The organism is Sphingomonas sp. ERG5, from assembly GCF_000803065.1.
Taxonomy (GTDB): domain Bacteria; phylum Pseudomonadota; class Alphaproteobacteria; order Sphingomonadales; family Sphingomonadaceae; genus Sphingomonas.
Map to the genome: position 1 here is coordinate 288,358 of NZ_JSXI01000024.1, position 55,387 is coordinate 343,744.

Annotated in this window: 60 protein-coding genes and 1 other RNA gene (2 of these 61 running past the window's edge); 25 read left to right on the forward strand and 36 right to left on the reverse strand. The window is 63.6% G+C overall.

The window, feature by feature from the left end; genetic code table 11:
- Window positions 1-1,124, reverse strand: partial view of a TonB-dependent receptor domain-containing protein gene (locus tag OO12_RS09835; RefSeq protein WP_052215709.1) — the beginning only. Its footprint begins 1,966 nt before the window's first position; the window shows 1,124 of its 3,090 coding nt (coding positions 1-1,124); it begins with the start codon at window positions 1,122-1,124; the stop codon falls past the left edge of the window.
- A 225-nt stretch (window positions 1,125-1,349) separates the two neighbouring features.
- Window positions 1,350-2,810 carry an adenosylhomocysteinase gene (gene ahcY, locus OO12_RS09840; RefSeq protein ID WP_443024561.1) on the reverse strand — a complete coding sequence of 487 codons (1,461 nt, stop codon included), beginning with the start codon at window positions 2,808-2,810 and terminating at the stop codon, window positions 1,350-1,352.
- A gap of 312 nt (window positions 2,811-3,122) precedes the next feature.
- On the opposite strand from ahcY, the gene OO12_RS09845 reads away from it, so the two are divergent.
- Window positions 3,123-5,864: a DEAD/DEAH box helicase family protein gene (locus OO12_RS09845; protein WP_160296774.1), complete on the forward strand. Its 2,742-nt coding sequence runs from the start codon at window positions 3,123-3,125 to the stop codon at window positions 5,862-5,864.
- 3 nt (window positions 5,865-5,867) lie between these two features.
- Here OO12_RS09845 and OO12_RS09850 read toward each other — a convergent pair whose 3' ends face one another.
- Window positions 5,868-6,428 carry a YqgE/AlgH family protein gene (locus OO12_RS09850; RefSeq protein ID WP_034158567.1) on the reverse strand — a complete coding sequence of 187 codons (561 nt, stop codon included), beginning with the start codon at window positions 6,426-6,428 and terminating at the stop codon, window positions 5,868-5,870.
- A 148-nt stretch (window positions 6,429-6,576) separates the two neighbouring features.
- Here OO12_RS09850 and OO12_RS09855 point away from each other — a divergent pair, with 148 nt between their 5' ends.
- From OO12_RS09855 to OO12_RS09870, 4 genes are all read left to right on the forward strand, one after another.
- Complete coding sequence (locus OO12_RS09855; RefSeq protein WP_034158459.1) at window positions 6,577-7,056, forward strand: peroxiredoxin; 480 nt, start codon at window positions 6,577-6,579, stop codon at window positions 7,054-7,056.
- A gap of 102 nt (window positions 7,057-7,158) precedes the next feature.
- A complete protein-coding gene (locus tag OO12_RS09860; protein WP_034158460.1) occupies window positions 7,159-7,428 on the forward strand; it encodes a hypothetical protein in 270 nt (89 codons plus the stop codon).
- A gap of 105 nt (window positions 7,429-7,533) precedes the next feature.
- A complete protein-coding gene (locus OO12_RS09865) occupies window positions 7,534-8,964 on the forward strand; it encodes an AMP nucleosidase (RefSeq protein WP_034158461.1) in 1,431 nt (476 codons plus the stop codon).
- Window positions 8,965-9,021: 57 nt separating this feature from the next.
- Window positions 9,022-9,462: a hypothetical protein gene (locus OO12_RS09870; RefSeq protein ID WP_034158462.1), complete on the forward strand. Its 441-nt coding sequence runs from the start codon at window positions 9,022-9,024 to the stop codon at window positions 9,460-9,462.
- A 415-nt stretch (window positions 9,463-9,877) separates the two neighbouring features.
- Here the strand turns inward: OO12_RS09870 and OO12_RS09875 are convergent, their stop codons facing one another.
- From OO12_RS09875 to OO12_RS09885, 3 genes are all read right to left on the reverse strand, one after another.
- A complete protein-coding gene (locus tag OO12_RS09875; RefSeq protein WP_034158463.1) occupies window positions 9,878-11,728 on the reverse strand; it encodes a M2 family metallopeptidase in 1,851 nt (616 codons plus the stop codon).
- Window positions 11,729-11,811: 83 nt separating this feature from the next.
- Window positions 11,812-12,573, reverse strand: a complete 762-nt coding sequence (locus OO12_RS09880) for an alpha/beta fold hydrolase (protein ID WP_034158464.1) — start codon at window positions 12,571-12,573, stop codon at window positions 11,812-11,814.
- Complete coding sequence (locus OO12_RS09885; RefSeq protein ID WP_443024562.1) at window positions 12,554-13,033, reverse strand: GFA family protein; 480 nt, start codon at window positions 13,031-13,033, stop codon at window positions 12,554-12,556. Before OO12_RS09885 ends, OO12_RS09880 begins: the two co-directional genes overlap by 20 nt.
- A gap of 103 nt (window positions 13,034-13,136) precedes the next feature.
- Between OO12_RS09885 and OO12_RS09890 the strand changes: the two genes are divergently transcribed.
- The 3 genes from OO12_RS09890 to OO12_RS09900 are packed head-to-tail and all read left to right on the forward strand — an operon-like array spanning window position 13,137 to window position 16,180.
- Window positions 13,137-13,583 carry a MarR family winged helix-turn-helix transcriptional regulator gene (locus tag OO12_RS09890; protein WP_034158465.1) on the forward strand — a complete coding sequence of 149 codons (447 nt, stop codon included), beginning with the start codon at window positions 13,137-13,139 and terminating at the stop codon, window positions 13,581-13,583.
- The gene (locus tag OO12_RS09895) at window positions 13,576-14,652 is read left to right on the forward strand and encodes an HlyD family secretion protein (RefSeq protein ID WP_034158466.1); all 1,077 of its coding nucleotides are present in this window, start codon (window positions 13,576-13,578) and stop codon (window positions 14,650-14,652) included. Before OO12_RS09890 ends, OO12_RS09895 begins: the two co-directional genes overlap by 8 nt.
- Window positions 14,645-16,180 carry a DHA2 family efflux MFS transporter permease subunit gene (locus OO12_RS09900; protein WP_034158467.1) on the forward strand — a complete coding sequence of 512 codons (1,536 nt, stop codon included), beginning with the start codon at window positions 14,645-14,647 and terminating at the stop codon, window positions 16,178-16,180. The genes OO12_RS09895 and OO12_RS09900 overlap by 8 nt, the downstream gene beginning before the upstream one ends.
- Window positions 16,181-16,419: 239 nt before the next feature.
- On the opposite strand, the gene OO12_RS09905 is transcribed toward OO12_RS09900, so the two are convergent.
- The 5 genes from OO12_RS09905 to OO12_RS09925 all read right to left on the reverse strand — a co-directional run bounded on the left by OO12_RS09905 (window position 16,420) and on the right by OO12_RS09925 (window position 22,526).
- Window positions 16,420-16,857, reverse strand: coding sequence for a GFA family protein (locus tag OO12_RS09905; RefSeq protein ID WP_034158468.1), 438 nt, complete (start codon window positions 16,855-16,857; stop codon window positions 16,420-16,422).
- A 22-nt stretch (window positions 16,858-16,879) separates the two neighbouring features.
- Complete coding sequence (locus tag OO12_RS09910; protein ID WP_235364733.1) at window positions 16,880-17,521, reverse strand: DUF2238 domain-containing protein; 642 nt, start codon at window positions 17,519-17,521, stop codon at window positions 16,880-16,882.
- A gap of 14 nt (window positions 17,522-17,535) precedes the next feature.
- Window positions 17,536-18,564: an aspartate-semialdehyde dehydrogenase gene (locus OO12_RS09915; protein ID WP_034158569.1), complete on the reverse strand. Its 1,029-nt coding sequence runs from the start codon at window positions 18,562-18,564 to the stop codon at window positions 17,536-17,538.
- A 97-nt stretch (window positions 18,565-18,661) separates the two neighbouring features.
- On the reverse strand, window positions 18,662-20,917 hold the full coding sequence (locus tag OO12_RS09920) for a S9 family peptidase (protein ID WP_034158570.1): 2,256 nt from the start codon (window positions 20,915-20,917) through the stop codon (window positions 18,662-18,664).
- Window positions 20,918-21,110: 193 nt separating this feature from the next.
- Entirely contained in the window at window positions 21,111-22,526 is a 1,416-nt protein-coding gene (locus OO12_RS09925) for a DUF418 domain-containing protein (protein ID WP_034158571.1), read from the reverse strand.
- A 115-nt stretch (window positions 22,527-22,641) separates the two neighbouring features.
- Between OO12_RS09925 and OO12_RS29280 the strand changes: the two genes are divergently transcribed.
- Window positions 22,642-22,776, forward strand: a complete 135-nt coding sequence (locus OO12_RS29280) for a hypothetical protein (RefSeq protein WP_268747913.1) — start codon at window positions 22,642-22,644, stop codon at window positions 22,774-22,776.
- Between the two features lie 18 nt (window positions 22,777-22,794).
- Here OO12_RS29280 and OO12_RS09930 read toward each other — a convergent pair whose 3' ends face one another.
- Window positions 22,795-23,343, reverse strand: a complete 549-nt coding sequence (locus OO12_RS09930; RefSeq protein WP_034158470.1) for a DNA-3-methyladenine glycosylase I — start codon at window positions 23,341-23,343, stop codon at window positions 22,795-22,797.
- A gap of 90 nt (window positions 23,344-23,433) precedes the next feature.
- Here OO12_RS09930 and OO12_RS09935 point away from each other — a divergent pair, with 90 nt between their 5' ends.
- Window positions 23,434-24,852, forward strand: a complete 1,419-nt coding sequence (locus OO12_RS09935) for a hypothetical protein (protein WP_152616340.1) — start codon at window positions 23,434-23,436, stop codon at window positions 24,850-24,852.
- Window positions 24,853-24,917: 65 nt separating this feature from the next.
- Here OO12_RS09935 and rplS read toward each other — a convergent pair whose 3' ends face one another.
- The 7 genes from rplS to ffh form a co-directional block, all read right to left on the reverse strand.
- Window positions 24,918-25,310 carry a 50S ribosomal protein L19 gene (gene rplS / locus OO12_RS09940; protein ID WP_034158471.1) on the reverse strand — a complete coding sequence of 131 codons (393 nt, stop codon included), beginning with the start codon at window positions 25,308-25,310 and terminating at the stop codon, window positions 24,918-24,920.
- Window position 25,311: 1 nt separating this feature from the next.
- A complete protein-coding gene (gene trmD, locus OO12_RS09945) occupies window positions 25,312-26,043 on the reverse strand; it encodes a tRNA (guanosine(37)-N1)-methyltransferase TrmD (protein WP_034158472.1) in 732 nt (243 codons plus the stop codon).
- Entirely contained in the window at window positions 26,040-26,354 is a 315-nt protein-coding gene (locus tag OO12_RS09950) for a hypothetical protein (RefSeq protein ID WP_034158473.1), read from the reverse strand. The genes trmD and OO12_RS09950 overlap by 4 nt, the downstream gene beginning before the upstream one ends.
- Before the next feature lie 125 nt (window positions 26,355-26,479).
- Entirely contained in the window at window positions 26,480-27,253 is a 774-nt protein-coding gene (locus OO12_RS09955) for a metallophosphoesterase family protein (RefSeq protein ID WP_052215712.1), read from the reverse strand.
- Window positions 27,208-27,684, reverse strand: coding sequence for a ribosome maturation factor RimM (rimM, locus tag OO12_RS09960; RefSeq protein ID WP_034158474.1), 477 nt, complete (start codon window positions 27,682-27,684; stop codon window positions 27,208-27,210). Before rimM ends, OO12_RS09955 begins: the two co-directional genes overlap by 46 nt.
- Window positions 27,684-28,307, reverse strand: a complete 624-nt coding sequence (gene rpsP / locus OO12_RS09965; protein WP_034158475.1) for a 30S ribosomal protein S16 — start codon at window positions 28,305-28,307, stop codon at window positions 27,684-27,686. Before rpsP ends, rimM begins: the two co-directional genes overlap by 1 nt.
- Before the next feature lie 38 nt (window positions 28,308-28,345).
- Window positions 28,346-29,836, reverse strand: coding sequence for a signal recognition particle protein (ffh, locus tag OO12_RS09970; protein ID WP_200887432.1), 1,491 nt, complete (start codon window positions 29,834-29,836; stop codon window positions 28,346-28,348).
- 283 nt (window positions 29,837-30,119) lie between these two features.
- On the opposite strand from ffh, the gene OO12_RS09975 reads away from it, so the two are divergent.
- The gene (locus tag OO12_RS09975; protein WP_152616341.1) at window positions 30,120-31,805 is read left to right on the forward strand and encodes a putative bifunctional diguanylate cyclase/phosphodiesterase; all 1,686 of its coding nucleotides are present in this window, start codon (window positions 30,120-30,122) and stop codon (window positions 31,803-31,805) included.
- On the opposite strand, the gene OO12_RS09980 is transcribed toward OO12_RS09975, so the two are convergent.
- Entirely contained in the window at window positions 31,780-32,358 is a 579-nt protein-coding gene (locus OO12_RS09980; protein WP_052215713.1) for a DUF924 family protein, read from the reverse strand. The two genes, OO12_RS09975 and OO12_RS09980, sit on opposite strands and share 26 nt — an antisense overlap.
- 23 nt (window positions 32,359-32,381) lie before the next feature.
- Between OO12_RS09980 and mtaB the strand changes: the two genes are divergently transcribed.
- The 4 genes from mtaB to OO12_RS10000 all read left to right on the forward strand — a co-directional run bounded on the left by mtaB (window position 32,382) and on the right by OO12_RS10000 (window position 36,585).
- A complete protein-coding gene (gene mtaB, locus OO12_RS09985; RefSeq protein WP_034158477.1) occupies window positions 32,382-33,695 on the forward strand; it encodes a tRNA (N(6)-L-threonylcarbamoyladenosine(37)-C(2))-methylthiotransferase MtaB in 1,314 nt (437 codons plus the stop codon).
- Window positions 33,692-34,627 carry a signal recognition particle-docking protein FtsY gene (ftsY, locus tag OO12_RS09990; RefSeq protein WP_034158478.1) on the forward strand — a complete coding sequence of 312 codons (936 nt, stop codon included), beginning with the start codon at window positions 33,692-33,694 and terminating at the stop codon, window positions 34,625-34,627. The genes mtaB and ftsY overlap by 4 nt, the downstream gene beginning before the upstream one ends.
- A complete protein-coding gene (locus tag OO12_RS09995) occupies window positions 34,624-35,262 on the forward strand; it encodes a septation protein A (RefSeq protein ID WP_034158479.1) in 639 nt (212 codons plus the stop codon). The genes ftsY and OO12_RS09995 overlap by 4 nt, the downstream gene beginning before the upstream one ends.
- Before the next feature lie 441 nt (window positions 35,263-35,703).
- A complete protein-coding gene (locus tag OO12_RS10000; protein WP_034158575.1) occupies window positions 35,704-36,585 on the forward strand; it encodes an AraC family transcriptional regulator in 882 nt (293 codons plus the stop codon).
- 125 nt (window positions 36,586-36,710) lie between these two features.
- On the opposite strand, the gene OO12_RS10005 is transcribed toward OO12_RS10000, so the two are convergent.
- The 3 genes from OO12_RS10005 to pspF all read right to left on the reverse strand — a co-directional run bounded on the left by OO12_RS10005 (window position 36,711) and on the right by pspF (window position 40,352).
- Window positions 36,711-37,319: a superoxide dismutase gene (locus tag OO12_RS10005; RefSeq protein ID WP_034158480.1), complete on the reverse strand. Its 609-nt coding sequence runs from the start codon at window positions 37,317-37,319 to the stop codon at window positions 36,711-36,713.
- Window positions 37,320-37,607: 288 nt separating this feature from the next.
- Window positions 37,608-39,149, reverse strand: a complete 1,542-nt coding sequence (locus OO12_RS10010) for a hypothetical protein (protein WP_034158481.1) — start codon at window positions 39,147-39,149, stop codon at window positions 37,608-37,610.
- 153 nt (window positions 39,150-39,302) lie between these two features.
- Window positions 39,303-40,352 (reverse strand): phage shock protein operon transcriptional activator, encoded by a 1,050-nt coding sequence (gene pspF / locus OO12_RS10015; protein WP_034158482.1) that lies wholly within the window; start codon window positions 40,350-40,352, stop codon window positions 39,303-39,305.
- A 185-nt stretch (window positions 40,353-40,537) separates the two neighbouring features.
- Between pspF and OO12_RS28510 the strand changes: the two genes are divergently transcribed.
- The 10 genes from OO12_RS28510 to OO12_RS10060 all read left to right on the forward strand — a co-directional run bounded on the left by OO12_RS28510 (window position 40,538) and on the right by OO12_RS10060 (window position 44,281).
- Window positions 40,538-40,687 carry a hypothetical protein gene (locus OO12_RS28510; protein WP_160296776.1) on the forward strand — a complete coding sequence of 50 codons (150 nt, stop codon included), beginning with the start codon at window positions 40,538-40,540 and terminating at the stop codon, window positions 40,685-40,687.
- 113 nt (window positions 40,688-40,800) lie between these two features.
- Window positions 40,801-41,466: a phage shock protein PspA gene (gene pspA, locus OO12_RS10020; protein ID WP_034158483.1), complete on the forward strand. Its 666-nt coding sequence runs from the start codon at window positions 40,801-40,803 to the stop codon at window positions 41,464-41,466.
- Window position 41,467: 1 nt separating this feature from the next.
- A complete protein-coding gene (pspB, locus tag OO12_RS10025) occupies window positions 41,468-41,737 on the forward strand; it encodes an envelope stress response membrane protein PspB (protein ID WP_034158484.1) in 270 nt (89 codons plus the stop codon).
- Between the two features lies 1 nt (window position 41,738).
- Complete coding sequence (gene pspC, locus OO12_RS10030; RefSeq protein WP_034158485.1) at window positions 41,739-42,116, forward strand: envelope stress response membrane protein PspC; 378 nt, start codon at window positions 41,739-41,741, stop codon at window positions 42,114-42,116.
- 27 nt (window positions 42,117-42,143) lie between these two features.
- Entirely contained in the window at window positions 42,144-42,443 is a 300-nt protein-coding gene (locus OO12_RS10035) for a hypothetical protein (RefSeq protein WP_034158486.1), read from the forward strand.
- Window positions 42,444-42,459: 16 nt separating this feature from the next.
- Window positions 42,460-42,789, forward strand: a complete 330-nt coding sequence (locus OO12_RS10040) for a hypothetical protein (protein ID WP_034158487.1) — start codon at window positions 42,460-42,462, stop codon at window positions 42,787-42,789.
- 12 nt (window positions 42,790-42,801) lie between these two features.
- Window positions 42,802-43,089 (forward strand): hypothetical protein, encoded by a 288-nt coding sequence (locus OO12_RS10045; protein WP_034158488.1) that lies wholly within the window; start codon window positions 42,802-42,804, stop codon window positions 43,087-43,089.
- Window positions 43,090-43,263: 174 nt separating this feature from the next.
- Window positions 43,264-43,536 (forward strand): hypothetical protein, encoded by a 273-nt coding sequence (locus tag OO12_RS10050; RefSeq protein WP_034158489.1) that lies wholly within the window; start codon window positions 43,264-43,266, stop codon window positions 43,534-43,536.
- Between the two features lie 18 nt (window positions 43,537-43,554).
- Window positions 43,555-43,797, forward strand: coding sequence for a hypothetical protein (locus OO12_RS10055; protein ID WP_034158490.1), 243 nt, complete (start codon window positions 43,555-43,557; stop codon window positions 43,795-43,797).
- A gap of 73 nt (window positions 43,798-43,870) precedes the next feature.
- Complete coding sequence (locus OO12_RS10060; protein ID WP_034158491.1) at window positions 43,871-44,281, forward strand: SufE family protein; 411 nt, start codon at window positions 43,871-43,873, stop codon at window positions 44,279-44,281.
- Window positions 44,282-44,322: 41 nt separating this feature from the next.
- On the opposite strand, the gene OO12_RS10065 is transcribed toward OO12_RS10060, so the two are convergent.
- The 13 genes from OO12_RS10065 to OO12_RS10120 all read right to left on the reverse strand — a co-directional run.
- Window positions 44,323-44,733: a hypothetical protein gene (locus OO12_RS10065; RefSeq protein WP_034158492.1), complete on the reverse strand. Its 411-nt coding sequence runs from the start codon at window positions 44,731-44,733 to the stop codon at window positions 44,323-44,325.
- A 69-nt stretch (window positions 44,734-44,802) separates the two neighbouring features.
- Window positions 44,803-45,132, reverse strand: coding sequence for a (2Fe-2S) ferredoxin domain-containing protein (locus OO12_RS10070; protein ID WP_034158493.1), 330 nt, complete (start codon window positions 45,130-45,132; stop codon window positions 44,803-44,805).
- Window positions 45,114-45,659: a J domain-containing protein gene (locus tag OO12_RS10075; RefSeq protein ID WP_034158494.1), complete on the reverse strand. Its 546-nt coding sequence runs from the start codon at window positions 45,657-45,659 to the stop codon at window positions 45,114-45,116. Before OO12_RS10075 ends, OO12_RS10070 begins: the two co-directional genes overlap by 19 nt.
- A gap of 42 nt (window positions 45,660-45,701) precedes the next feature.
- The gene (locus OO12_RS10080) at window positions 45,702-47,684 is read right to left on the reverse strand and encodes a hypothetical protein (RefSeq protein ID WP_052215714.1); all 1,983 of its coding nucleotides are present in this window, start codon (window positions 47,682-47,684) and stop codon (window positions 45,702-45,704) included.
- Between the two features lie 31 nt (window positions 47,685-47,715).
- On the reverse strand, window positions 47,716-48,402 hold the full coding sequence (locus OO12_RS10085) for a YoaK family protein (protein ID WP_034158495.1): 687 nt from the start codon (window positions 48,400-48,402) through the stop codon (window positions 47,716-47,718).
- A gap of 63 nt (window positions 48,403-48,465) precedes the next feature.
- Window positions 48,466-48,832, reverse strand: an RNA gene (rnpB, locus tag OO12_RS26835) — RNase P RNA component class A.
- Window positions 48,833-48,843: 11 nt separating this feature from the next.
- Complete coding sequence (locus tag OO12_RS10090; RefSeq protein WP_034158496.1) at window positions 48,844-49,533, reverse strand: N-acetylmuramoyl-L-alanine amidase; 690 nt, start codon at window positions 49,531-49,533, stop codon at window positions 48,844-48,846.
- Window positions 49,530-50,426, reverse strand: coding sequence for a DMT family transporter (locus OO12_RS10095; protein WP_235364734.1), 897 nt, complete (start codon window positions 50,424-50,426; stop codon window positions 49,530-49,532). Before OO12_RS10095 ends, OO12_RS10090 begins: the two co-directional genes overlap by 4 nt.
- 41 nt (window positions 50,427-50,467) lie before the next feature.
- Entirely contained in the window at window positions 50,468-51,289 is an 822-nt protein-coding gene (locus tag OO12_RS10100) for a CheR family methyltransferase (RefSeq protein WP_034158497.1), read from the reverse strand.
- Window positions 51,290-51,357: 68 nt separating this feature from the next.
- Window positions 51,358-52,437, reverse strand: coding sequence for a chemotaxis protein CheB (locus tag OO12_RS10105; RefSeq protein ID WP_082006452.1), 1,080 nt, complete (start codon window positions 52,435-52,437; stop codon window positions 51,358-51,360).
- Between the two features lie 13 nt (window positions 52,438-52,450).
- Window positions 52,451-52,816 (reverse strand): response regulator, encoded by a 366-nt coding sequence (locus OO12_RS10110; protein ID WP_034158498.1) that lies wholly within the window; start codon window positions 52,814-52,816, stop codon window positions 52,451-52,453.
- Window positions 52,817-52,896: 80 nt separating this feature from the next.
- The gene (locus tag OO12_RS10115; protein ID WP_034158499.1) at window positions 52,897-53,328 is read right to left on the reverse strand and encodes a chemotaxis protein CheW; all 432 of its coding nucleotides are present in this window, start codon (window positions 53,326-53,328) and stop codon (window positions 52,897-52,899) included.
- Window positions 53,325-55,387: the 3' portion of a chemotaxis protein CheA gene (locus OO12_RS10120; RefSeq protein WP_034158500.1), read on the reverse strand. The gene runs 250 nt beyond the window's last position; the window shows 2,063 of its 2,313 coding nt (coding positions 251-2,313); its start codon lies beyond the right edge, outside the window — the gene reads right to left on this strand; it ends in the stop codon at window positions 53,325-53,327. The genes OO12_RS10115 and OO12_RS10120 overlap by 4 nt, the downstream gene beginning before the upstream one ends.

Here is a 55,387-nt window from a genome sequence, read left to right on the forward strand (position 1 = left end):
ACATCGTAATGCGCGATGAAATTGGCCACGTAGCGCTTCAGCGACGGATCCAGCGTGCCGCTGTCGGTCAGCGTGCCGCCATCGCCATTCTGGTTGTTGTTCGATCCCGCCGGACGGAAATCGGTACCGTAATTATACTCCGACAGCGATCCATCCCGCTTGAAACCGAAAACGCGCGCATAGCCATTGGCACGACAAGAGGCAACGAGAGGGCTGCATGGTGTCAGCAAGGTGTTGCCATTGTAGGCGATGAAATTGCCGCCATTATCGTAACCGAAGCTGCGGATCCCGGAAAGAAATGTGCGCCTCGGCAACGGGCTCGCCGAGCTGTTAACGGCCTGGAACTGATTGCGGCCCGAGAATGCGCCGGTCAATTCATCGCGATCGGCATTGGTCAGCAGATTGGCCCGGTTATATTCGAGGCTCAGCGCGACATTGCCGCGTCCTTCGGCGAAGTTCTTCCCGAAGGTACCGGAAACGCGATACGTACCCCGGTCGTGTTTATCCGAAATGCCGCCCTGGGCATTGAGCGTCACCCCTTCGAAGTTCCGCTTCATGACGAAATTGACGACACCCGCCATTGCGTCTGAACCGTAAACGGCGGAGCTGCCGCCGGTCACGATATCCACCCGCTCGATCAGATCGGTCGGGATCGTGTTGGTGTCGACCTGGAATTCACCCTCTTGCGACGTGATATGCCGGCGACCGTTGACCAGCACGAGCGTGCGCGGAACACCCAGACCGCGAAGGTCGAGCAAGTTTAGACCGGACGTGCCGAGAAACTGAGTCGAATTCGCCTGGCTGAAGGTCGAGCGCAGCGACGGCAGGTCGTTCAGCACGTCACCGACGACAATGCCGCCGGTTCGCGTCAGATCCGCCCCGGTGAGCGTCGTGGCGGGCTGGATGGAATTGAGCGAAGGACGCGCAATGCGCGATCCCGTTACAATGATGTCTTCGCTTGCGACTTGCTCAGCCTGCGCGTCCGCCGGTTCGACGGAAGCGGCCTGATCGGCGCTCGTCGGCGCGGCGGTTTGCGCCATCGCCGGCGCCGTGGCGGCGATAACGAACGCTACGGTGGAAGTGGTGATAAAAAGTCCTGACTTCAGGACCGTCGATCCAACCATGATATGACCCTTTGATACTCGTTGCACTCAGGCATTGCCGCCCGGAGGAGGCGCGGAAAGCGCCCTTTCTCGTAACGAAGCAATCCCTTGCCACGGATTTTTGATGAGTTGTTGCGATCCGGCAACACGGATGCGCAACGACTTTTGCAGGCGCGACAAAACCGCGCCTGCCCAACGGCAGACGCGGCTCAAGTCTCTGTCAAACTGACGAAGGTTTTGACTGGTTTAGTAGCGGTAATGATCCGGCTTGAACGGCCCCTCGACCGGTACGCCGATGTAACCGGCCTGCTTCGGGGTCAGCTTCGACAGATGCACGCCGAGCTTTTCAAGGTGCAGCGCCGCGACCTTTTCGTCGAGATGCTTGGGCAGGACATACACGTCGTTCTTGTAATTCTCACCCTTGGTCCACAGCTCGATCTGCGCCAGCGTCTGGTTGGTGAAGCTGGCCGACATCACGAACGACGGATGGCCCGTCGCGCAGCCGAGATTCACCAGGCGGCCCCTGGCGAGGATGATGATCTGCTTGCCGTCCGGGAACTTCACCAGGTCGGTGCCCGGCTTCACTTCGGTCCACTCATAGTTGGACAGCGCGGCAATCTGGATCTCGGAGTCGAAGTGGCCGATGTTGCAGACGATCGCCATCGGCTTCATCGCCTTCATGTGATCCGCGGTGATGACGTCGGCATTGCCGGTCGCAGTGCAGAAGATGTCCGCGCGAGTCACGGCCTCTTCCATGGTCACGACTTCAAAGCCTTCCATCGCCGCCTGCAGCGCGCAGATCGGATCGACTTCGGTGACCATCACGCGTGCGCCGCCGTTGCGGAGCGACTGGGCCGACCCCTTGCCGACATCACCGAAACCGGCGACGCAGGCGACCTTGCCGGCGAGCATCACGTCGGTGGCGCGACGGATCGCGTCGACCAGCGATTCCTTGCAGCCATAGAGGTTGTCGAACTTCGACTTGGTCACGCTGTCGTTGACGTTGATCGCCGGGAACGGCAGCTCGCCCTTCTTGGCGATCTCGTACAGGCGATGCACGCCAGTGGTCGTTTCTTCGCTGACGCCCTTCAGGTTCTTGACCGTCTGGGTCAGGTAACCCGGATACTTGGCGATGAACGCCTTCAGCGCGCGCTGGAATTCGACTTCCTCGTCATTCTCCGGCTCGCCCAGCGTCGCGCCGGCTTCAAGCTTCGCGCCCCACAGCGCGAACATCGTCGCGTCGCCGCCGTCATCGAGGATGATGTTGGCGGTCGTGCCGTCGGTGTCCGCACCCCAGTTGAAGATGTCGCCGACATAGTCCCAATATTCGGCTAGGCTCTCGCCCTTCACCGCGAACACCGGCACACCGGTCGCGGCGATCGCGGCGGCGGCATGATCCTGAGTCGAGAAGATGTTGCAGGTTGCCCAACGCACATCGGCGCCAAGTGCGGTCAGCGTCTCGATCAGCACCGCGGTCTGGATCGTCATGTGCAGCGAGCCGGTGATGCGCGCGCCCTTCAGCGGCTGTGACGCGCCGAATTCGCTGCGCAGCGACATCAGGCCGGGCATTTCGGTCTCGGCGATGTTGATCTCGGCGCGACCGAAATCGGCGAGGCTGATGTCCTTGACGACATAGTCATGCGCGTCGAGCGCGGGTGCGGTGGCCACGGGGGAATCTCCGAATAAACGATTGGATGCGGCGCACATAGAGGCGGACGGCGTCCAAATCAAATATAAAGATGTCTTTATATGTCCGATGACCCGAGGCGCGCGCTGGACGGCGCTCGAGCCCCCCGCCCCCTCACGGCTTGCCCTCACCCCGCTCCGATACCTTTCCAGACGCCTTGCCGAACGCGGCGAATCACTTGGCGATGGAGACGAGATCGCGGCGGCTGCCGCTGTCGGTTGCCGCGCCTCTCCCAGCCGGTGCAATGGATCGACCAGACGATTGCGGTGCCCCGCGAACTCAGGCACTTCGCCGCCTCCAGCCCGAGCAACGGTGAAAACATGATATCGGAAATGGCATTTCAGGGGCGCTGGCGCGATTATCAGCATCAGGTCCTGACCGACCTCGACGCGCATCTTGCCGACGGGAAGCTGCACGTCGTTGCTGCACCGGGATCGGGCAAGACCGTGCTGGGCCTCGAAGTGATGCGTCGTATCGGCCAGCCCGCACTGATCCTCGCGCCGACGATCGCGGTGCGCAACCAATGGGTCGACCGCTTGTGCCGGATGTTCCTGCCGGCACCGCACGATCAGCCCGACTGGATTTCGACCACGCTCGCCGCACCCGCGCTGGTCACAGTGCTCACCTATCAGGCGCTTCATGCCGCCCTGGGCGAGGCTGCCGACCAGGCCGAGGCGGAAATCATCGAAGACGAAACGATCGAAGAAGCGGTGGGGATCGATCCAGCGCGGATCGAGACATTGCTTGCCTATTACCGGGCGCTGGGGCCGACCACGATCATACTCGACGAAGCCCATCATCTGCGGCGCGAATGGTGGCGCGCGCTCAGCACGCTTCATGCTGCATTGCCCGATGCCCGCCTCGTGTCGCTGACCGCCACGCCGCCCTATGACGTCGAATATGCCGAGTGGATCCGCTACGAAACCCTGTGCGGTCCGGTCGACGCCGAAATCCCGGTGCCCGAACTGGTCCGCAACGGCGATCTGTGCCCGCATCAGGATCATGTCCATGTCTCGCGGCCGACCGGCGCGGAGAATGCGCTGCTCGCGGCGCGGCGCGACGGCCTTTACACATTCGTGACGACGCTGCTCGCCGATCAAGCCGTGCGCGATCTCATCCTCGCGCATCCTTATCTGACCCTCACCGCCAACCATGAAGAAGAGATTCTGGCGGCGCCCGAATTCTTCTCCTCAATGCTGATCTTCGCTTTTTCCGCCGACGCGCCACCACCCCGCACCGCACTTCGCCTGCTCGGCGCAAGCAGGAACGATATGCCACCCATCTCGCTTGGCTGGCTGGAAATCCTGCTCACCGGCCTGTTATTCTCCGACCCTCATCTGGCAGAACAGGGAAAGGACCGCCTAACGAACATGAAGGCCGCCCTGCGGCAACTCGGCGCGATCGACGGGCGCCGCGTGCGCCTGGTCGATCAGAACGAACTTCATTCGACCATTGCCGGCAGCATCGCCAAGCTCGGCAGTGTGATCGAGATCGCGCGCTGCGAGGTTGCGGCTCTGGGCGAGGATCTGCGCATGGTCGTGCTCGCCGATCATGTCCGTGCCGGGGACATGCCACGCCGCGCCGACGATCCGTTCCTGCCGGTCAAACTCGGTGTCGTGCCGATTTTCGAAACCCTGCGGCGTCAGGAAATCGGTGCAGCTCGGCTCGGCGTGCTTACCGGTTCATTGGTGATCGTGCCGGTGACGGCACTGGCCGCGCTGGAGCGGCAAACGCGGGACATCGGCATAGGCCGCGATCATCTGCGCATCGTGTCGCTCGGCCACGACCCCCGCTACGCCCGCATCGAAATCGGCGGTGAGAGCGGCCACCGCATCGTTCAGCTCATCACCGCCCTGTTCAATCACGGCGACGTGACGCTGCTGGTCGGCACTCAGGCGCTGCTCGGCGAAGGCTGGGACGCGCCGACCGTCAATACGCTGGTGCTGGCCAATTATGTCGGGTCGTACATGCTGTCCAACCAGATGCGTGGCCGCGCGATCCGCACCGATCCGCAGCGCCCCGACAAGGCGGCCAATGTCTGGCATCTCGCGACAGTCGTGCCGGAATCGCTCGGCAGTGCGCTGGCGAAGGGATTGGGCTGGCGCTCGGCGGTCGATCCATCGGATCCGATTGGCCGCCCGCTCGGCGCCGATATGGAAATGCTGAAGCGCCGTTTCCGAGCATTCGAAGGCGTCAGCGAAACTGGATCGGTACGGATCGAAAACGGCCTTGGACGGCTTGGCCTGGCCGGGCGCGACTGGGACGCCGAGGCGATTGGAAGCTTGAATCAAGACACGCTTGCCCGGTCAAACCAGCGGGCAAGCCTCGCGGCTCGCTGGCGTTTAGCGCTCGACGGGACAACCGTCCGGCCGAGAATGCGGCAAATCACCCGCATCAATCATGCGCCCCGCCTGCTGCCGCTTGCCGACACGCTGCACTATCTCGCTATCACCGGTGTCCTTGGCGGACTGTTTTCGGCCGCCAATGCGCTGCGCGGCCGTGGCTTGCCGACGAACTTGGGCGTGGCGGCAATGATCTTCTTCGGGCTGGCATTGCTTTACGCGCTGCCGAAGCTGGGCAAGGCACTCTACCTGCTCGTGCGCAACGGCACGCTCGAGGGCAGCCTCACGCAAGTCGGCCGGGTGGTGATCGACTCGCTGGCCCATGCCAGCCTGATCACCAGCGATCCCGACTCGATTCAGGTCGAGGCGCGCGCCAGTGCGATGGGCAAATCCCTCGTCCATGTCGAAGGCGCAACGCGAGTCGAGGAACGCCTGATCCTTGACTCGATTGAGGAAATCGTCGGTCCGGTGCGCAATCCGCGCTACCTGCTCAAGCGCAATTCGCCGCTCGGTCGCTGGCTCAGGATCGATTACCATGCCGTGCCGACCGCCTTGGGCCAGCATAAGGACGTCGCCGAATTCTTCGCGCAACGCTGGATCCGGGACGTCGGTGCGGGGAAGCTGGTCTATCTGCGCAATGCCGAGGGACGACGCCTGCTGCTCCGGGCCCGCGCACGATCGATGGCGGCCGGCTTCCAGCGCGCGGTCGACCGGCTCAGCGTCTGGCAGTGAAGGTCAAGCTGTCCCCGCCTCGCTCACCAGCAGCCGCGCATCGATGCCCGCCATGGCAAAACCGCGTGCCCAGCGCGCCTCGGCGGGTGTATCGTACAGCAATGCCAGGTCACCCGGCACGCTGAACCAGCCATGCCGCGTCATCTCTTCATCGAGCTGTCCCTCGCTCCATCCGGCATAACCGAGCGCGACCACCCAATGGCTCGGCCCCGTCCCCGCGGCGATCGCGCGCAGCACGTCGATCGTCCCACTCAAGGCCCAGCGCCCGGCGACATGGATCGTGTCCTGGCCACCCCAATCGTTCGAGTGAATCACGAAACCGCGGCGCGGTTCGACCGGACCGCCGAAATGGACCGGCGCGTCCGGTGCTTCACCGGGATCGATCTTGAACTGGTCGAGCACCGTATGCAGCCCAAGCCCTTCGATCGTCGCGCCGAGCCCGATGCCGATCGCCCCTTCCCCGTCATGCGCGCAGATCGCGATGACCGCGTGATCGAAGCGCGGATCGCCGATTCCCGGCATGGCGAGGAGAAATTGTCCGGTCAGATACGCTGCACTTTCCATCGCTTCGCCCATAGCCCGGCAGTGATGATGTCGCCAACGCTTGAAATCCCAATGCTTGAAATTTGGGCGAAGCTGCACGAGTTAGGCACGGCCGCGTCCACGCGGCCATCACGCGCCGCAAACAAGCGGCCACAGGAGGATTTCAGCAATGACCATCAGCGTCGGCGATCGCGTACCCAGCCTCACTCTCACCAAGGCAACCGCCAGCGGCCCGGACCAGGTCAGCTCGGACGATTTCTTCAAGGGCCGCAAGGTCGCCGTGGTCGCCGTACCCGGCGCCTTCACCCCGACCTGCTCGGCCCGCCATTTGCCCGGCTTCGTCGACAAGGCCGGCGAGATCAAGGCCAAGGGCGTGGACGAGATCGCCTTCACATCGGTCAATGACGCGTTCGTGATGGGTGCCTGGGGCAAGGCCAGCGACGCCGGCGACATCACCATGCTTGCCGACGGCAATGCCGATTTCGCCAAGGCGCTGGGCCTGACCTTCGATGGGTCGAAATTCGGCATGGGTGAGCGCAGCCAGCGTTACTCGATGATCGTCAATGACGGCGTGGTCGAACAGCTCAATGTCGAGGCACCCGGCGAATTCAACGTCAGCTCGGCCGAATATCTGCTCGGCGAACTCTAAGGTCGTCTCAGCCGCCCCGCGTTTGCGTCCAGCTGCTTTCGGGCAGGGAACGACGCGCGTGGGGCGGTGTTGTTCATACGGATACCGAGAAGGGAATTTGTGATGAGCGACATCAAGCAGGACACAGCAACGGCGGTCGTTGATTCGGTGAAAAAGGCAGCGGGCGAGAAATCGTTTTTCGATCAGGCCCGTGAAGCGGTCGGATCTGCCTTCGACTCGACCGTTGAAGCGGTCGGGTCCGCGGTCGAATCGACGATCGAGGCAGCGAAGGAAAATCCGGTTGCGGCGGCAGCGATCGCCACTGGCGCCGCCGCGGCGGTTGCCGGCGCGGCATTCGGCATCAGCAAATTGCTTGACGACGACAAGGATTGACCTGCCCTCCTCCCCTCTCTCGATGAGGGAGGGGAAGTGGCCGCAATGGCCCTATAACCGGCCCGATGACTTGCCAGCGTAACGAAGCTGCCTTAGCGACAGCAGATGACACGTGCAGCAATCATCGTCGCAGAGCTCGACAGGCTCTACACCGCTTCGGTCAAGCGGCTCCAGGGCGCCCTGACCGCCTATATCACCGACGGTACGACGCCCGATCCGAAAAGCCGGACTGACGGATCGTTCGCCTATCCCGAAATCCACTTGCGATATCTCGGCCTGGATGATCGTCCCGCGCCGATCCGCTCGTTCGGCCGATTGGTGACCCCGGGCGAATATCGCATCAGCGTGACCAAGCCGGCGATCTTCGCCGACTATCTGACCGAACAGCTGACTCTGTTGATCGAGGACTACGACGTTGAGGTCGAGGCGGTCGAGGGGCGGCAGGAAATCCCCTTCCCCTATGTGCTCGATGCCGGAAACGCGGTGAGCCTCGACGAAGTGTCGGCATCGGAGCTGGCGCGGCATTTTCCAGCCACCGAACTCGCCTATATCGGCGACGAGATCGCTGACGGACTGTACGACGCGGCGATCCGCCCGCTCGCCCTGTTCGACGGACTGCGCACCGATTTCTCGCTCGCCCGGCTGCGCCACTATACCGGCACGCCGACCGAACATGTCCAGCGCTACATCCTGTTCACCAACTATCACCGCTATGTCGATGAATTCGTCCGCTGGGCGGCATCGCAGCTCGGTGAAGGCAGCCGCTACACCGGCCTGTCCGGTGCGGGCGGGGTGATGATCCATGCCGGCGACGATGCCGACAAGATCGTCAGCGACAGCGCATGGCGGCGCCACCAGATGCCCGCCTATCATTTGATGGCGGAGGACGGCACCGGCATCACCCTGGTCAATATCGGCGTCGGCCCGTCCAATGCGAAGACGATCTGCGATCATCTCGCGGTGATGCGGCCCGAGGCATGGCTGATGATCGGCCATTGCGGCGGCCTGCGCCCCAGCCAGCGCATCGGCGACTATGTCCTGGCCCATGCCTATCTGCGTGACGACCATGTGCTCGACGATGTGTTGCCGCCGGAAATCCCGGTTCCGGCGATCGCTGAAGTGCAAGTCGCGATGGCACGTGCGGCGGAAACCATTTCGGGCCAGTCGGGCGAGGAATTGAAGCGCCGCCTGCGCACCGGCACGATCGTCACCACCGACGATCGCAACTGGGAATTGCGCTATTCGAAATCGGCGCTGCGCTTCTCGCTGTCGCGCGCGGTCGGCATCGACATGGAATCGGCGACCATCGCCGCGCAAGGATATCGCTTCCGCGTTCCCTATGGCACCTTGCTGTGCGTCTCGGACAAGCCCTTGCACGGCGAACTGAAATTGCCCGGCCAGGCCAATCGTTTCTACGAACGCGCGATCAGCGAACATATGCGCATCGGTATCGAAACGTGCGAGGAGCTGCGTCGCGAAGGCGCCAAGCTTCACAGCCGCAAACTGCGCGCGTTCAACGAGCCGCCCTTCCGCTAAAAGGAAACCAACCAGCCCCGGTTGCGTTACGCAAGCTCAACGACTCAGGAATCTCTCATGGCAACGCCCCCGAAGAAGCCGGCTCCCCGTCGCAAGCCCGCCATCACGCGCAAGCCCGCCGCCGCGCGCAAACCCAATGTGGCGCCGCTGGCAGCAGCGGCAGCGACGCCGGCACCGGTCGAGGCCCAGGTGAGCGCCACCAAGCCAAAGACACCGGCCAAGCCGCGCGCTAAAGCGCCGGCTCGGCCAAAGACAACCACGCGCCCCAGCGTCGCGGCAGCCACCATCGCGGCGCGCAATGCCGCCGTAACCACTCTCGACAAGGCGCGTCAGGCCGTGGTCGACGCGTCGCCCGCGAAGAAATGGACCGCCGCCGCGATTCTGGGTGGCATCGGCGCTGCCGTGACCGCCACTTTGCTCACCCTGCGCGGCAGCACGCCCAAGGCCAGACCAGTCAAGAAGACGCCGTCGGCCAAGGGCTCAGATTCCTCAAAATAGAGCGGAACCGGGCGCCCATGACAGGGCGTCCGCCCGATTCAACCGCACGGCGGATTACGGCACAGTAAGAGCCGGCCAGGTGCATCAGGCACCCGGCCGGCTCTTTGACATGACCATCAAAGGAACGGATCCCCGATGCTGTTATCGGGGGAGTCCGATGCTGTTATTGCGCTGGTTCCATGCTGTTATCGATAACAGCATGGATGACAATCAAGCGATTGATAACGAAGGATAATTCTTCCGGGAATTTCCAACTTAACAGCATCGGAAAAATTTCACGCCGGAAACAGCACATAACAGCAGCGTCTTGTTGTCCGATCCGCGACCGGAAACCTCGTCTCTCGGCACAGGTCGCAGCGGCTCGATTCAAAAAACCGCGGTCGCCCCCGCGCCGCGACACGAGGGCGGAACGCGCTTACCAGCCGGTCGGCTTGCCCTTGTTCTGCTCGTCGAGCCAAGTCTTGAGCGGTGCGAAATATTCGACCATCGCCGCACCCGACATTTCCTTCGTGCCGGTGAACGCTTCGAGCGCTTCGGGCCAGGGCTTGGACTGGCCCATCTTCAGCATTGCGTCGAGCTTCGCGCCGACCTCCTTGTTACCATAGAAGGAGCAGCGATGCAGCGGGCCCTTCCAGCCGGACTGGTCGCACGCCGCCTTGTAGAACTGGAACTGCAGCAGCCGTGCGAGGAAGTAGCGCGTGTACGGCACACTCGCCGGGACATGATATTTCGCGCCTGCATCGAACCTGGTCTCGTCCCGCTCGACCGGCGGCGTGATGCCCTGATATTGCAGGCGCAGCGCATTCCATGACGCTTCATAACCCTTCGGCTTGATCGTGCCGGAAAACACACCCCAGCGCCATTTGTCGATCAGCAGCCCGAACGGCAGGAACGCAACCTTGTCCATCGCCTGTTTGAGGAGCAGGCCGGTGTCCTTGTCCGCGCTCGGCACCTTGGCCTTGTCGAGCAGGCCGATCTGCACGAGATAATCGGGCGTGATCGACAAGGCGACGAAATCGCCGATCGCTTCATGGAAGCCGTCATTCGCGCCGTTCAGATACAGCATGGGCTGGTTCTGATAGGCGCGCTGGTAATAATTATGCCCAAGTTCGTGATGGATGGTGACGAAATCGTCGCCATTGACCTTGGTGCACATCTTGATGCGCACGTCATTCTTGTTGTCGAGATCCCAGGCCGAAGCATGGCAGATCACTTCGCGATCGGCCGGCTTGGTGATCTGCGAGCGAGTCCAGAAAGTGTCGGGCAGCGGTGCGAAGCCGAGCGAGGAATAGAAGCCCTCGCCAGTCTTGACCATCTTGACCGGGTCATAGCCCTTGGCCTTCAACAGCTCGCCGGTATCGAAGCCGAGATCGCCGGCGCCCTTGGGCGCGACCAGGTCATAGATGTTACCCCATTCCTGCGCCCACATATTGCCGAGCAGGTCGGCGCGGATCGGGCCGGTCTTGGACTGGACCGCATCGCCATATTTCTCGTTAAGCTTCCAGCGAACATAGGTGTGGAGCGACTGATAGAGCGGCTCGACTTCCTTCCACAGCTTGTCGGTGAGCTTGGCGAATTCCTCCGGGCTCATGTCATAGCCCGAGCGCCACAGCGACCCGACATCCTTGTAGCCCAGCTCGACCGCGCCCTGATTGCCGATCTCGACCATGCGCGCATAATCCTCGCGCATCGGCGCACCGACATTGTCGTGCCAGCTGACCCACATTTCCTTGAGCTTGGCCGGGTCACGCTCCGTGCCCATCGCCGCTTCGATATCGCTGCCGTTGATCGGCTTGCCGGCGAGCGTGCCCTTGCCCTTGCCGTACGAGGACGACATGCGCGTCACGATCGTCGACAGCTCGGTCGCGGCGCCTTCCTTGGTCGGTGCCGGCAAGGTCAGGCCGCCGCGCAGCAGGTCGAGCTTGCGCCGCGTATCGGGCGACAGGCCGGCGACCTTGTCATATCTCGCCGCCTCGAGCGCGAACTTGACCGACAATTCGGTACCGGTGGCGTTGATCCGCGCCGCCATCGCATCGGTGTCTTCGGTGATATAGGTCGCGTTGACCCAATTGACCTGGCTCGACTCGATCGAGAAATCGAACAGCTTCTTCTCCGCCACCGCGACAAAGGCGTCGGCATCGGCGGCGGTCGGTGTGGCTGCGGACGCCTTCGTCGCAGCAGGTTTGTCCTGCTTGTCCTTGGCAAGCGTCGGCGTGGCGGCGATCGCGCAAGCGAGCGCCACGAACGAAATTCCGGTGCGGATCATTGGTAACCCCTGAAACTTGTTGATCGCGCAACCTGTCCGCCACCGCGCTTCCGGTCAAGCCGGGGCGGTCAAGCTGGGGGCGGTCAAGCCGCGAGAAAGTCCGCGATCGCCTGCCCCAGTTCAGGCTTCACCACCGCGCTCATATGGCCACCCGGAACGGTGCGGTAGAGGGCGTCGGGCAAGGTATCGGCCAGTTGCTCGGCGGATCCATTGTCATCGTCTTCCTCGCCCGACAATATGAGCGCCGGCTGGACGATCGCGCGGATCGCCTCGACCGGCGTGTCGACGAACGTGTCGAGGATCCGCAGCAGCGCTTCCGGGTCGCCTTTGCTGGTCTTCAGGAACGCCTCGGCCAGCCATTCCGCCGTGCCGCGCTCAAACGTCCCGAGATTGGTCAGGATATTGCGGAAATGCCCGCCACGGCCGGCGGTATGCATCAGCCCCTGCAGGCCCATGCCAGACACGATGATGCGGCGCGGCGTGGCTCCTTGGACCATCATCCGCACCACGGTGCGCGCGCCGAGCGAATAGCCGCCAAGGTCATAGTCGCTGAGACCGAGATGCTCGATCAGCGCGAAGCCGTCCTTCGCAAGCACATCGGGCGGATAGGACCCGGCGTCATGCGGCTTCGCGCTCGATCCATGCGCGCGCAGGTCGGGCATGATCACGCGGAAGCCGCGCGCGGCGATCGCCGCGGCATGGCCATAGCGAATCCAGTTGGTCTGCGCGTCGGAGAAGAAACCGTGCAGCAGGACCACAACCCTGCCCTCACCAAGCTCGCGCCAGGCGATCCGCGCGCCATCGAAGCTGTCGAAAAATTCCGGCTCAATCGGGGAGTTTGCCAAGGGTTTTCATCCAGCGATCGACAAGGGGTTTGTATTGATCGGCGCGATAGTCGGGCAAATGCCGGGTGTCGAGCCACGCGTCGTGGCGGCTCTCCACCCCGAAATGATGCAGCGGCCGAAAACGCTCCGGTGCATCGAAACTGGCGACGGTCAGGTCGATCTGATCGCCATCGGGAAATTCGAAGGTCAGCGATGTCCCGCAACTGGCGCAAAAGCCCCGGCTGGCGATCGGTGACGACGCATGGCGCTCCGGCTCGCGCGACCAGATCAGCCCCGCGCGCTTCACATTCTTATACGCGACCGAGACATTCCCGACCGCACGCTGGCACATGCGGCAATGACAGAGATAGGCATCATCATCGGCAATCCGCACGGTGTAGCGAATTCGACCACACAGGCATCCGCCCGTTACCTGTTCGTTGATCCGCGCGACACTGTCAGCGGTGGCCTGATCGGTCATCCCATCTCTCCTTTCGGACCATTCTCGCCAACCTGCGCTGCGCTGCAATATTTTTCTCACACCGGCATTGGATTATATAAGCAAGCTTATTATATGCGCACACATGAGCGACTCACTTGGCTTCCTGATCAGCGACGTCTCGCGCCTGATGCGCCGGCGTTTCGACGAGCGCGCCCGGTTGATCGGCGTGACGCGCGCGCAATGGCGCACCCTGTTCGTGGTGTCGCGCAACGAAGGCGCCAACCAGGGCGGCCTCGCCGATATCCTGGAAGTCGAACCGATCACCTTGTGCCGCATGGTCGACCGGCTGGAGGAATCCGGCCTGCTCGAACGCCGCCGCGATCCGGCCGACCGCCGCGCCTGGCAGATCTTCCTCACGCCCAAGGCGCGCCCGCTGCTCGATCAGCTCCGCACGATCGGCGAAGACATGTTCGAGCACGCCCTCGATGGCGTGACTCAGGCGGCGCGCGACGAACTGGTCGCCGCCTTGACGCTGATCCAGACCAATTTGAACGACGCCCCCAAGGGCAAGGAGGCCAGTCATGGCTGATGCAGACCCCAAGATCGATCGCGGCCAGGTCATCGAGATTCCCGCCACCGCGGCGCCTCCCGCCAAGCGTCGCGCTTGGTTGCGCCCATTGCTGATGTTCAGCGTCCCGCTGTTGATCCTCGCGGTCGGCGGCTATTTCTGGCTGACCTCGGGCCGCTATGTTTCGACCGACAATGCCTATGTGAAGCAGGACATGGTGTCGATCAGCCCGGACGTGTCGGGCCGCATCGTGCAGGTCGCGGTGGGGGAGAACCAGCGCGTCAAAGCCGGCGACCTGTTGTTCCGCATCGATCCGGAGCCCTATCGCATCGCGCTGGCGCAGGCCGACGCGGCGATCGCCAATGCCCGGGTCCAGGTCAGCACCATGTCGACCGATGTCGGCGGCGCCGATGCTGACATTGAAAGCGCCCGCGCGGACATCATCCTCGCCCAGGGCACATATGATCGCCAAGTTGCGCTGATGAAGCAGGGCTTCACGACGCGCGCCAGCTTTGACGCGGCCTCGCACGAGCTTGCCGCGAGCAAGGCCAAGCTGGCCACGGCTCAGGCCGCCGTCGCCCGTGCGCGCAGCCAGCTCGGCAGCGGCACCGCCGCGACCGGCGCGCCGGCGGCGATCCAGGCCGCCATGGCGCAGCGTGAACAGGCCGCGCTCAACCTCGCCCGAACCGAAGTCCGCGCGCCGAGCGACGGCATCGTCAGCCAGACCGGCCGCCTGCAGGTCGGCAACATCACGCCGAGCGGCGTACCGGCGCTCAGTATCGTAGTCAGCCAAGGCACCTGGGTCGAGGCGAACTACAAGGAAACCGACCTCAACCATATGGCCGTGGGCCAGCCTGCCGAGATCCGCCTCGACGCCTATCCCGGCCTCAAGGTCAAAGGCCATGTCGCCAGCATTGGCGCGGGCACCGGATCGCAATTCTCGGTCCTCCCGGCACAGAATGCGACCGGCAACTGGGTCAAGGTGACTCAGCGCGTGCCGGTGCGCGTCGCGATTGACGGCAATCCGGCCCGGGCGATGATCGCCGGCCTCAGCGCCGACGTGTCGATCGACACCAAACCCCATGGCTGAAGCCGTCCCCGGCACGCCACTGCTGCCCGTCCGGCAGCGCGGCTTGCTGACCATCGGCGTGATGGGTGCGATGATCATGCAGATCCTCGACACCACCATCGCCAATGTCGCCCTGCCGAAGATGACCACGGCCCTCGGCGCGACCGCCGATACGATCACCTGGGTCCTGACCAGCTATATCGTCGCCTCGGCGATCGCCATCCCGGCGACCGGCTGGCTCTCCGGCCGGTTCGGGTCGCGCAACCTGTTCCTGTTCGCGGTCGGCGGCTTCATCGTCGCATCGATGCTGTGCGGCACCGCCGTCAGCCTCGAAGAGATGGTCGCGTTCCGCATCTTCCAGGGTATCGCCGCCGCGTTCATCGGCCCGCTGTCACAGACCGCCATGCTCGACATCAACGCGCCGGAGAATCAGGCAAAGGCGATGTCGGTCTGGGGCATGGGGCTGATGGTCGGGCCTATCATGGGCCCGGTGATCGGCGGCTGGCTGACCGAAAGCTATAACTGGCGCTGGGTCTTCTACGTCAATCTGCCGGTCGGTCTGGCGACCTTCGCGATCCTGTGGTTCCTCCTTCCCTCACGGCCGCGCGAGAAGCGCGCCTTCGACGTCACCGGCTTCGCGCTGATCGGGCTTGCTGTCGCCAGCTTTCAGCTGATGCTCGATCGCGGGCAGCAGCAGGACTGGTTCTCAAGCTGGGAAATCATCATCGAGGGCGGCGTCGCCCTGGCGGCACTCTGGATGGGCATCGTGCATCTCGCGACCGCGCAGAAGCCATTGTTCGACCGCGCCTTGTTCACCAACCGCAACCTGGTCGTCGGCATGTTCTTCATGGTCGTGATCGGCATTTCCACCATGGCGCCCATGGCCTTGCTGCCGCCGATGCTGCAATCGCTGTTCGGTTATCCGGTGGTCGATACCGGCATCATGCTCGCGCCGCGCGGCGTCGGCGTGCTCATCTCGATGGCGCTTGCCGCGCGGCTGATGGGCAAGGTCGATACGCGAATCGTGATTGCGGCCGGGCTGGTCATCTTCGCCTATTCGCTGCGGCAAATGGCGGGCTGGTCGCTGGAAATGGATTTCTGGCCGGTGATCACCAGCGGCTTCATCCAGGGCATCGGCATGGGCCTGGTCTTCATGCCGCTCAACTCGCTCGCTTTCGCGACCCTCAGCGGCGCGTACCGGACCGACGGCGCCAGCCTGCTCAACCTGATGCGCAGCATCGGCCAGTCGGCGGGCATTTCGATGGTCACCACGCTGCTCGCGCGCAATATCCAGCAGAACCATGCGGACATGGCCAGCCATGTCACCGCGACGACGATCCCGGCGCTCGATCTCGGCGCACTGGACCGTTTCGGCAGCCTGTCCGATGCCGTGTTCGGTTTCGCCGACGGCATGATCAACCAGCAGGCGGCGATGATCTCCTATATCGACGATTTCTACCTGATGGCGTGGATCTCGATCGCGGTGGTGCCGCTCGTCTTCCTGCTGTCGAAGCCGAAGGGCAAGATGGAAGCGGTTCACGCCGAATAGGGGGTGGGACGGGCGCGCTTGCCTTCTCCCGCGTCATTCCCGCGAACGCGGGAATCCCGCTACCTTGCCCCGCACTCAGAAGAAGAAGCGGGATCCCCGCTTTCGCGGGGATGACGTGGAATAATATCCTCCCCCGGCCACGATTCAACCATGGCCCGAGATCAAGCATGTCATCCCTCGCCAGCCCCGAACCGGCGCGCTCTTTCTCACTGTCGGAACCAGCATGCAGCGCGGCGAGCTCAGCCCAGCATCGTCGCGATGAACTCCGCGATCGGCGGCGTTTCCTCGAAGGTCAGCATGTCGTCGGCGATCACCACCCAGGGCTGTTTGCGCTTGACCCACATATGCAGGCGCGGGCTCTGCTGATGGCTCTCGTCCAGCGTTCCGGCGCGCAGCACCACAAGCCCCGGCCGCGCGCTGTTGGTGTTGAAGATGCGGGTGTGACAAATGCCGCACAGGCGCTGATGCGATTCATGCCCGCTCGGATTGATGAAACGATATTCGACCACTGGCCCGGTGACGCTGATCGCGCCTTCCGGCAACAGCGCGCTCTGGCTGAACGCGCTCCCCGCCCAGCTCTGGCAGGTCAGGCAATGACAGCAATACATCGCCGGCGCCTGCTCGAGCGCCAGCAGGTAGCGGACAGCGCCGCAATGACATCCACCCTCCACCGTCATCTCGTCCCGCCCTCTCCTGTCGTCACCGCCCTGCTTGTTTGCCCGGCTCGGCGCGCCATTGCCAGACCATCGCCAGGACCGAACCAAATAGCGCGATCGCCATATCCTTCTGAGCGTCCCACATATCGCCCTGCTGGCCATTATATTCGTTGGCGAGATTGGATGCGACGACAATGGTCAGCAACCATTCGAAAATCTCGTATAACGCACTGACCGCGCCGACGAACAGGAATGCATTCCACAGCGCCGCCCGCCAGCGCGCGCCGGTATAGCGCCAGCTCACTTCGGCATAGAGCGGGACAGCGCAGACGCCGAACGTCAGATGCACCAGCCGGTCGAAATTGTTGCGCGTCATCCCGAACGCGTCGCTGACACTATGCCCGGTCAGTGCCATCGACCAGCGATCATAAGGGACGTTCGAATAGGCGTACCGGCCGGCCAAGGTGTGCAGCAGGAAGAATGCGACCACGGCCAGCACCGCACGGTTGGACAGCGGCCAGCGCGACAGCAGCATCGGCGCGGCAAGGATCAGCACCACGGTCGGAATGTGCTGCAGCGGCGCGATCCCCGGATAGGGCTGGCTGATATTCGCCAGCACGACCGCCGCCGCCAACACCAGCACCATGCGAAGCTGTGGTCGCGGCAACGACCGCCAGCGCGTCACATAGCCCGGCAATATCAGGCCGCCTTTTTCAGATGCCGCCGGCCAAGGAGTTCAGCGATCTGCACCGCGTTGAGTGCCGCCCCTTTGCGCAGATTGTCGCTCACGCACCACAGGGTCAGGCCGTTCTCGACAGTGGAATCCTCACGCACCCGGCTGACGAAGGTGGCGAATTCGCCGACGCACTCGATCGGCGTGATATAGCCGCCATCTTCGCGCTTATCGATCAGCATCACACCCGGCGCCTCGCGCAGGATCGACTGCGCCTGCTCGGCCGAAATCTCGTCCTCGAACTCGATATTGATCGCTTCGCTATGCCCGACGAACACCGGCACGCGCACGCACGTCGCGACCAGCTTGATCTTCGGGTCGAGGATCTTCTTGGTCTCGACCACCATCTTCCACTCCTCCTTGGTCGACCCGTCGTCGAGGAAGCTGTCGATGTGCGGGATCACGTTGAACGCGATCTGCTTGGTGAATTTATGCGGCTCTGCCGGATCGCCGACGAAGATGTTGCGGCTTTGCTCGAACAGCTCGTCCATGCCCTGCTTGCCCGCGCCCGACACCGACTGATAGGTCGCGACGACGACGCGCTTGATCTTCGCCACGTCGTGCAGCGGCTTCAGCACCACGACCATCTGCGCGGTCGAGCAATTCGGGTTGGCGATGATGTTCTTGGCGCGGAAGCCATCGATCGCTTCCGGATTCACTTCGGGCACGATCAGCGGCACGTCCGGGTCCATGCGATAGAGCGACGAATTGTCGATCACCGTGCAGCCGGCCCTGGCGGCAATCGGCGCATAGATGGCGGTCGCTTCGGACCCGATTGCGAACAAGGCCATGTCCCAGCCGTTCCAGTCGAAATGCTCGATATTCTGGACCTTGAACTGTTTGCCGGTGTCGCCGTAATCGACCATCAGTCCCTGACTGCGCGACGACGCCACAACGGCGATCTCGTCCGCCGGAAACTCGCGCTCCGCAAGGATGTTGAGCATTTCGCGCCCGACATTCCCCGTCGCGCCTGCGACCACGACCCGATACCCCATCATCAACTCCAGTTCCGAAAGTTGCGCCGCCGGTACGCCCCGCGCGCCGCACACGCAAGCAAGCGCTGCTTGCCCGCGCCTCAAACCGGCTTGTGCCCTATTTGGCCGGCTTGTTCTTAACCTCGCGATCGAGGAAATTCAGGATCGTCGTCCAGACATGAATGTCGCGCCCCGCGCTATGCGTCTTGCCGGGATAGAGCATCATTTCGAACGGGACATTCTCCGCCTGCATCCTGGCAGCGAATGCCGTGGTGTTGTCGAGCACGACATTGTCGTCGGCCATGCCGTGAATGACCATCAGCGGATCGGCGATCTTCACCGCATCGTCGATCGCGTCGGCAGTGGCATAGGCTTTGGCGTCCTTCCGCGGATCGCCCATATAACGTTCGGTATAATGGGTGTCGTACAATTCCCATTTGGTCACCGGAGCGCCCGAAACGCCCGCCGCATAGACGCCGGGGTTCGCCTCGAGCATCTTCAGTGTCATATATCCGCCATAGGACCAGCCATATGTCGCGATCCTGCTCGCATCGACAAAGGGCTGCTGCTTGAGCCACTGCGCGCCGGTCAGCTGGTCCTCGACCTCGACCGAACCCATCGCGCGGAAGATATGGTCCTCGAACGCGGTGCCGCGATTGGCCGAGCCGCGATTGTCGAGCATGAACACGATCCAGCCCTGCGACACCAGATATTGATGCAGCGCGCTGCCCCATTTGCGGCTGACGGTCTGCGCATGCGGACCGCCATAATGTTCGAAGAATACAGGGTATTTCCGGCCCGGCTCGATCACCGGCGTCAGCATCTGATACTGCAGCGTCGTGCCGTCCGCCGCCGTCAATTCCCCATAGATCGGCGTACGGTGACTTTGCACGAACGGGAAATAGGGATGGCCGGGCTGCAGCGCATTCTCATTAACCCATGACAGCCGCAAACCCGCTGCATCGGCGAGATAGATCTGGGCCGGCTGGGTCGGGCTGGAGCGCGAGACGATGATCCGCGACGCCGACGCATCCATCGTCGCCTCGTTCCACCAGCCCGGACTGGTCCGTCGCGTCACGACATCGGGATGCGCAATATCAACCGAATAGAGCTGCTGTTCGAGCACCCCATCCTTGTTGCCGGTAAAAAAGATCCGCCCCTTCGCTTCGTCGACCCCGACCATGCCGGTAACCACCCACAGCCCCTTGGTCAGTTGAGTCCATTTGCCATTCCTGAAATGATAGAGATGGGCATAACCGTCGCGCTCCGACGTCCAGATGATGCTCCCGTCCCGCAGCGCACGATAGCCGTCGTTGAGATTGATCCAGCTCTTCGGGCCCGATCTTTCACTGAACAATATCGTCGATTTTCCCGTCGCGGGATCGACTTTCAGCATATCGAGCACGGTCTGGTCGCGGTTCTCACGCTGGACGAGCAGCGACCGCCCATCGGGCGTCCAGTCGACACGCGCGAGATAGATGTCGGTTTCGGCGCCGAGATCGACCTTCACGCGCCCCGATCCGTCGGCATTCATCACATGCAACTCGGCCAGCACGTTGGGCGTGCCCGCCGCGGGGTAGCGCTGATCATACACTCTGGTGCCATTCGCGCCGATCGCCGCTCGCGTGACCACCCCGACCGGCGCTTCGTCGAATTTCTCGACCGCGAGGCGCTTGTCGTCCGGCGACCACCAGTAGCCGGTCTTGCGGCCGATTTCCTCCTGGGAGACGAACTCCGCCTCCCCCCAATGCACCGTCCCCGCACCATCATTGGTCAACGCGATTGCTCTGCCGTTCGCCGAGCCGCCCAGCGGCTGTACATACAGATTCTGGTCGCGCACGAAGCCGACGAAACCACCCCGCGGGCTGATCGTCGGATTCAACTCGCCACCCTTGGTCTCGGTCAGGCGCGAGACTTTACCGTCGAGCCCGGCGAGATAGAGATCGCCATCGAGCGGCACGAGGATCGACTTGCCGTCCGGCGACCATTCATAGGCGACGATCCCCTTGGCACTGCCGATGCGGGCGCGTTCGCGTTGCATCTTCTCGGCCTCGGACAGTTCCGCGCCGGTGCCGAGCTTCTTCGAATCGACCAGCATCCACTCCTTGTGGGTCCGCGTATCGAGCGCCCACAGATCGAGCCGATCCTTCTCCTCGGCACGCGGGCGAAGCGAGGTCAGCAAGGAGCCATCGGGCGACAGCTTGAGCTTGCGCGGCTGCGAACCCGCAAGGTCGGGCGATGCAAAGACGCGCTCCAGGGTCAGCTTTTGCGCGGTGGCGACCTCGGTCGCGACGGGGGCTGCGGGCTCAGCAGCCATGACAGGGATAGCCGTCGCGGCGAGCAGAATGCCCGCGAGCGTCCAAGATTTCGGCATCATCCATCTCCAGTCCCGACTTGTCTGCGCCGGCACCGATGGCGGCGGATGCGGCGTTATTACGGGCGGCGGGGAAGACGTAAAGTGGCCAGCGAAGATCAATGCCATGGCGGGCGGCAAGCGCATGGAGTTGCGCCGCAAATGGCTATGCGAAGGGCCGCCCGCGCCGGCTGATCCATCAGGCGATCGCCGGCTACCCGCGCGGTTGGCGGCGTAGCGGCAGCACGCGCCAGGAAATGATCGACCGCCACGCCCATTCGACCGGCGCGATGGCATAGTGGTGCAGATACCAATTGGCCGCCCAGAGCAGCACGGCGTTCACCGCCAGCGCGGTCAGCATCAGTGCCATCCAGCCTTGCTTTCCATACAAGCCCAACGCGAACGGCGGATAAAGCACCCATAGGCAAATCAGCGTCTGCAGGATGTAGATCGTCAACGCCGTCCGCCCCGCCGCCTCGAACGGCCTGAGCAATTTCGTACCGCTCGCGGTCCCGAGCAGCACATGGATCAACCCGATATGACCCAGCGTCGTCGCCAGCCGGGTCACTTCGCTGGCGGCGATAATCACGTGCGGGAAATCATCGAACTGGATCGTCCAATACGCCGCGATCGCGCGGCCGGTCAGGCCGATGGCGTAGGCGACCAGCATGGTCACCATGTAGAAGCGACGTGACCTCTGCCCCTGGATGATTCCCCATTTGAACAATGCGGCACCGATCAGCATCGTGCCCGCCGCTTCCCAGACGAACCCCGGCTCCACGAAACTGCCCTGACCGACCTCGTCGGCCCCTCCCAACAAGAAGTACACCGTGCCCCAGGCGTTGGTCGCCCAACTCAGGAATGTCCCCGTCGCATCGGTACGCCTTTTGTCCTCGATCGCAACGCGCGCACGCTCATCCGCCTTGCTCTTCGCCACGGCGGCATCGTTACTTTCCTGCGTGGCGATCTTCTTCCTTTGCTCGGCCGTCAGCGGCTGCCCGGCATCGCGCCGGCTCTCCAACTGGGCGACTTCCGCCCGTAATTGCTGCGCCTCGAGCTGACCAAGAGTCCCGAAAAAGAGCAGCCCGATCGCCATGGTCAGCCCGAACCCCAATAATGCGCCCGGCCCCAGCCGGCGGAACAGGAAAGCGACCATCGCGGCAATGCCATAGGTATGGAGAATATCTCCCGGCCAGAGCAGGATGAAGATGTGCACCAGGCCGAACAGGAACAGCACGGCATTGCGAAGATAATAGCTGCGCATCACCGCGCCGTCGCCGAACAAGGCGCGCACGGCTGTGCGAAAGACACCTTCGGACCCGTCGGGAGCCGGGTCGAGCGCGCGCGCGGCGCGGTCGGTCAGGATCACCATGCCGACCCCGAACAGCATTTCCAGCAGGCAGCGTGCCGTCCCGTCGGCGAAGATTTCACGCAGCCACCAGGCGACCTGATCGGCGCTGCTCCAGCCGAGATGCCGGACATCGCCAAACGATGCCCAAAGCGACCCGCCCATATCGTTGATGTTCATGAACAGGATGCCGAGGATCGCGACCCCACGCAGGATGTCGAGGCTCGCGACGCGCGGCGCGCCATCCGGTTCGGCGACGGTGGTCATCGTTGTCTCGCTCATCGATTTCCCCCGCCACATTCGCTGGTCGGATAGGCCATGCCGATGGTGTATTGCAATTATGGAGCGGCATTGCCCACGAGGTTTGAAACCCGCGCCGCCCACGTTAAGGTCGGCGATGGACTATCCCGAAGAACCCGAAAACCGCACCTGGATCGATACGGTGAAGGAGAAATCGATCTACGGTTTCGGCATCCTCTTCCTGTTCACCTGGTTCGCGCTGCTTTATTTCATGTTCCACGACGTGATGTAGCCGCGGCAAGCCCGCTCATCAGCCGTGTCGGCGAAAGCAATCGGCGATATGATCGTCGGCGATACCGACCGCCTGCATCCAGGCATAGACGATCACTGGCCCGACGAATTTGAAACCGCGCTTCTTGAGCGCTCTGGACATGTCCTCCGACAACGGCGTCTTGACTGGCACGTGCGCACCGTCGCCAACGATGGGTTCGCCGCCGGCCATGCCCCAGACGAATTCGGAAAAATCCTCGCCCACCTCGCGCATCGCCAGATAGGCGCGCGCATTGCCGATCGTCGCGACGATCTTGGCGCGCGAGCGGATGATACGGAGATCAAGCATGAGGCGCTCGATATCCGCCTCATCGAACCGCGCGACCACCGCAGGGTCAAAGCCCTGGAACAGTTCGCGAAATGCGTCGCGCTTGCGCAGGATGATGCTCCACGAAAGCCCCGCTTGGAACCCGTCGAGCATCAGCTTCTCCCACAATGCCCGGCTGTCGCGTTCCGGGACGCCCCATTCCTCATCATGATAGGCGCGCATCATCGGGTCGTTACCGGCCCAGGGGCAGCGATGAATCATGGGCGATCCTGACCGGGTTAGGAGTGGTGTGGCTTGACGACTGCCCTTACTGAGCCGAGCAACACCCAGCAATATTGACGAGGAAAGTCCGTGACGTCGTGGTTCCGACGCGAAGCGCTGTCAGCCATATCGCCCGCCCTCCTCATGTTGATGGGCGCGACGGCGACTGCGCTGGCCTATTGGCCCGGATTGATGACGTGGGACGCGATCCGCCAATATGATCAGGCGACGAGCGGCGCGTTCGACGATTGGCATCCGCCGGCCATGGAATGGTTATGGCGACAACTCGTGCCGATTCATGCCGGGCCCGCCCCAATGCTCGTGCTGCAACTCCTGCTGTTCTGGGGTGGTCTGGCGCTGCTCGTCGCCTGGGCACTAAAAGGGCAGCGGCGTGGTCTGGCCATGGCGCTCGCAGCATGCGGATTCCTGCCGATCTCGCTGGCCTTGACCGGTGCGGTGCTGAAGGACTGCCTGATGGCCGGCGCGCTTGTGTCGGCCACCGGCCTGCTGGCGTGGGGATCCTATGCGTCCCGACCCGTCATACGTGCTCTTCTTATCGGGTTTGCCGTGCTGCTGTTGCTGTTCGCCTCGACGCTGCGCTTCAACGCGTTCCTGGCCACCGTACCGATCTTCGTCGCGCTGATGCCCGAGACGGCACGGTCCGGCCGACTGCGGATCGCCGGCACGGCGCTGATCGCCGCGCTGCTCATGATCGCCGCATTGCCCGTCGCCAACCGGTTGATCGGCGCACAATCGAGCGGGGTCGAAATGTCGCTGGTCATCTTCGATCTTGGCGGAATCACCGAACATAGCGGCATCGACGCTTTTCCCCCGGTCGGGGTGGCCGACCCGGTCGCGGTCAATCACCATTGCTACTCCCCGGTCAAATGGGACCCCTATTCATGGTGGGTCGACGCGCCCTGCGCGATCGGCTTCGCCAATGTGCGCACGGCGATCGCGGCGCGGCATGAAAGTCCGTACCGGTTTCTCGCTGGGGCCATCCTGTCGCACCCCCTGGCCTATGCGACACACCGTCTTGCCCATTTCAACGTCAACACGCGCTTCCTGGTCCATGACGAGATCGAGCGGCCGGTACAGGTGGAGTCCGCCCCTAATGACTGGGGCTACAAGGTGCATCCGGGCGCCCTGCTATCGACGATCGACGGTATCGCATTGATCAGCGCGCATACGCCGCTCGACTGGCCAATCGTCTGGCTGGCGCTGGCGTTCGGCGTGCTGACCATTGCGGGCTCATTACCATCGCGCAACCTGGTGATCCCAATCGCGCTATCCGCCTTGCTCTACGGACTTGGTTATGGCGTGTTCAGTGTCGCGGCCGAGCTTCGCTATCATCTCTGGACGATGATCGCGACGGCGATTGCGCTGGCGCTCACCCTGGCAGACCTGAGCGGTGCCCAAGTGTCGCGCCAGCGTTTGCTGCGGGCCTTCGCGCCTGCTTTGCTCGTCACCACGCTGTGTATCGCCTGGCGGTTGATTCCGGCCCTATGACGCGAACGGGGCGCGGAAGCTTTCGCTTCCACGCCCCGCGTCAAGTCCGAGACTGTCGCGCCTGATTACTCGGCGGCAACGGTGCCCTTGGCCGGACGCGTGTCGCGGCGCTCTGCGATACGCGCCGACTTGCCGGTGCGGCCACGCAGGTAATAGAGCTTCGCACGACGCACGGCGCCCTTGCGAACCACCTCGATCGAATCGATGTTCGGCGAATACAGCGGGAAGACGCGCTCGACGCCCTCGCCGAACGAAATCTTGCGTACGGTGAAGTTGCTGCCCATGCCCTTGTTCGAACGCGCGATGCACACGCCTTCGTAATTCTGGACGCGGGTGCGTTCACCTTCAACCACCTTCACGCCGACCTTCAGCGTGTCGCCGGGGCGGAATTCCGGGATCTTCTTGTTCTCGAGAAACTTGGCGATGTTCTCGGCTTCGATCGTCTGGATGAGATTCATCTCATTCGTCCTTCGTCTTCGCGTGCGCGCCAGAGGGCGACTGAACCCGAGCACCGATATGGCGCTCCCAAAGGTCCGGCCGCCTTAGCCGTGTCTCGGTCTCGGCCATCGACTTTCGCCAGGCCGCGATCCTCGCATGATCCCCCGATCGCAGCACTTCGGGGATCGTGCGCCCTTCCCACATCGGTGGTCGGGTGTAATGCGGGTATTCGAGCAGCCCCGTTTCGAAGCTCTCGTCCACACCGCTGGAAGCCGCGCCCATTACGCCGGGAAGCAGCCGAATGCAAGCGTCGAGCAGCACCAGCGCGCCCATCTCTCCACCGGACAGGATATAGTCGCCGATCGAGACTTCCTCGACTCCCCGCGCGGCAAAGATTCGCTCGTCGAATCCCTCGAACCGGCCGCACAGGATGGTGACGCCGGGGCCTTGCGCCAATTGCCTGATCCGCGCCTGAGTCAGTGGCGCGCCACGCGGCGTCATCGCCAATACGGGCCGGTCGCCGGGCACGCTGTCGATCGCGGCGGCGAGCACATCGACGCGCAGCACCATGCCTGCCCCGCCGCCCGCCGGCGTGTCATCGACGGTACGATGCTTGTCGATCGCGAAGTCGCGGATGTTGACCGCGTCGAGCGACCATTTTCCCTCGCCAAGCGCACGCCCGGCGAGCGACAGGCCCAGCGGCCCGGGAAACATTTCCGGATACAATGTCAGGACGGTAGCGGCGAAGGTCATGCGTCTTTCCAGGCCTTGACGATGGCGCGCGATACCAACCACGCGACCGGAACGCCGACTGGAATCGCGAGAAAAAACACCAGTAGCATGAACATGCCGCCCAATTCACCGCTACACGACAACTCGCGCGGATCGCACACCGGCCGGAACAAGATGTCGCGGCAGAACATATAGACGAACGGCATCATCGCGACGGCCGAAGCGGCGAGCGTTACCAGCCAGAAGCGTCGATGCAACCCGAACAGGCACAAGATCAACGTCGCCATCGCAGCAATGATCGCCGATGGAATGGCAATAAAAGCGACTTCCACGGCAAGGAATATAACTAACATCTGCCAAGCCTATCGGGGAAATCTCATCCTCGCCAGTCGTTGGATAGCGTAGCCCGCAAACGCTGCAGCCGCCGTCTCACGAACTTGCTGCCAACCATGAACGATCACGCAGTAATACGGCCAGTGCGCAGCGCGACGGCCCAATCATCGCGTCCTTCGTGTGCCGCTTTTACCGCGGCCGCTTCATGGTCGTACTCCACCGCAACGAACTCAATCGCGCCATTGTCGATGATCGCATAGCGCGCGCGCGGATCGCCGACCTCGACACGGTATGGCCAGGGACGGTCGTCATCGAATGCCTGCAAGCCGACACTGCCCGGATCGACCACGATCCGCCCATCGGCAAGCACAACGGCTCGCGGCAAATGTGTGTGCCCGCATAACAGGAAAGCCTCGCGACGCTCCCCTGCCCGTGCCGCGATCTCGTCGTCGCCGGCGTCGCGCATACCGGTCGGCTCAACGGTGTGGAGAAAATGCTCGAGGTCGCTGGCGGGCGTGCCATGACACATGAAAATCTCGGGCGACCAGGCCAGAACCGCTGGCTGTGCGGCGATCCAGGCAAGATGCCGCGCGTCCAGCACATCATGCGCATGCCCGTCGCTTGCCCCCATCCGGGCGCGCTCCAGCGTGAGCAACTGCCGCTCATGATTGCCCGCGATCGTCGGCCAATCCTCGCGCATCAGCCGTTCGGCGGTCTCGACCGGCCATAGCGGACCCGACAATGAATCTCCGAGATTGAGGAAGACATCGCATCCCCGTCCCTGCGCATCGGCGATCACCGCGTCGAGCGCGCGCAGATTGCCATGGATATCGGACAGGATCGCGATCCGGCTCAGGAAATGAACTCCTCGGCCACCACCAGCCGTTCGCCATCCCATTCAGGCACGGCGTCGGCATTCATCGGCACCATGAAACGCTTGCCGTTCTCGCGTTCGATTTCGATCACGTCGCCGGCGCCGAAATCATCGATCGCCACGACCTTGCCGACCGCCTCACCACCGGCCGAAAAGGCCGGCAGGCCAAGCAAGTCGGCATGATAATATTCGCCCTCGGCGAGCGGCGGCAGCGCGGCACGCGGCACGGTCAACTCAGTCCCGCGCATCGCCTCGGCGGCGTTGCGGTCAGTCACTTCGGCAATGCGCGCGATCGTGCCGTTACTGCCGTGACGCGTCGACTTCAGCGTCAGCGCGCCATTGTTGAAGCTCTTGTACAGCGTCAGGTCTTCGGAGAAGACCTTCAGCCGTACCTCCCCCGTCACGCCATGTGCACCGATAATGACGGCAAGCGTGACGGGGCGGTCCATCGACATTATGCGTCGGCGGGCTTTTCTTCGGCCTCGACGGGTGCTTCTTCGGCGACCGGAGCCTCCTCGGCAGCAGGCGCCTCTTCAGCGGCCGGCGCTTCGACGGCGGGTGCCTCTTCGGCGGTGGCTTCGACCACGGCTTCGGCCTCAGGCGTCGGCTCTTCGGTCGCCGCTTCGACTTCGGCGGCTACGACTGCTTCCGCTTCCTCATTGCTGTCGGCAACCGGAGCGACCTCAGGCTCGGGAGCCGGTGCTGGAGCGGCAGCAGCTGCTGCGGCGGCTTCCTCGGCTTCTGCTGCCTTGGTCGCACGCTCTTCGGCGCGCTCGGTGGCCTTCTCGCCCGGCTTCGCCTTGTTCGGGTTGTTGCGCGCGGGGCGCTCACGCACGCCAGCGACGTCGAGGAAGCGCGCGACGCGATCGGTCGGCTGCGCACCAACGCTCAGCCAATGCTTGGCGCGATCGGCGTCGAGCTTGACGCGCTCAGGCGAATCCTTGGCGAGGAGCGGGTTGTAGGTGCCAAGCTTCTCGATGAAGCGGCCGTCACGCGGGCTGCGCGCATCGGCAACGATGATCTTGTAATAAGGACGCTTCTTGGAGCCGCCACGCGACAGACGAATGCTGAGTGCCATTGTAGTTATCTTCCTTGATTGATCGAATGTTGATCGGGTTATTTTTTCTTGTTGAGCAGATTTTCAAAACCGGGAGGCAGTTTGGCCTGACCGCCGCCAAGGCCGGGAAGCCCGCCACCGCCGGCGCCGCCAAGCATGTTGCCGAGACCACCCAGGCCACCGGCACCACCCATGCCACCGCCACCTCCGCCGCCTTTACCGAACATCGCCGCCATGCCCTTCAATCCGCCCATCTTGCGGATCTTCTTCATTGCGGTGGACATTTCGAGGTGCATTTTCAGCAGCTTGTTGACGTCCTGCACGGTCGTACCGCTGCCCTTGGCGATGCGGATCTTGCGCTTGGCGTTGATCACTTCGGGCTTGGAGCGTTCCTTTTGCGTCATCGACGTGATCATCGCGTCCATGCGCAACAGGATGCGTTCGTCGACCGCGCCGGAGGCCATCGCCGCCTGCGCTTTCTTCATACCCGGGATCATGCCGGCCAGCGCGCCAAGCCCGCCCATGCGGCGCATCTGCGCGAGCTGGTTGCGCAGATCGTCCATGTCGAACTGGCCCTTGGCCAGTTTCGCCGCCATCTTCTCGGCGTCTTCCTGCTGGATCGATTCCGCCGCGCGTTCGACCAGGCCGACCACGTCGCCCATGCCGAGGATGCGGCCGGCGACCCGGCTGGGATGGAAGGCTTCGAGCGCGTCGAGCTTTTCGCCCATGCCGGCGAACTTGATCGGCTTGCCGGTGACGGCGCGCATCGACAACGCCGCGCCACCGCGCGCATCGCCGTCCATGCGGGTCAGCACCACGCCGGTCAGCGGCACCTGATCGGAGAAGCTCTTCGCGACATTGACCGCGTCCTGGCCGGTCAGTGCATCGACCACGAGCAGGATTTCGGCGGGCTGCGCGACATCGGCGACGGCGCGCATTTCGTCCATCAGCGCCTGGTCGACATGAAGGCGACCGGCGGTGTCCAGTATCAGGACGTCATAGCCCTGCAGCTTGGCCGCCTGCAGCGCACGACGGGCGATATCGACCGGCTGCTGGCCCTGCACGATCGGCAAGGTCGCGACCTCGGCCTGCGTTCCCAGGGTGGCAAGCTGCTCCTGCGCATTCGGGCGATTGACGTCGAGCGACGCCATCAGCACCTTCTTGCGCTCGCGGCCCGCCAGACGCTTGGCGATCTTCGCGGTCGTGGTCGTCTTGCCCGAGCCCTGCAGGCCGACCATCATGATCACGGCCGGCGGGGTAACGCCCAGCTCGAGTTCGGACGACTCCGCCCCGAGCATCTCGACCAGTGCGTCATTGACGATCTTGACGACCTGCTGACCCGGCGTGACCGAGCGCAGCACATTCTGGCCGATGGCCAGTTCAGTGACCTTGTCGACGAAATCGCGCGCAACGGGCAGCGCGACATCGGCTTCGAGCAAGGCAACACGCACTTCGCGCATTGCCGCACGCACGTCCGCCTCGGTCAGCGCACCGCGCCCCCGCAGACGATCGAACACACCACCAAGGCGGTCGCTCAGGCTTTCAAACATCAACAAACTCCGTTGCCGATCGCGGCTATTCCCGGTGAAACGCAAGAAACGCCGGCGGACGAAACCTCGTCAGCCAGCGTATGACCGCCCCTGTAGTGGACGGTGCCCCTGCGTCGGTGCGGGAACGGGCAGGCCTATACGCGGCGATGCCCGGAAAGGCAAGTCGATGGAATCGGAAAGCAGCAATGCCATACAATATGGGAGATCGTCCGCCCCGCATTTAACGTCTTCTACACCCGATCCATGAGATTGTTGTCACGAACAAAAGGCGGGGCACACCGGCATGGCGCTGGACACAAGCGAAGACATTACCGAATCGCCGATCACAGCCCGGCGTGAACTGCTGAGCGGCGCAATCACGGTTGCCGCGATCCTGCTGTTCGTCGGCACCGGCAGCGCCGTGCTGTCGAGTACATTGCGGCATTATTTCGCCGGGGGCGGCAGCACAGACCAGACGTTGGTCATTGCGCTGCTGCTCAATGTCGCCCTGATCCTGTTCGGCTGGCGCCGGCACCGCGAACTGAGCATCGAAGTGACGATCCGCGCCGCCGCCGAGGAGCGCGCACAGCAACTGGCGTCGAAAGATCCGCTGACCGGCTTCCTCAATCGCCGCAGCCTGGCCGAGGAAGGCGCCGCCATGTTCGTGCGCGCCGAACGCCGTCAAAAGGCGATGGCGATGCTCATGCTCGACCTCGACCATTTCAAGACGGTCAACGACATGCACGGCCATGCCATCGGCGACGCCCTGCTGCGCCAGGTCGCAGTCGAGATCGCCGCCGCAATGCCCTCGATCGCGCTCACCGCGCGCTTCGGCGGCGACGAGTTCGCTTGTGCCTTTCTGTTCGATCCTGCGCATCCCGACACGGTCGAGCGGATCGCCGAGAAGCTCATCAGCCGCCTCGCCCAGCCCTTTCACGCCGAAGGCCTGCAACTGCATATCAGCGCCTCGGTCGGCGTTGCGCGCTCGGATTTCGACTGCCCCAGCATCGACGCGCTGATGCGCTCGGCCGATATCGCCATGTATGCGGCGAAGAATTCGGGCCGCAATCGCTATGCCTGGTTCGACTTGTCGATGGAGCGCGAGCTGCAGGCACGCAACGAGCTGGAAAGCGGCTTGCGCGCCGCCATTCCGCGCCTGGAAATCGTGCCCTATTTCGAACAGCAGATCGACCTCACCACAGGCCGTCTCGGCGGCTTCGAGGTGCTGGCGCGCTGGGAGCACCCGACCCGCGGCCTGATCGTGCCCGACAAATTCATCCCGATCGCCGAGGAAACCGGCATGATCGCGGAATTGTCGCTGTCGATCATGCGTCAGGCCTTCGTCGCGGCGAAAGACTGGGACCCAGGCCTGTCACTGTCGGTCAACATCTCGCCCTGGCAGCTCAAGGATGCGTGGCTGGCGCAGAAGATCATCAAGGTCCTGACCGAAACCGGGTTCCCGGCCAGCCGGCTGGAGATCGAGATCACCGAAAGCTCGCTGTTCGACAATCTCGCGCTCGCGCAATCGATCGTCGGCAGCCTGAAGAATCAGGGCATTCGCCTTGCGCTCGACGATTTCGGCACCGGCTATTCCTCGCTCGCCCATTTGCGCGCGCTGCCGTTCGACCGGATCAAGATCGACAAGAGCTTCGTCATGTCGATCAACGACAATTCGGAAAGCGCCGCGATCGTCAACGCGATCACCCGGCTTGGCGATAGCCTCAATCTGCCGATCACCGCCGAAGGCATCGAGGACGCCTCGATCGAGGAACGGCTCCGCGCGCTGGGCTGCTCAAAGGGTCAGGGGTATCTCTATGGCCGCCCGCTGAGCGTCGCCAATGTGCGGCGACTGCTGGCCGAAAAGCGGCTGTTGCGTCACGTGCTGGCGGCCGACCCCAAACCCGCGACGGCCACGGGTACCGCATCCTCTACCAATCCCGCATCTTCTACCAGTCCCCCATCCTCTACCAATCAACGCCTGGCTGGCTGAGATAGTCGAGCTCCTCGGGCGTCGAAACACGCCCGAGCGCTGCGTTGCGAGACGGGAAATGGCCGAAGCGCTCGATCACCGCCTCATGCGCGCGAGCATAGCCGAGATTCTCCGCATCCCCGAGCCGCTCGAACCAGGCGACGCTCTTGGCTTGCACCGCCCGGTTCTCGCTATGCATCATCGGCATATAGAGAAAGGCGCGGCGCTCGACCGGCAATGTGTCGTCCCAGGCAAGGATGATCGCCCGGTTGGTCAGCTTCAGCGCCAGCGGATCGGCCGCGAACGCCGCCGCCGTGCCGCGATGAATGTTGCGCGAGAATTGGTCGAGCAGGATGATCGCGGCAAGCAACGTCTCGGGATCATTGCGCCAGCCCGCCGCTTCGGTCGCCATCACATCGTCGCGCAGTTCCCCGAACCGCTCGGCTATGGTGCGATCAAGCGCTTCATCCTTGGCGAACCTCTTCGCGGCCGGCACGTCGTCGAACCAGAAGGACAATACTTGCTGGGTCTTGTCGTGGACTTCGCCCGGCTTCGCACCTAGATCACCGCTCATGTCCCATCTCCCCGGCCCTTATCGTGGCTGAACCTCATATTGTCAGCCTGGGCTGCCGCTTGAACATAGCGGAGAGCGAAACGATCCGCGCGCTGGTCGGCGGACGCGACGTGGTGGTGGTCAATAGCTGCGCCGTCACCAACACCGCGGTGCGCCAGACGCGCAGCGCGATCCGCCGCGCGCGCCGCGATCGACCGGGCGCGCAAATTGTCGTGACCGGCTGCGCGGCGCAGATCGATCCGGCCGGTTTCGCGGCGATGCCGGAAGTCGATCGGGTGATCGGCAATGCGGAGAAACTCACGTCGGAGGCCTGGGACGCTTCCGCTCCGATCGTTGTCGGCGACATCATGCAAGTGCGTGAGACCACCCCACATCTCGCCGCTGCCTTCGCCGCCCATGCCCGCGCCTTTGTCGAAGTGCAGAATGGCTGTGACCATCGCTGCACCTTCTGCGCGATCCCGCTCGGGCGCGGCAACAGCCGCTCGGTCCCGGCGGGCGCAGTGATCGATCGCATCGCGAGGCTGGTCGATGCCGGCCATCGCGAGGTCGTGCTGACCGGCGTCGACCTGACCAGCTATGGCCCCGACTTACCCGGCGCGCCGAGCCTCGGCCTGCTGGTCGAACGCATCCTGCGCCATGTCCCCGCGCTCGAACGGCTCCGCCTGTCGTCGCTCGATTCGATCGAAATCGACGACCGGCTGTTCGACCTGATCACCGGCGAGGCGCGGATCATGCCGCATGTGCATCTCTCCTTCCAGGCCGGCGACGACATGATCCTCAAGCGGATGAAGCGTCGCCATGACCGTGCGCAATCGGTCGCGGCGGTCGAACGGCTCAAGGCAGCGCGCCCGGAGATCGCGATCGGCGCGGACCTGATTGCCGGCTTCCCGACCGAAACCGACGCCATGTTCGCCAATACGCTGGCGCTGATCGACGATTGCGACGTGGTCCACGCGCATATCTTCCCCTATTCGCCCCGCACCGGTACGCCGGCGGCAAGGATGCCGCAGGTCGCTGCCCCTGTGCGCAAGGAACGCGCGGGGTTGTTGAGAGCGGCCGGTGAGCGGCGAAAGCTAGCTTGGCTGGAGAGCCTGATTGGGACCGAACAGCAAATATTGGTCGAACGCCCTGGTGACCGGGGCCATGCACCAAATTTCGCGGAGGTGCGTTTCCCTCCCCCCGTTCGTGCTGAGCATGTCGAAGCACCGCCCTCTCTATTCGGCGAAGAGAAGAAGGACGGCCCTTCGACACGCTCAGGGCGAACGGATGTGGGGAGCATTGCTCCGATCCTCATCACAGCAACAGATGGCAAGACATTGACCGGAATTCCCGCATGAGCACCTCCCCCAGCTGGCACGAGAAACTGCTTGGCGGCTTCAAACGCACCTCGGATCGCTTGCTCGGCAATCTCGTCGGGCTCGGCGCGGCGCGGCTCGACGACGCAACGCTCGATGATATTGAAGAAGCGCTGATCGCCTCCGACCTCGGCCCCGAAACATCCGCCCGGATTCGCGCCCGGCTCGCCGACGGTCAATATGAGCGCAACATGGAAGACCTCGGCATCCGCCTGGTCGTCGCCGAAGAGATCGAGAAAGTGCTGGCCAAGGTCGCCAGGCCGCTCGAGATCGAGGCATTCCCGCGTCCGCAAGTGATCCTGGTCATCGGCGTCAATGGCTCCGGCAAGACCACCACCATCGCCAAGCTCGCGCATTTGCTGATGGAGCAGGATTATGGCGTTATGCTCGCGGCGGGCGACACGTTCCGCGCCGCCGCGATCGGCCAACTCGCCACCTGGGCCGAGCGTGTCGGCGTGCCGATCATCAGCGGCAAGGAAGGCGGCGACGCGGCGGGGATCGTCTATGAAGCGGTCAAGCAGGCGACCGCGACCGGCATCGACGTGCTGATCGTGGACACGGCGGGCCGGCTGCAGAACAAGCGCGAGTTGATGGACGAATTGTCCAAGATCCGCCGCGTGCTCGGTCGACTCAACCCGGCGGCGCCGCACGACGTGGTGCTGGTCCTCGATGCGACGACCGGGCAGAATGCGCTTAATCAGATCGAGGTGTTCCAGAAGGATGCCGGCGTCACCGGCCTGGTGATGACCAAGCTCGACGGCACGGCACGTGGCGGCGTATTGGTGGCGGCGGCGGAGAAATACGGCCTGCCGATCCATGCGATCGGCGTCGGCGAGAGCATGGGCGACCTGCGCCCGTTCGATGCGAACGAGGTTGCGCGGATCATCGCCGGTGTGGAAGGAGCGGTGAAATGACCAGTTCAACCCGTCCCAAGATCGGCGCCGGCCTGCGCCTCGCCATCGACATCGGCCCGCTTGCCGTCTTCTTTCTCGTCAACACACTCGCCGGCGGCCCCGCCCTGGCCAAGCTGCTCGCCGCCACCGCCGCCTTCATGGTCGCGAGCGTCGTCGCGATGATCGTCTCGCGCGTGAAGACCGGCCATATCTCGCCGATGCTGTGGATCTCCGGCACGCTGGTGCTCGTGTTCGGCGGGCTGACGCTCTATTTCCACGACGGCACCTTCATCAAGATGAAGCCGACCTTCGTCTATGCGATGTTTGCCGCGATCCTCGCCTTTGGCCTGGCGACCGGACGGCCGTTGCTGCAGCAATTGCTCGATACCGCCTATCCCGGCGTCAATGCTGCCGGCTGGCGTCAACTGACGATCAACTGGGCATTGTTCTTCGTCTTCATGGCGGTGCTCAACGAGAGCGTGTGGCGCTACACCGCGCCGCTCAGCACCGACGACCCCGCTTTCTGGGCCGGTTTCAAGCTTTGGGGCGCGGTGCCGCTGACCCTGATCTTCGCCTTTGCGAATGTGCCGATGCTGATGAAGCACGGCCTGAAGGTCGGCGAGGAAGAAACGCCGCCGCTGCCGCCTGAGGGTTGAATCCTGCCGGCAAGGCCGCTGCCCGGTGGCCCCACGGCAATTTCGCTGTCGACACTGAGAAAGAGCGCACCGCCACTCATGCGGCACGGGATGATTTGCCCCATCCCGTGTCATGATTGAATCGCCGTCGCGACAGGACTGCGGGGCCAGAGCTGAAGCCACACGCTGCGGGAGATATGTTACACCGGTATGTACACTATCTCTTCGCCATCGTCCGGCGCAGCATTCAGATATTATCTCCATATATCATATATTAAACCAAGAAACCTCGAGTGATTTCGAAGGAGTGCGCGGAACCTATATTCCACCGCTCGGCCGTCGATCGCGCCAGCCGGTAAGCTGTCCCTGGCAGGCTCCTGTCGATCCATGCCGAATCGCAAGATCGGTCGAGCGCGGCATATCCGGAAGCGCCTAGCTGGTGTCGCCACGGAGGAAGAGACGATGAAGGCGGCACTCGAAAACTACCATGCCCGAATGCAGCGGGTGCTGGACCATATCGACCAGCATCTCGACGGTGATCTGGGCCTGGAAGCGCTGAGCGGCGTCGCGGCATTCTCGAAATGCCATTTCCACCGGCAGTTCACGTCCACCTTCGGGGTGTCCGTGCATCGCTATGTCCAGCTCGCCCGCATGAAGCGCGCTTCGTACCGGCTGGCCTATAGAGACGCCCAAAGCGTCACGGACATAGCGATGGATGCCGGTTACGAAGCACCCGATGCCTTCGCCCGCGCCTTTCGGCAACGGTTCGGGCAATCGCCTTCGTCGTTCCGGAAATCTCCCGACTGGGAGCCGTGGCTTGCGGCCTTCGGGCCGCTCGACAACGCCAGGAGCAAGCTCATGCAGAATATCTTTACCGACAATGACGTGACGATCCGCGATGTGTCCCCAACGCCGGTGGCGATCATGGAGCATCGGGGCAACCCCATGACACTTGGCGACACCATCCAGCGGTTCATCGCCTGGCGAAAGGCCGCCGGCCTGCATCCCAGGACAAGTCCGACCTTCACTGTCTGGCGTTCCGAGCGGCGCCCCGCCTCGCCTGCCGACTATAGCATGGACCTGTGTGTCGGAACCGACCAGCCGATCAGGGCGAATGGCGAGCAGATCAAAGCCGGAGAGATACCTGGCGGACGCTGCGCGGTGCTGCGCGTCGTCGGCAACACCGACAATCTGGAGCCCGCCGCGCTTTACCTTTATCGCGACTGGCTTCCGGCCAGCGGCGAAGAAGCAAGGGATTTCCCTCTCTATTGCCAGCGCCTCGCCTTCTTCCCGGAGGTGCCGGAGCATGAGGCGGTCGCGGAACTGTTCCTGCCGCTGAAATAATGATGCGCGACGGCGGCTTGTCCCTTCCGATCGCCGGAAGCGGACAGGCCGTTGTCCGCCCATCTCGCGACACATGAAAAGGGCCCCGGTTTCCCGAGGCCCTCGTCGCGTCGATGATCGCCGGATCAGCCGACCGCAGCGTCGTAGCGCTTGCCGGCTTCATCCCAGTTCACCACGTCCCACCATGATTTGAGATAGGCGGCGCGGTCGTTGCGATAGGTCAGGTAATAGGCATGTTCCCACACGTCGTTGCCGAGGATCGGGGTGCCCTTGTCCTTGGCGTCGTCCATCAGGGGATTGTCCTGATTGGGTGTGGACGTGACCTTCAGCGCGCCCGAGGCATCGGCGATCACCCAGGCCCAGCCCGAGCCGAACTGGCCCGCGCCCTTGGTGTTGAATTCTTCCTTGAGCTTGTCGAGGCCGCCGAACGCCTCGATCGCCGCGGCGAGCTTGCCCGACGGCGTGCCGCCGCCCGGGGTCATGATCTTCCAGAAGAAATCATGATTCCAGAAACCGCCGCCATTGTTGCGCACCAGCGGCGGCTGAGTCGAGATCACGCCGAGGATTTCCTCGATCGTCTTGCCGGCCAGAGCCGGGTCCTTCTCGACGCCCTCATTGAGCTTGTCGGTATAGGCCTTGTGATGCTTGTCGTGATGGAACTTCATCGTCTCTTCGTTGATGGTCGGCTCCAGCGCGTCATAGGCATAGGGCAGCGGGGGCAGTTCGAAAGCCATCGGTAAAACTCCATCATCAAAGGGTGCCGCCCGTCCAACGAGTGTGGGGCGACCTGGTTCAGTGTGGCCAGCGGATTTTATCGGTCGTTACGTGAAGCAAATGACTTTTCCTAGCCTGCACTGCCATCGGCAACGGCGCGACGACGCTTCATAAATGGGAGGAGCGCCGCGATGAACAAGATACTCGCCAGTCCCGAAAGGAGCGCTGGCGTCGATTTATGCCGGTGGTGACGCCCGCCGACATCCTGGGTCCAGACCCTGGTTGCCGCCGCAGATCGCACGTCCCGTTCAAGGCGAAGCCGGCGGGGCGTCGATGCCGGTGCACAACAGGCGGCTGGGCCGCGACCGGCGAAGCAGATCATAATGCCCGTATCGCGCATCCAGGACGAAACCGGCCTGCACGGCCGCCTCGAATGCCGTCCTTTCCGGCGGCGAGGGATTTGTCATCGCAGGGAATACCTTGCGAAATGGATCGGATCCGGTGAGCGTCCCGTCGACCACCACCCAGTCTGCACGATCCATCATTTGCCAGCACGCTTCCTGATACTGCTCCGGGGTCGAATAGTTCGGCACGAACACATCGACGCGCGCCGGGTGATGGCGCGCGGAGAGCACCGCGAGCAGCGGGCTGTAAGGATAAAACAGAACTTCCTGCCCGATCGGGAGCGTGGCCAGTCGAGCAAGCAACGCCGGTTCGCCGGCCGGCGTGATGAACGATATCGTTCCGGCGCGCGTCGCGTGAAGGGGCTGTCGCATGACCCTGATCGCTTCCTTCGTAATCGCGACCAGCGGCGGCAACATCGCCAGCATGACAGCAGCGAACAGCCACTGTCCGAGCCGCCCCCGCGGCGTGATTCGGTCGAAGATGCGCGCCAGCAGCGGCAGGACGAACGGCACGCAAAAGCCGATATGCGCCGCATCCGGCCGAGGGAAACAGCCGATAAAGCCAATGATCGCGAAGATGATCGCCGTTCGCGCGTCCGGATCGACGAACAGGTCCGTCCGCCGCCGGATCAGCAACACGATGACGGCCACGGCGGCCAGCGGAAATGCCGCAACCAATGGCCAGCTTTGCCGTGTGACGAAGCTGCCGAATGGCACATATTGAATATTGGAATAGTGAGTGGCGGCAAATACCACCACCTGTTGATAGGCCATGGTCACCGAACCGGTGGCCAGAAGATAAACGAGCATCGCAGCGGCAACCAGCGCGCCACCCGCGACGAAACGCAACAGCATGCGCGGCGATCGCCAGTTGAGCAGCGACAGGCATGCGGCGATCACCGTCAAGCCACCGCGACTGGTGGTCACGACCGCCGCGGCGCCCGCCGCCATGCCGGTCAGGAACGGGCGAACCTCATTCCGCGCCGGCCCCAGCGAAGCTCTGAAGGCCAGCATCGAGAAGAGCGTCGATATCCAGCTATGGTTGAGCTGAGTCCACAAACCTTGCGATGCGATCACCCAGGCCAGCGCAAGAAAGGCCGACAGGCGGACATTGCCGCTCAGCCGAAAGCTGCACGCATAAGCGAGCCAGGCGATGCCGCTCAGGACCAGGACCATGCCCAGCCGGATAGCTACCAACGTTTCTCCAAAGATCGCCTGCCAAGCCCTGACCAGCAGGAAGGCGAGCGGCGGATGGAGTTCGAAGAAATCGCCATAGAGTGTCTCGCCGCCGGCCATTCGACGCGCGGCCTGGAGCAGAATGCCTTCATCGCTCATCCACCAGACCGACCGGATGAAAGGCAGGCAAATCAGGATCGTGACGACGGCAACGATCGGGCCCGGACGAGATCGCAGATCGTTACCAAGCGCCCTGAAGATTGTCGGCATTATCCCCCCCGGCAAATCATCGCCTATGGGCAGGCCGTACAGAGTATCCGGGAAACCGTCACCATCCGAACCGCTCCCGGGCATGGCTGATGCGCAATCGTCGCGGCGCTGACGATAACGGGTCTGGTTCAGGTGACTCCAGTCCGCGTCATATCAATCGTCGCGCGTCTGCCCGGCAGAGATCAACCCGTGTCGTTTCAGGGCATGACGGAGCTGATCATAGCTCAGGCCAAGTCCTTCAGCGGTCGCACGCTGATTGAAGCGATACTCGGCTAGCGCCTTGGCCAGCAACTCCCGCTCGAACCTGGCGATGCGGGATTTGAAGTCGGACCCGCCATTCTCGCCGTGCACCGGCGCCGTGGCGTCAGCGGCATCATCCACAAGCACTGTCATCGGCGCAGCGGCAACACGCCCCGGACTGGCCGCCGGTTGATAGGGCGAATGGAATGGATCGAACTCGATCGTCTCGATCGGACCGCCCATTTCCCAGCGATACACCGCGCGCTCGATCACGTTGCGCAGTTCGCGGACATTGCCCGGCCATTGATAATCGACCAGCGCATCGATCGCCTGCGGACCGAAGCCGGGCCAGTCGTCACGGCCCATTTCGGCGGCCATGCGCCGGCCGAAATGATCCGCCAGCACCATCACATCGCCGGGCCGCGCACGTAGCGGCGGCAGTGTCACGACTTCGAAGCTCAACCGGTCAAGCAGATCGGCACGAAACTGGTTGCGTTCGACCTTCTCGGGCAAATGCTCATTGGTCGCCGCCACGATACGGACATCGACCCGCAAGGGGCGCGACGAACCGATCCGGGTAATCTCGCCATATTCGACCGCGCGCAACAGGCGCTCCTGCGCGCCCATCGACAGCGTGCCGAGCTCGTCGAGGAACAGCGTGCCGCCATCGGCCTCTTCGAACCGCCCGACCCGCGCCTTGGTCGCTCCGGTGAACGCGCCCGCCTCATGCCCGAACAGTTCGGCCTCGATCAGCGTCTCGGGCAAGGCGGCGCAGTTCATCACGACCAGGGGCTGGTCCCAGCGCGGGCTGAGCCGGTGCAGGCGTTCGGCGACCAGCTCCTTGCCCGTCCCGCGCTCCCCGATGACCAGGACCGGGCGATCCAGCGCGGCAGCGCGGCTGGCACGCTCGAGCACATCGAGAAACTCGGTCGACTGGCCGATGACCTGCGTAGTGCGCTCCATGCCCAATGCTTGGCGTAAATTCCCAAGCCTTGGCAAGGTGAAAATACCAAGTTGAACGAATCGACGAGAAAAATGGCGGATTTCCGCCAATCTCAAAACTGGCACGGCTCCTGCAATGCCTTAAGCAACCGCCGATGAGCGGCACCAATTACCGCCTCCCAAGGCCAAGGTCAGGAAGTTTCGCCATGAACAACGACTATAACCCCCGCAACGCCCGCCACACCGTCGCAGCGATCGTCTGCACCATCGTTTGCAGCACGGCCTTCGTGCTCAGCGCGGTTGCCCCGGCCCAGGCTTTTGCGGCCCCCACTCACCAGATCGCCGCTCGCCCCTAGTCTGAGCGGCGTCAGCCGGGGTGGTCCAACGCCCCTTGCACCATCCCGGCTCCCTCTTCTTCTTCCAACCGGCCCAGTATTCCGGCCCGCGTATTTTCAAGGAGTTTCTTCCGATGGGCATTTTCTCCCGCACACGCGATATCATCGCGGCGAACTTCACCGACCTGCTCGATAAGGCGGAGGACCCGTCGAAGATGATCCGCATGATCATCCTCGAAATGGAGGAAACCCTGGTCGAAGTCCGCGCTTCGGCGGCGCGCACCATTGCCGATCAGAAGGAAATGCGCCGGCATATCTCGAAGCTGAACACGCTGCAGGAAAGCTGGACCGAAAAGGCTGAGCTGGCGCTGTCCAAGGACCGCGAGGATCTCGCCAAGGCCGCCCTGGTCGAGCGTCAAAAGGCTGCCGACATGGCCGATCAGCTGAGCGTGGAAATCGGCGTGCTCGACGATGCGCTGCGCGCGTCGGAAGAGGATATCACCAAGCTGCAGAACAAGCTGCGTGAAGCACGGACGCGCCAGAACACGATCGTCACCCGGCTCGAATCCGCCAACAACCGCTTCAAGCTGCGCGACATGTATGCCGGTCCGAAGATCCAGGACGCATTTTCGCGCTTCGAAGTGATGGAACGCCGGGTCGACTTCGCCGAAGGCCGCGCCGATGCGCTCAGCCTGGGCGCGCCGAAAAGCCTGGATGAGGAAATCGCCGAACTGAAGTCCGCCGAGAAGGTCGATGCCGATCTCGCCGCACTGAAGGCTCGCATGGGCAAGGATAGCTAAGATGGAAGACGTCATTGTTCCGGTCTTCGTCTGCGGCCTGCTCTTCGTCGGAATGCCCTGGGTGATCCTGCACTACGTCACCAAGTGGAAGCAGGCGCCGAAGATCACGCAGGAGGACGAAAGGCTGCTCGACGAGATGCATATGCTCGCCCGCCGGCTCGAAGACCGCCTCAACACCGTCGAACGCATCGTCGCCGCCGACAATCCCGACTGGAAACCCGGTCTGCCGAGCGCGACGACGTCCGATTACCAAATCACCAGGAGGAACTGAAATGTCCGCCAGCCGCACCACATTCTATGTCGACAAGCAGAATCGCAAATGGCTCGGTGTCTGCGCCGGCATCGCCGACTATACCGGCCTTGATGTTACTCTGGTTCGGGTCGGTACTGCCGTCCTGGCATTCGCCACCAGCGGATGGATTATCGTCGCCTATCTGATCACTGCCTGGCTCGCGCCGAAAAAGCCCTATGATCTGTACGACAGCCCGGAGGATCAGAAATTCTGGCAGGGCGTCCGATCCAACCCGAAGCGCTCGACCGCGGAAATCCGCTCGACCTTCCGCGAGATCGACCGCCGCCTTGCCGATATCGAGATGCTTTACACCAGCCGCAACAGCCGGCTCGCCAACGAGATCGACAGCCTGCGCTAAGACGCCGGCTGGCCAGGGAGAACGACAATGAGTTGGGGTGGACCGGGTTTCGTGATCGCGCTCGTCGCGATCTCCACCGCCGGATGGATCATCAACAACTGGATCCGTGCCCGTCACGGCTATCCGATGGAAGATGAATGGTCCGGCAAGAAGAGCCATCGCACCGACGTTGCGGCCGACGCCGACCGAAAGATCGGTCTGCTCTCAACCGAGAACGAACGGCTGACCGGACAGATCAGCCGCCTGGAGGAACGGATCGCCGTCCTCGAACGCATCGCCACCGACCCCGCTGAGCGCACTGCTCGCGAAATCGACTCGCTGCGCTGACATAGGAAATACGATCATGAATGTAGCACAGTTCATCCCTATCATCGCCGCCATCGGCCCGATCTTTGCCATCATATCGGTCGCCGGGGTCCTGGGCTGGGTGGTCACCACCTGGATGCGCATCCGCCACGGCTATCCGCTGGACGGGCAATGGGGCCAGGCGATCTACCCCAAGACTGATCAGGAATCGGTCGAACGCATCCGCCTGCTCAGCCAGGAAAATGGCCAGCTGCGCGCCGAGATCGGCTCGATCAAGGACCGGCTCGCCAATGTCGAACGGATCGTCACCGACGGCGCGCACAGCCTCGATCGCGAGATCGAAAGCCTGCGCACCAAAGCGAACTGAGGAGCAAGGGCGATGGAAAGCCTGAACGGTTTCACGATCTTCCTGCTGGCTTTCGTCGTCATCGGCCTCCCGGTCATCCTCGGCGTCGGCAGCGAGATTTTCAAAAGCTGGATCAAACACAAGGAAACCATGTCCCAGGCGCTGACCGCGCAGACCGCCGAGAAGGCCGCACAATATGCGGCGCAAACCGAGCGGCTCGAACAGCGGGTCCGGGTCCTGGAACGCATCATCACTGACCGCGGCATCGACGTCGCCGACCAGATCGAACGGCTGCGCGACGACAGCGCGCCGCTTAACTGAACCCTTCTGAAAGGAACCAGGAAGTGCTTATCATCTTCGCAGTGTTCGCAGTCATCGCCGGTGTCGGCGTGTATTTGACCGAACGTGTCGATCGCCCGTTGCGCCGCCAGGAGCGCGCAGCCCGCAACGCGCAGTGATCGCAGCTCCAAGAATTAGAAAATAGGGAGACACCCCATGAATCCGTTTGAAATGGTCGTCGCGATCGTCGTCATCGTTACGATCGGCCGAGTTCTCCAGGCCCGTTACGGCGTCGTCCGCGACAAGCGTGGGAACCGCCACAGCCTGCGTCACGACGACAGCGCGACCGAAGCCGAAAATCGGCGGCTGCGCGAAGAATTGACGGCGATGAAGGACCGCCTCGCGGTTCTCGAACGCCTCGCCACCGACGACAACGACAGCGGCGCCCGCCTCGATCGCGAGATCGAGAAGCTCCGCGACCGCCCTTAACCCCAAGGAGCAGGGATCATGACCGATCCGAACTTCTATATGACATTGTCCGCCGCCGCGCTTGCCGGGCTTGGCATGCTGACCCTGGCCGTCCTTAATGGCTGGCGCGGCTGGCTCGCCTTCAAGCAGCAGGAACTTCGAGCGAATGCGGACTTCCACCCCGCCGCCCCGGTTCCCAACGCCAGCGCCCGGATCGAGATCGCGGACCTCAAGGAACGCATCCGCAAGCTCGAGGCGATCGCCGCCGGCGTGGATCTTTGAAGAATGCCCCGTTCCCCGGCCCACCGGGGAACGGGAGGTTGGCAAGGCGGGCAACGAAGCTATAGCCGTCGCCATGCCCACTCTTTCCGACCTGCAAGACGAATATGGTTTTCTCGATGCCGATGACCGGTATCGCCTGCTGATCGACCTGGGCCGAGAGCTCGAGCAGATGCCGGAAGCCCTCAAGACCGATACGACCCTGGTGCGGGGCTGTTCCGCCTCGGTCTGGGTCTATCCCATGGTCCGCGATGACGGCACGCTGCATTTCCTCGCGGATTCGAATGCAGCGATTACCAAGGGCATTATCGCCCTGGTGCTGCTGACCGTACAGGATGCCGCGCCGGCGACGATCCTCGCTACCGACATACCGCACGCACTCGCACCGTTCGATCTGAAGAATCAGCTCAGCTCGAACCGCACTCAGGGTATTCCGAACATGATCGCGCTGATCCTCGAAACGGCGCGACGCTACGCCGCCCGCTGAGGAGCGGCGCTCTCACATTTATCAGAACCCCGCTGCCGCGCTCAGTGCGCCGCAGCGGTCTTTGGCGGCTTGGGATAGGGTATGAACTCGCCCAGGCTGACCGAACCGCTCGACATCCGCGACGACCGATCGACCAGTTGGATGATGTCGATGCTGCACAGCTGGCTGGAATAGGTCTTGCTGACAAGGATATCGTCATCGTCGAGAAACGCGGCGCTGCCGTTCACACGGTTGACGTAAAGCGTTCCGTTCCTGCCGCGATAGACGATCGCCGTCTTGTCGACGATCTCGCTGGACTGGATATTGTACAACTGGATGCAGTTCACCGGCGCACCGGCAACCCGGCCGTCGAGGATCTTCGCCAGCTTGGCTTCCGGGCTCAGTCGCTCGGCCTGGGCGACACCGCCGCCCATCAGCAGAGCGCCAGCGAGAATGAAGTGAATTACGCGCATGCCAAAAACTCCTGTCATGAGGTTGGGTGATACCATAGCCGGCCTGAACCAAGGCTGACCGACCTTACCCTATTTGTTGAGACGGAGTGCCGACACGATTTCCTCAATATCCTGGCGTGCCGGTACGATCTTCCATTCGCCGGGACGGGCAGCATCGACTATCGTCACGGCACCGCGCGGACAGACGCCGAGGCATTTGACTTCGATGACGCCAAGCTTACCTTTGCGCCCCTTGCCGACGCCAAGTTCCTTGCGCAACGCCTTGGCCAGCGAGGTGCGCCCTTTGGGACCAAATCCGCCGTCGAGCCGCTTCGAGCATTTCCGACACACCAGCAACGCAGTCGACCAGCCCGAGCGCACCGATTTCAAGTCGCCGGCCTTCAATCGGCCGGTTTCCATTCCCGCGCTTCCTCGGCAAGGCGAAGGACTTCATAAGCAGCCTGAATCGCCTGGAAGCGCTTCGCGGCCTCGGCATCGCCGGGGCGCAGATCGGGGTGATTCTCCTTGGCGAGCTTGCGCCACGCCAATCGTATCGTGGCGAAATCGGCATCGGGGTCGAGCTCGAACAACTCCAGCGCACGCATTTCGTCGCGCGACCGGCTGCCGTCACCCGGCCCGGCCCAGCTATGATGCTTGGATTCGGTATAGCCGTCGGCGGTCGATCGTTCGGCCGCCTCGCGCTCGGCGGCTTCCTCGGCGGTCAGCCCTTCGAAATAATTCCAGCCGCGATTATACTCGCCGGCATGCTCCTGGCAGAAATACCAGCGTTCGGGGCTGTTGGGTGATTTCGGTGCGGGGCAATTGCCCGGTTCCTCGCAACCATGCCGATCGCACAGACGCACCGTCGTCGCCTCACTGCCCGCGGTGCCATAGCCGCGCCAGCGGGGAAAACCCCAGTCAACCGATCGAGAAGAGGAACGCGCCATCGCCGCCCGACATAGGTCGCGTGAGCGAGAGCGCAACCGTCGTTATTGACCAATCATGAAGCGAACCCGCTGCGACGTCCCGCCACAACCAAGCCCGCCATCCGGCCGATAGCTTTTTTCATAGCGCGCACCGGCCATCGTCTCGCGCCCCGCCTTGCTGAAAATGAACGGCGGATAGGATACAACGGCGCGCTCGTTCAGGACCTTGCCGTCCGCCGCGATGTCGAACTGTACCTCAGTCCAGCCTTCAAACCCCCACATTCGGGCTTCATCAGGAAAAGTACCACCGACGCTCACCCGCTTGGGCGGTGCATCGAGCAGCGCGCATTGGTTCGCCGACAGGCCCGACCGTTCGAATGCGGCGCGGGCGGACTCGACATCACCCTGGGACTGTTCGAGCGATGCGAGCCGGATCAGCGCGCCGACGCGAAGCGGATGATTGGCGGGCAAGCTGGCATCATCGCCGATCTGCTTGAGCAGTTCGCTAGCGCGTCGCTCATCGAAACTGCGCGTGAGATCCGCCAGCAGCAAGCGGAGCGCTGCCCGAGCCGGCGCATCGTCCGCATAAACCGGCATGGTCAGCCCGGGCACCATTTCCCGGGCAAGGCGTTTGCTGCTCCATTTGTCGGCGGCATTGCTCGCCCAGACGACGCGTTCCACAGCGAGTCGTGCCGTTGCAGGCGCGCGGTTGGCGATCAGAATGGCAAGCGCGCGGCGCTCAAGCGCGTTGGTTTCCTCACGTGACACCACCTCATTCTTGCCGAGGCTATGGAGGATGGGGACAAGCGACAATGCGTCCCCGCCCTCTTTCGCCTCGATCGCGGCGAGTTGCGCACGCAGAGCGGGAAGCGCCACGGCATCCGATCCAGTGGCAAGTGGCGGCAGGGCTATCTTCTTGGCCGTCAGCCATGCGCCAAGATCGCCATCGAGATAATCGCTCACCGCTGGCCGCTGGAACGCAGTCGAACAGCGCAGTTCCACCCGCGCGCGATACCGGAAGAAGTTCGGCATCAGTTTGACCTGGGCGGGATCGAACGACCAGTTGCGCACCGCGCGCGCGAACTCGAGCGCAACCGCGCCCCCGCCGGCCGCATAGACTGGCACGGCAGCGACCACCCTGCCGTCATCGACAATATAGAATTCGACCACCGCCATATCCTCCGGCCGCAAGCCGGCTTCGCCGCCGCAATCAGGCACTTTCATCTGGGTACCGGGATCGAAGCTGCCCTTGTTGAGACGGCCCGCGCCGGTCATCGCCATATAGCGGCGCGCTTCCTCCGTCTTGCCGCCAAGCAAGGCGGCAATGGCGTAGTTGGAGCGGGATGCGACGTCATCCAGGTCGGTCTTTGCCGTCAGGCCGCCGAGCAGCTTGACCGAGGCGCCGGCTTCGCTTTGCGCCGCGGCGAACTGGCCCTGGTTCAGCAGCAACTGGCTCTTGACCCGTTTCAGCATTGCCTTGTTCTTTGCTTCGAGCGGCAACGGCGCCATGAATGCCTCCGCGCGCGCCATGTCCCGGGTCGCGGCATCGGGATCGATGAAGGTTTCGGTTTCGATCAGGCCCCGAAACACCGCCAATCGATCGCCATCGCTGGGCGCGATCGATTCTGCCTGGCGATAGGCAACCGCCGCGCCGGAATAATCGAGCGCATTCTCGGCGATCCGCGCCAGGATGGTCCAACCATAATAGCGATCGGACTGCAGGGTCGCATCCGCCGCTGGGAGTCCGGCCAGGCCGGCACGCGCGGCAGTGACTGCATCGTCGCTGCGCCCCAATTCATACAATGAGTTGGCCTTGCGAATGTGAATGATCGCCAGGCTGCGCTTGTTGGTGGGAATGCGCTTCTCCAGCGCCTCCCACGCCGCCAGCGCCCCGGCGTGATTGTCCGCCGCCTGAAGCGCGGCGGCCGCCTCGAAATCCTGCTGCACGCTCCGTTTGGCCGCCGCCGCCGCTATAGGCGGAATCGTCGCGGGCTGGACCGGCGCGGCAACGGTCGATTGCGCCGCGATCAACAAAAGTCCCAGCATGTTCCCTCGCCCCTTTTCGCCCCGTGCCGCGTTATCCTACTGATCGGAAACCGCCGCCACCGGAATCTGGTCCGCCCGTTCCGGCGCGTCGCAGGCCCGCGAACAGCACCGCCGCGAACAGCGCCGCGGCCGGAATCGCCACCGCGACCCCACCATAGCGGAGCGTGGCCGCCGCACCCGCCACCGCGCCAGCCGCCAGTGCCAGCCATAGTCCGAGCCAGGGCAACACGTCGCGGACCTGCCCTTTGCCCGTCACGGCCGCAGCGAGCCGTTCGCCAATGCGCGCCAGCGCCCCGGTCATGTACGTGACCCCGAACCGCACCTCGCCGTCCGCCATGAAAACGGCATTCGCGCCGCCCATCGCCAGCACCATCAGCGGCGCGGCCGGCTCCGGGCGCCCGATCGCATGCAGCGCCGCAGCGCCGCCAAGCAAGACCGCCTCGCCCAGCGATAATATGATCGCCCGGTTCACGCCGGCCCTGGCGCCAACGATATTGCCGATCGCAACGCCGGCCACGAACAGCGCGATCAGGCCGGCGGCGAACCCGGCCGGATGCCAGGCACCGGTGGCGAGCGACACCGCCAATCGAGTCGAATTGCCGCTCATGAAGGAAACGAAGAACTGCCCGATGGTGACGAAAGCCACGGCATCCACAAAACCGGCAATCGCCGCGAGCCCCAGGGCGAGCGCCAATCCGGACCGGTCAAGCTGCGTCATGACATGGTCGTAGCAGCAGCGGGGATCGACGTCCAAGTGCCGCAACAGTCATTTTTTGCGAAAAGTGCCAGAGGGTCTGTAAGCCGGGTTCTGTCCTCGCACCGAGATGCGATGTGCGACCATTCCTCTAGGCCCGCATTTGCATACGGGCTCAAGCAACCAACCCGGGCGACGAGCTGAAACAAAGCTCATGTGCCGCCCCTATTCGGTCTTGCTCCCGGTGGGGTTTGCCGTGCCGCCCCTGTTACCAGGCGCGCGGTGCGCTTTTACCGCACCCTTTCACCATGACGTGGCCGAAGCCGTCGCCGTCTGCTCTCTGTGGCACTTTCCCTGGGGTCGCCCCCGCCGGGCGTTACCCGGCACCGTCGTTTCGTGGAGCCCGGACTTTCCTCGGCATGCTTGCGCACGACGCGGCCGCCCAACCCTCTGGCGCGACCGCCCTTACGCGTCCCCTTGAGGCTTTGGCAACAGCAGCGCGAGCAGGATGCAACGGCATTCGCCATCGATCTCGCCGTCGATCAGTTCGGGACGGAAACGGCGCTGGAACGCGACCACGGCGGCAAGCTTGTCCGCCACATCATAACCGAAGCGCTCCAATGCGAGCAGGAAGCCGCCATCGGTCCAGCCGGGATCCATCAGATTCCTTGAAGGTCGGGGCAGTGCAAGCCGCACCTTTGCCAGCCGCGCCCAGGGGAACAGCTCGCCCGGATCCTGCTTGCGCGTCGGCGCGATGTCGGAATGGCCGACCACATTGCCCCGCGTGATGCCGTGGCGCTCCTTGATCGCATGGACCAGCGGGATCAGCGCGTCGATCTGCTCCTCCGCGAACGGGCGATATCCCCATTCATGCCCCGGATTGACCATTTCGATGCCAATGCTCGCGCTGTTGACGTCGGTGATGTGCCGCCAATGCGATTTGCCGGCATGCCAGGCGCGCTTGTCCTCGGCGACCATGCGCAGGATCGTGCCGTCTTCCTTGATCAGATAATGTGCGGAAACCTTGGCCTCCGGGTCGGTCAGCCGGGCGATCGCCGATTCCGCATCGCTCATGCCGGTATAATGCAGCACGATCATCGACACCGGCAGCGCCCGGTCGTCGAAATTGGGTGACGGCATTTCGATCATGGTCATGGCGTATCCCCTGCCCTTGCCGTCCGAATGGTAACGATCGCGACGCCAAGCATCGCGACGGCCCCGCCGCTCAGCATAAGCACGGTCAGCGGCGATCCGAAATACCAGGATGCGGCAAAGACCGACACGACCGGCGCCGCCAGTGTCAGCGGCGTGACGATGCTGACCGGATGGCGCTGCAACAGCCAGGACATCGACCCCTGCCCGATTACGGTCGATCCAAGCGCGGAAAAGGCAACCCAGCTCAAGGTGCGCAGCGGCAGATCGGGGATCGCACGCATCGCGGCGGGCTCAATGAACCAGGCGAGCGTGCCAAGCGTGATCGTTCCCCAGAAGCCGATCCAGGCATAGATGGTCAGCACCGGCACCCCAACCAGATAGCGCTGGATGAGCGAGCAGATCGCCCAGATGAAACTGCCGACCGCGGTCAACGCCAGGCCGGGGACCTCGCGTGCGGCTGCGGGATCGAACACCAGCAGGACCACACCGGCAAAGGACAGCGCGATGCCGGCCATGCGCGGCAGGCGAATCCGCTCGCGAAACACCAGGATCGCAAGCAGGAGCGAAAAGGGCACGCCCAATTGCCCGGCAATCGCGAGGGCACCGACATTGTCGGAAATGGCGAGCGAAAAATTGATCGCGACATAGAAAACGCCGCCCGAGAGGATGCCAAGAATGGTCAGCAGCCGCATCCTGCCCGGCACGATCCGGAGCGCGCTACCGCACACCACAAGCACCATCAGCTGGCGCAGAAAGCCTGCGGTGAGCGGCGCGATTGCCATCACCGCCATCTTCACCGCAATGACGTTCAAACCCCACAATATGTTCATCACGAGCACGACCATCAGGTCGTGCGCACCGAAACTAATGGCTTTGGGCGGAGGAGCGGTCACCGCCGTCGCTTGCGGACTTACACCGGCAAAGTAAACCGCTGTCAGGCGCGAACGGCAACACTGCAGGGCATGACGCCGGTCGGCTCATACAGGCCGCGATACTCCGGCGATGGCCGGAAGGCGTCGGTCTGGCCGATCACTGTCTCGCCGGCGCCCAGCACGAGCAAACCGCCAGGCCGCATCACTTGCGCGAGGCGGTCGAGGACCTGCGTGCGCAGCACGGGTGAGAGATAGAGCAGGACATTACGGCACAGGATCACGTCGAACCGCCCGATCGGCAGGGGATCGGCAACCAGGTTGAGACGGCGGAACGAGACGCGACGGACGAGTTCGGGTCGCGCCACCCAATCCACGCCGACCGTATCGAACCAGCGCATCATCCGCCGCACGGGAAGTCCGCGCTGGATCTCGAACTGCGAGAAGCGGCCAGCGCGCGCACGCGAAATCGCGCTTTCGGATACATCGGTCGCAACGATCTCAGGCGGTTGCACACCCTTGGCTTCCTCTTGCTCGGCGAACAGCATTGCCAGCGACAGCGGCTCCTGCCCCATCGAACAGCCGGCCGACCAGACCCGCAGGCGTCGCCCCGGACTCTCGGCGCGCATCGCGTCAAGCGCCGGCGGAATCATGTCGAGCACCGCCGCATCGCGAAAGAACGAGCTTTCCTGATTGAGCAGCGCGTCGACGACCTGATCGGCGATCAACAGGTCGCGCCCGTCAAGGATCGCGCCGGCCAGTTCGTCGAGCGTCTCCAGCCCGCGCTCGCGCAGCACCGGCTTCAGCGCGGTTTCGATCCGCCATTCGCGGTTCGCCGCGATCTGTTGCCCGGTGCGTTGTTCGAGCAGCGCGGCAAAAACATGCATCGCGCCGGTCGGGCGAACGGCCGCCAATGGCGTATTTGAGCGGGACCCGGGGGGCATGGGGAGCAGCATCAGGGGCGCCGCCGCATGGCGATCAGGCGGCCGATCTCGTCCGGCGGCAGGATCGCATTGGCGCCACCCGCGCTGGCAATCGCACCGGGCATGCCCCAGACCACCGAACTCGCCTGATCCTGCACGACGACACATCCGCCCACATCGGTCAGCCGCTTCGCCCCTTCGCTGCCGTCGCGGCCCATACCGCTCAGCACGATCGCCAACGCCCGCGCTCCATAAACATCGGCAATGCTTTCGAACATCGGATCGACCGAGGGCATGCACCCGCTCTTGGCCGGCTCGCGCGACAGGCGGACCGCTGCCGCGCCATCGCCGAGATTGACCAGTCGGAGATGACCATTGCCCGGCGCGATGACCACGCGGCCCGGGCGAATACGCAGGCAATCGGTGGCGACGTCGCATGGCCTTCCGGCCAGCACCGCCACTTGTGCCGCGAAATAGGGCATGAAGGATTCGGGTAAATGCTGCGTGATCAGGATCGGCAGCGGGAAGCTCGCGGGGATTTCCCGCAACAATTGGCTCAGCGCATGAATGCCGCCGGTCGACGCGCCGATCGCGACGATGTCGAAGCCGCCACTGTCGCTGCGCACCGATACGGTCGGCATCACATCGGTCGCGACATCGTCGATTTCGAGCAAGCGCGTCAGCTTGTCGGCCAGCACTTCGGCAAACCGGCCGGCAAAAGCGCCGACGCCCGGCTTGACCAGCGTATCCGCCGCGCCCAGCGCCAATGCCTGGATCGTCGTCGCGGCCCCCTCGTCGCAGGAGGATGATACGACCAGCACCTTGGCCCCGGCGCTCACCGCGATCAGGTCGGGCAAGGCGGTAAGGCCATCGATTCCCGGCATATCGATGTCGAGCAGGATCGCATCGATGTGATTGGTCTTGAGAAAAGCCATGGCGGCTTGCGCATTGGGCACCGCGCCGGCGACCATAAAGCGGCGACTGCCCTCGATCATGCGGCCGATCACCGCACGCGCGACCGCCGAATCATCGACGATCAGGATGCGAGGCGTGCGGCCGGGACCACGCACATCGGCACGGGGCGGGTGAGCCTCGATGGGCGGGCTGAGCATGGCGGCGGCCGCTTCAGGCCATGCCGACGATCTGGAGTTTGCTTTCCAGCGTCTCGCGATCGAACGGCTTCATCACATATTCGTCAGCACCGGCTTCGATCGCGGCGCGGATATGCGCCATGCCGTTCTCGGTGGTGCAGAACACGACCTTGGGCCGGTGCGACACGGCGCTGTCACGCAGCGCGCGGAGGAAATCCATGCCACTCATCACCGGCATGTTCCAGTCGAGCAGGACCACGTCCGGCGCTGATGCGAGGCACGAATCAAGTGCCTCACGGCCGTCGCCCGCCTCCGACACGTTGAAGTTCAACGTTTCGAGGATGTGCCGGGCGACCTTGCGAATCACCTTCGAATCATCAACCACCAGACACGTCTTCATGTGCACATCCTGTCCCGCTCACTTCCCTGTTTGCCGGAAACCCGTAAGCGTCGCGTTAATTTGTAAAAACCGACCGGTCCTCAAGCCGCAAGCGCGGCAAGGCCGGGAATCAGCGCGCGAAGATCGATCGCGAGGATCGCCTCCCCGTCTCGCTCGATGATCCCGCACCCGGTGGCACGCCAGCCGGCGTCAAGCACGATACCCGACGACAGCGGCGCGAGATCGAACGGCGCGACATCCTCGAGCGAATCGACCAGCACGGCATAATGATGGCCATCGGCCAGGGTAATGATCGCGCGGCTTGCCGGTACCGTGGCGGGCGCCACGCCCAGCGCGGCGCGCGTATCGATCACGGTCACGACCCGGCTGCGCAACGCCGCGAGGCCGAGAACCTGCGTCGCGGCACGCGGCACGGGAATCACATCGCCGATATCGACCACGGATTCGACCTGGCCGGATTCGATCGCGACGGCGCGACCGGCGATATGCGCGATCAGGAATAGCTGCGTCATTGGGCACGTCCCCCGGCCCGTTCGGCCAGCGCAGCAAGCAACGCGCCCCGATCGTAGCGATAGATGCTGTCGTCATTGGCGCCGCTTGCGGAACGATCCTGGCGCAACCGGACCACCGGCGCGGCGCCGATCCGGGCCGGCGCGCCACTGTCCATGGTCAGGACCACCGCAGCCGCCTCGCCCGGATTGAGCTTCGTCGCCACCTTGTACCCCGCGCCTTCAAGCGCCGGCTTCAGGAACGTGGTCATCCACGCCGTATCCGCGCCGTCGATCAGGCACAAAGGCGGGCTTTCCTGGCAATTCTCTTCGCCATGGGTCGCGAACAGCCAATGCACGTCGAGCAATTCGATTTGTTCGTCATCGAGCGAGACGACGCCGGCCACCGGCCCGACATCGCGCGCCGGCGCGATGGTATCCGGCAAGGTGACGATATCGAGCGCGTCGGCGATCGCATAACCAATCTCCATCGCGCCATCGCGCAAGCGCAGCACCGACACATCGAGCCGGTTGCCGATCTCCCCCTGCGTCGCCAGCGGAATGATCCGGCCGTCGATCGACAGCCGCAACCGGCCCGCGGCAAAACGGATCGCATCGGCCGAGACCGGCTCGACACGGTCGATCACCGACAGCGGCACGAGACGGCGCACCCCGTCGAGATCGTCGAACAGCAAGGCCGATGGCCGTTCGGCCTCGACCGCTTCCGGCTCATCGTCCTCCGAGATGATCTCGCGGTGGAATATCAGCCCGGCAGCCGAGGCAATGCCGGCGCAGTCGAGCAACAGCATCGGCAAGCCGCTGTCCGGCAATGTCTGGCCGGCATAAAGCCCGGTCGCCATCACCGCCGGCGCCGCCGGCTTGATCACCAGTTCCTCATGATCGAGCACGGAATCGACCGCCAGCGCATAGCTGCCGCCGACGACGCTGACGATCACCAGCATCGAGGGCGGTGCGAGCGTTGCGGTCATGCCAAGCGTGCCGGACAGATCGACCAACGGCATACGTCGCTCGCGCACCGTGGCGGCCGCGGTATCGCCGAGCATGTCGATGCGGATCGCATCACCGCCGACGCGCACGATTTCCTCGATCGCCTGGCGCGAAATGGCGAAACGCTGCGCGCCGACCCCGACGCCGATGGTCGAGATGATCGACAGGGTCAGCGGCACATGGATGGCGATCCGCAATCCCTTGCCCGGGCTGTTGTCGAGGTCGATACGCCCGCCAATCTGTTCGATATTGGCGCGCACCACATCCATGCCGACACCACGGCCCGAGATCGAGGTCGCCTCGTCCTTGGTCGATAGCCCGGCCTCGAACACCAGGTCGAGCTTGGCCTTGTCGCTCAGCGCGCGCAGGTCGCGCTCGGACCGGCCGCTGCCGGCAATCTTGGCGATCAGCCGATCGGTGTCGATGCCCTGGCCATCATCGCTGATCTCGATGATGATCTGATTGCCCGATTGCCGCGCCGCAACCGTCAGCCGGCCGCTCTCGCGCTTGCCGAGCGCGCGACGCTGCGCCGGCGTTTCGATGCCGTGATCGATCGAATTGCGCACCATATGAACCAGCGGGTCGCGCATCATCTCGATCATCTCGCGATCGAGCTCGACGTCTGCGCCCTCGACATGGAGCGTCACTGTTTTGCCCAGTTCCGCGGCGGTGTCGCGCACCATGCGTGGCAAGGCGGAGAAGAGCGCATCGATCTTCTGCATGCGGGTACGCGTGACCGTGTCGCGCATTTCGGCGACGGTCAGCGACAGGCGCTCCAGCGCCGCCTCGACCGCCGGGTCCGCGCCATCGTCGCGCAAACGGCGCGCCAGTTCATTGCGCGCCAGCACCATGTCGGACATGCCCGACATCATCCGGTCAAGCAGATCGACATTGAGGCGCACGCTGCGCGACGGCGCGCGCTGCGCGGCCGGGACCGACGCATGAGCCACCGACGCCGCACCCTTGTCGAGCGCCGCGATCAGCAGATCCTCACCCGTATCGTCGAGTGCCGCGCCGGCATCGATCGCCTCGACGATCTCGCCGATCCGGTCGACGATCGCGAGCACCGCGTTGA

Bases quoted from the DNA above. Each gene is read 5' to 3' on its own strand.
- OO12_RS10000 (WP_034158575.1), top strand. From the start codon at position 35,704: ATGAAGGCGGCACTCGAAAACTACCATGCCCGAATGCAGCGGGTGCTG.
- OO12_RS10050 (WP_034158489.1), top strand. From the start codon at position 43,264: ATGAATCCGTTTGAAATGGTCGTCGCGATCGTCGTCATCGTTACGATC.
- OO12_RS09995 (WP_034158479.1), top strand. From the start codon at position 34,624: ATGACCAGTTCAACCCGTCCCAAGATCGGCGCCGGCCTGCGCCTCGCC.
- OO12_RS10110 (WP_034158498.1), bottom strand. From the start codon at position 52,816: ATGAAGACGTGTCTGGTGGTTGATGATTCGAAGGTGATTCGCAAGGTC.
- OO12_RS09845 (WP_160296774.1), top strand. From the start codon at position 3,123: ATGGCATTTCAGGGGCGCTGGCGCGATTATCAGCATCAGGTCCTGACC.
- trmD (WP_034158472.1), bottom strand. From the start codon at position 26,043: ATGACCTTCGCCGCTACCGTCCTGACATTGTATCCGGAAATGTTTCCC.
- OO12_RS10010 (WP_034158481.1), bottom strand. From the start codon at position 39,149: ATGCCGACAATCTTCAGGGCGCTTGGTAACGATCTGCGATCTCGTCCG.
- OO12_RS10100 (WP_034158497.1), bottom strand. From the start codon at position 51,289: ATGCATGTTTTTGCCGCGCTGCTCGAACAACGCACCGGGCAACAGATC.
- OO12_RS09980 (WP_052215713.1), bottom strand. From the start codon at position 32,358: ATGAGCGGTGATCTAGGTGCGAAGCCGGGCGAAGTCCACGACAAGACC.
- rimM (WP_034158474.1), bottom strand. From the start codon at position 27,684: ATGTCGATGGACCGCCCCGTCACGCTTGCCGTCATTATCGGTGCACAT.
- pspF (WP_034158482.1), bottom strand. From the start codon at position 40,352: ATGGAGCGCACTACGCAGGTCATCGGCCAGTCGACCGAGTTTCTCGAT.
- OO12_RS10035 (WP_034158486.1), top strand. From the start codon at position 42,144: ATGAGTTGGGGTGGACCGGGTTTCGTGATCGCGCTCGTCGCGATCTCC.
- OO12_RS09920 (WP_034158570.1), bottom strand. From the start codon at position 20,917: ATGCCGAAATCTTGGACGCTCGCGGGCATTCTGCTCGCCGCGACGGCT.
- OO12_RS10040 (WP_034158487.1), top strand. From the start codon at position 42,460: ATGAATGTAGCACAGTTCATCCCTATCATCGCCGCCATCGGCCCGATC.
- rplS (WP_034158471.1), bottom strand. From the start codon at position 25,310: ATGAATCTCATCCAGACGATCGAAGCCGAGAACATCGCCAAGTTTCTC.
- OO12_RS10085 (WP_034158495.1), bottom strand. From the start codon at position 48,402: ATGACGCAGCTTGACCGGTCCGGATTGGCGCTCGCCCTGGGGCTCGCG.
- OO12_RS09915 (WP_034158569.1), bottom strand. From the start codon at position 18,564: ATGGGGTATCGGGTCGTGGTCGCAGGCGCGACGGGGAATGTCGGGCGC.
- OO12_RS09875 (WP_034158463.1), bottom strand. From the start codon at position 11,728: ATGATCCGCACCGGAATTTCGTTCGTGGCGCTCGCTTGCGCGATCGCC.
- ftsY (WP_034158478.1), top strand. From the start codon at position 33,692: ATGAGCACCTCCCCCAGCTGGCACGAGAAACTGCTTGGCGGCTTCAAA.
- OO12_RS29280 (WP_268747913.1), top strand. From the start codon at position 22,642: ATGGACTATCCCGAAGAACCCGAAAACCGCACCTGGATCGATACGGTG.
- OO12_RS10090 (WP_034158496.1), bottom strand. From the start codon at position 49,533: ATGACCATGATCGAAATGCCGTCACCCAATTTCGACGACCGGGCGCTG.
- OO12_RS09925 (WP_034158571.1), bottom strand. From the start codon at position 22,526: ATGAGCGAGACAACGATGACCACCGTCGCCGAACCGGATGGCGCGCCG.
- OO12_RS09955 (WP_052215712.1), bottom strand. From the start codon at position 27,253: ATGGGATGGCGAACGGCTGGTGGTGGCCGAGGAGTTCATTTCCTGAGC.
- OO12_RS10060 (WP_034158491.1), top strand. From the start codon at position 43,871: ATGCCCACTCTTTCCGACCTGCAAGACGAATATGGTTTTCTCGATGCC.
- OO12_RS09860 (WP_034158460.1), top strand. From the start codon at position 7,159: ATGAGCGACATCAAGCAGGACACAGCAACGGCGGTCGTTGATTCGGTG.
- OO12_RS10105 (WP_082006452.1), bottom strand. From the start codon at position 52,437: ATGCTCAGCCCGCCCATCGAGGCTCACCCGCCCCGTGCCGATGTGCGT.
- pspA (WP_034158483.1), top strand. From the start codon at position 40,801: ATGGGCATTTTCTCCCGCACACGCGATATCATCGCGGCGAACTTCACC.
- OO12_RS09865 (WP_034158461.1), top strand. From the start codon at position 7,534: ATGACACGTGCAGCAATCATCGTCGCAGAGCTCGACAGGCTCTACACC.
- OO12_RS10070 (WP_034158493.1), bottom strand. From the start codon at position 45,132: ATGGAAACCGGCCGATTGAAGGCCGGCGACTTGAAATCGGTGCGCTCG.
- ahcY (WP_443024561.1), bottom strand. From the start codon at position 2,810: ATGTGCGCCGCATCCAATCGTTTATTCGGAGATTCCCCCGTGGCCACC.
- OO12_RS09975 (WP_152616341.1), top strand. From the start codon at position 30,120: ATGGCGCTGGACACAAGCGAAGACATTACCGAATCGCCGATCACAGCC.
- OO12_RS10075 (WP_034158494.1), bottom strand. From the start codon at position 45,659: ATGGCGCGTTCCTCTTCTCGATCGGTTGACTGGGGTTTTCCCCGCTGG.
- OO12_RS09890 (WP_034158465.1), top strand. From the start codon at position 13,137: ATGAGCGACTCACTTGGCTTCCTGATCAGCGACGTCTCGCGCCTGATG.
- OO12_RS10005 (WP_034158480.1), bottom strand. From the start codon at position 37,319: ATGGCTTTCGAACTGCCCCCGCTGCCCTATGCCTATGACGCGCTGGAG.
- OO12_RS10115 (WP_034158499.1), bottom strand. From the start codon at position 53,328: ATGACGCAGCTATTCCTGATCGCGCATATCGCCGGTCGCGCCGTCGCG.
- pspB (WP_034158484.1), top strand. From the start codon at position 41,468: ATGGAAGACGTCATTGTTCCGGTCTTCGTCTGCGGCCTGCTCTTCGTC.
- pspC (WP_034158485.1), top strand. From the start codon at position 41,739: ATGTCCGCCAGCCGCACCACATTCTATGTCGACAAGCAGAATCGCAAA.
- ffh (WP_200887432.1), bottom strand. From the start codon at position 29,836: ATGTTTGAAAGCCTGAGCGACCGCCTTGGTGGTGTGTTCGATCGTCTG.
- OO12_RS09905 (WP_034158468.1), bottom strand. From the start codon at position 16,857: ATGACGGTGGAGGGTGGATGTCATTGCGGCGCTGTCCGCTACCTGCTG.
- OO12_RS09885 (WP_443024562.1), bottom strand. From the start codon at position 13,033: ATGACCGATCAGGCCACCGCTGACAGTGTCGCGCGGATCAACGAACAG.
- OO12_RS10045 (WP_034158488.1), top strand. From the start codon at position 42,802: ATGGAAAGCCTGAACGGTTTCACGATCTTCCTGCTGGCTTTCGTCGTC.
- OO12_RS10080 (WP_052215714.1), bottom strand. From the start codon at position 47,684: ATGCTGGGACTTTTGTTGATCGCGGCGCAATCGACCGTTGCCGCGCCG.
- OO12_RS09850 (WP_034158567.1), bottom strand. From the start codon at position 6,428: ATGGAAAGTGCAGCGTATCTGACCGGACAATTTCTCCTCGCCATGCCG.
- OO12_RS09870 (WP_034158462.1), top strand. From the start codon at position 9,022: ATGGCAACGCCCCCGAAGAAGCCGGCTCCCCGTCGCAAGCCCGCCATC.
- OO12_RS10055 (WP_034158490.1), top strand. From the start codon at position 43,555: ATGACCGATCCGAACTTCTATATGACATTGTCCGCCGCCGCGCTTGCC.
- OO12_RS10065 (WP_034158492.1), bottom strand. From the start codon at position 44,733: ATGCGCGTAATTCACTTCATTCTCGCTGGCGCTCTGCTGATGGGCGGC.
- rpsP (WP_034158475.1), bottom strand. From the start codon at position 28,307: ATGGCACTCAGCATTCGTCTGTCGCGTGGCGGCTCCAAGAAGCGTCCT.
- OO12_RS09895 (WP_034158466.1), top strand. From the start codon at position 13,576: ATGGCTGATGCAGACCCCAAGATCGATCGCGGCCAGGTCATCGAGATT.
- OO12_RS09930 (WP_034158470.1), bottom strand. From the start codon at position 23,343: ATGATTCATCGCTGCCCCTGGGCCGGTAACGACCCGATGATGCGCGCC.
- OO12_RS09900 (WP_034158467.1), top strand. From the start codon at position 14,645: ATGGCTGAAGCCGTCCCCGGCACGCCACTGCTGCCCGTCCGGCAGCGC.
- OO12_RS09855 (WP_034158459.1), top strand. From the start codon at position 6,577: ATGACCATCAGCGTCGGCGATCGCGTACCCAGCCTCACTCTCACCAAG.
- OO12_RS28510 (WP_160296776.1), top strand. From the start codon at position 40,538: ATGAACAACGACTATAACCCCCGCAACGCCCGCCACACCGTCGCAGCG.